General features: G+C 71.3%; 58 protein-coding genes, 1 tRNA gene, 1 other RNA gene and 1 pseudogene (1 of these 61 only partly in view). 17 read left to right on the top strand and 44 right to left on the bottom strand.

Going from position 1 to position 55,074, the window contains the following annotated elements:
- The 3 genes from rsgA to FJ657_RS08760 form a co-directional block, all read left to right on the top strand.
- Positions 1–771 carry the 3' portion of a ribosome small subunit-dependent GTPase A gene (gene rsgA, locus FJ657_RS08770; RefSeq protein ID WP_141163286.1) on the top strand. Its footprint begins 273 nt before the window's first position, so the window shows 771 of its 1,044 coding nt (coding positions 274–1,044); its start codon lies beyond the left edge, outside the window; the stop codon is at positions 769–771.
- 37 nt (positions 772–808) lie between these two features.
- Positions 809–1,597: an inositol monophosphatase family protein gene (locus FJ657_RS08765; RefSeq protein ID WP_141163285.1), complete on the top strand. Its 789-nt coding sequence runs from the start codon at positions 809–811 to the stop codon at positions 1,595–1,597.
- A gap of 114 nt (positions 1,598–1,711) precedes the next feature.
- The gene (locus FJ657_RS08760; RefSeq protein WP_255447230.1) at positions 1,712–2,734 is read left to right on the top strand and encodes an isopenicillin N synthase family dioxygenase; all 1,023 of its coding nucleotides are present in this window, start codon (positions 1,712–1,714) and stop codon (positions 2,732–2,734) included.
- A 49-nt stretch (positions 2,735–2,783) separates the two neighbouring features.
- On the opposite strand, the gene FJ657_RS08755 is transcribed toward FJ657_RS08760, so the two are convergent.
- Together FJ657_RS08755 and ssrA are read right to left on the bottom strand one after the other, a co-directional pair.
- Positions 2,784–3,734, bottom strand: a complete 951-nt coding sequence (locus FJ657_RS08755) for an aldo/keto reductase (RefSeq protein ID WP_141163283.1) — start codon at positions 3,732–3,734, stop codon at positions 2,784–2,786.
- A 102-nt stretch (positions 3,735–3,836) separates the two neighbouring features.
- Positions 3,837–4,206, bottom strand: a transfer-messenger RNA (tmRNA) gene (gene ssrA, locus FJ657_RS08750).
- Between the two features lie 157 nt (positions 4,207–4,363).
- Between ssrA and FJ657_RS08745 the strand changes: the two genes are divergently transcribed.
- Complete coding sequence (locus tag FJ657_RS08745) at positions 4,364–5,047, top strand: SIMPL domain-containing protein (protein WP_141163282.1); 684 nt, start codon at positions 4,364–4,366, stop codon at positions 5,045–5,047.
- 24 nt (positions 5,048–5,071) lie between these two features.
- Here the strand turns inward: FJ657_RS08745 and FJ657_RS08740 are convergent, their stop codons facing one another.
- The gene (locus FJ657_RS08740) at positions 5,072–5,911 is read right to left on the bottom strand and encodes a sulfurtransferase (protein ID WP_141163281.1); all 840 of its coding nucleotides are present in this window, start codon (positions 5,909–5,911) and stop codon (positions 5,072–5,074) included.
- A gap of 2 nt (positions 5,912–5,913) precedes the next feature.
- Positions 5,914–7,500, bottom strand: a complete 1,587-nt coding sequence (locus tag FJ657_RS08735; RefSeq protein WP_141163280.1) for an MFS transporter — start codon at positions 7,498–7,500, stop codon at positions 5,914–5,916.
- Between the two features lie 107 nt (positions 7,501–7,607).
- Between FJ657_RS08735 and FJ657_RS08730 the strand changes: the two genes are divergently transcribed.
- Complete coding sequence (locus FJ657_RS08730; RefSeq protein ID WP_219995890.1) at positions 7,608–8,660, top strand: LLM class F420-dependent oxidoreductase; 1,053 nt, start codon at positions 7,608–7,610, stop codon at positions 8,658–8,660.
- A 23-nt stretch (positions 8,661–8,683) separates the two neighbouring features.
- On the opposite strand, the gene smpB is transcribed toward FJ657_RS08730, so the two are convergent.
- The 3 genes from smpB to ftsE all read right to left on the bottom strand — a co-directional run bounded on the left by smpB (position 8,684) and on the right by ftsE (position 11,291).
- The gene (gene smpB, locus FJ657_RS08725; RefSeq protein WP_141163279.1) at positions 8,684–9,172 is read right to left on the bottom strand and encodes an SsrA-binding protein SmpB; all 489 of its coding nucleotides are present in this window, start codon (positions 9,170–9,172) and stop codon (positions 8,684–8,686) included.
- A gap of 104 nt (positions 9,173–9,276) precedes the next feature.
- A complete protein-coding gene (ftsX, locus tag FJ657_RS08720; protein ID WP_141163278.1) occupies positions 9,277–10,191 on the bottom strand; it encodes a permease-like cell division protein FtsX in 915 nt (304 codons plus the stop codon).
- Positions 10,188–11,291 carry a cell division ATP-binding protein FtsE gene (gene ftsE, locus FJ657_RS08715; RefSeq protein ID WP_141163277.1) on the bottom strand — a complete coding sequence of 368 codons (1,104 nt, stop codon included), beginning with the start codon at positions 11,289–11,291 and terminating at the stop codon, positions 10,188–10,190. The genes ftsX and ftsE overlap by 4 nt, the downstream gene beginning before the upstream one ends.
- Positions 11,292–11,491: 200 nt before the next feature.
- Here ftsE and FJ657_RS08710 point away from each other — a divergent pair, with 200 nt between their 5' ends.
- From FJ657_RS08710 to FJ657_RS08700, 3 genes are all read left to right on the top strand, one after another.
- On the top strand, positions 11,492–11,917 hold the full coding sequence (locus FJ657_RS08710) for a MarR family transcriptional regulator (protein ID WP_181408923.1): 426 nt from the start codon (positions 11,492–11,494) through the stop codon (positions 11,915–11,917).
- A gap of 64 nt (positions 11,918–11,981) precedes the next feature.
- Entirely contained in the window at positions 11,982–12,827 is an 846-nt protein-coding gene (locus tag FJ657_RS08705; protein WP_141163275.1) for an SDR family oxidoreductase, read from the top strand.
- A 97-nt stretch (positions 12,828–12,924) separates the two neighbouring features.
- Entirely contained in the window at positions 12,925–13,629 is a 705-nt protein-coding gene (locus tag FJ657_RS08700; RefSeq protein ID WP_141163274.1) for an alpha/beta fold hydrolase, read from the top strand.
- 48 nt (positions 13,630–13,677) lie between these two features.
- Here the strand turns inward: FJ657_RS08700 and prfB are convergent, their stop codons facing one another.
- Positions 13,678–14,784, bottom strand: a complete 1,107-nt coding sequence (gene prfB / locus FJ657_RS08695) for a peptide chain release factor 2 (RefSeq protein WP_141163273.1) — start codon at positions 14,782–14,784, stop codon at positions 13,678–13,680.
- A 73-nt stretch (positions 14,785–14,857) separates the two neighbouring features.
- Here prfB and FJ657_RS08690 point away from each other — a divergent pair, with 73 nt between their 5' ends.
- Positions 14,858–16,114, top strand: coding sequence for an MFS transporter (locus tag FJ657_RS08690; protein ID WP_141163272.1), 1,257 nt, complete (start codon positions 14,858–14,860; stop codon positions 16,112–16,114).
- Here FJ657_RS08690 and FJ657_RS08685 read toward each other — a convergent pair.
- The 5 genes from FJ657_RS08685 to FJ657_RS08665 all read right to left on the bottom strand — a co-directional run bounded on the left by FJ657_RS08685 (position 16,096) and on the right by FJ657_RS08665 (position 18,588).
- Positions 16,096–16,734 carry a J domain-containing protein gene (locus tag FJ657_RS08685; RefSeq protein WP_141163271.1) on the bottom strand — a complete coding sequence of 213 codons (639 nt, stop codon included), beginning with the start codon at positions 16,732–16,734 and terminating at the stop codon, positions 16,096–16,098. The two genes, FJ657_RS08690 and FJ657_RS08685, sit on opposite strands and share 19 nt — an antisense overlap.
- Before the next feature lie 76 nt (positions 16,735–16,810).
- Positions 16,811–17,377, bottom strand: coding sequence for a pilus assembly protein TadG-related protein (locus FJ657_RS08680; protein ID WP_141163270.1), 567 nt, complete (start codon positions 17,375–17,377; stop codon positions 16,811–16,813).
- Positions 17,374–17,823 (bottom strand): hypothetical protein, encoded by a 450-nt coding sequence (locus FJ657_RS08675; protein ID WP_141163269.1) that lies wholly within the window; start codon positions 17,821–17,823, stop codon positions 17,374–17,376. The genes FJ657_RS08680 and FJ657_RS08675 overlap by 4 nt, the downstream gene beginning before the upstream one ends.
- 88 nt (positions 17,824–17,911) lie before the next feature.
- Positions 17,912–18,313 (bottom strand): TadE/TadG family type IV pilus assembly protein, encoded by a 402-nt coding sequence (locus tag FJ657_RS08670; RefSeq protein ID WP_255447229.1) that lies wholly within the window; start codon positions 18,311–18,313, stop codon positions 17,912–17,914.
- A 92-nt stretch (positions 18,314–18,405) separates the two neighbouring features.
- Positions 18,406–18,588 (bottom strand): hypothetical protein, encoded by a 183-nt coding sequence (locus tag FJ657_RS08665; protein WP_141163268.1) that lies wholly within the window; start codon positions 18,586–18,588, stop codon positions 18,406–18,408.
- A 413-nt stretch (positions 18,589–19,001) separates the two neighbouring features.
- On the opposite strand from FJ657_RS08665, the gene FJ657_RS08660 reads away from it, so the two are divergent.
- The gene (locus tag FJ657_RS08660) at positions 19,002–20,129 is read left to right on the top strand and encodes a glycerate kinase (RefSeq protein ID WP_255447228.1); all 1,128 of its coding nucleotides are present in this window, start codon (positions 19,002–19,004) and stop codon (positions 20,127–20,129) included.
- A gap of 41 nt (positions 20,130–20,170) precedes the next feature.
- Entirely contained in the window at positions 20,171–20,812 is a 642-nt protein-coding gene (locus FJ657_RS08655) for an NADPH-dependent F420 reductase (RefSeq protein WP_141163266.1), read from the top strand.
- A gap of 104 nt (positions 20,813–20,916) precedes the next feature.
- On the opposite strand, the gene FJ657_RS08650 is transcribed toward FJ657_RS08655, so the two are convergent.
- A complete protein-coding gene (locus tag FJ657_RS08650) occupies positions 20,917–22,203 on the bottom strand; it encodes a chloride channel protein (protein WP_255447227.1) in 1,287 nt (428 codons plus the stop codon).
- Between the two features lie 60 nt (positions 22,204–22,263).
- Between FJ657_RS08650 and FJ657_RS08645 the strand changes: the two genes are divergently transcribed.
- Positions 22,264–22,812 (top strand): DUF1697 domain-containing protein, encoded by a 549-nt coding sequence (locus tag FJ657_RS08645; protein WP_141163265.1) that lies wholly within the window; start codon positions 22,264–22,266, stop codon positions 22,810–22,812.
- Positions 22,813–22,894: 82 nt separating this feature from the next.
- On the opposite strand, the gene FJ657_RS08640 is transcribed toward FJ657_RS08645, so the two are convergent.
- The 21 genes and pseudogenes from FJ657_RS08640 to FJ657_RS08540 form a co-directional block, all read right to left on the bottom strand.
- Positions 22,895–23,569: a hypothetical protein gene (locus FJ657_RS08640; RefSeq protein WP_141163264.1), complete on the bottom strand. Its 675-nt coding sequence runs from the start codon at positions 23,567–23,569 to the stop codon at positions 22,895–22,897.
- A 54-nt stretch (positions 23,570–23,623) separates the two neighbouring features.
- A complete protein-coding gene (locus FJ657_RS08635) occupies positions 23,624–24,562 on the bottom strand; it encodes a type II secretion system F family protein (protein ID WP_141163263.1) in 939 nt (312 codons plus the stop codon).
- Positions 24,559–25,422: a type II secretion system F family protein gene (locus FJ657_RS08630; protein ID WP_141163262.1), complete on the bottom strand. Its 864-nt coding sequence runs from the start codon at positions 25,420–25,422 to the stop codon at positions 24,559–24,561. The genes FJ657_RS08635 and FJ657_RS08630 overlap by 4 nt, the downstream gene beginning before the upstream one ends.
- Complete coding sequence (locus tag FJ657_RS08625; protein ID WP_141163261.1) at positions 25,419–25,757, bottom strand: P-loop NTPase family protein; 339 nt, start codon at positions 25,755–25,757, stop codon at positions 25,419–25,421. The genes FJ657_RS08630 and FJ657_RS08625 overlap by 4 nt, the downstream gene beginning before the upstream one ends.
- A 329-nt stretch (positions 25,758–26,086) precedes the next feature.
- Complete coding sequence (locus FJ657_RS08620; RefSeq protein ID WP_141163260.1) at positions 26,087–26,911, bottom strand: hypothetical protein; 825 nt, start codon at positions 26,909–26,911, stop codon at positions 26,087–26,089.
- A gap of 39 nt (positions 26,912–26,950) precedes the next feature.
- A complete protein-coding gene (locus FJ657_RS08615) occupies positions 26,951–27,565 on the bottom strand; it encodes a hypothetical protein (RefSeq protein ID WP_141163259.1) in 615 nt (204 codons plus the stop codon).
- Positions 27,565–29,013, bottom strand: a complete 1,449-nt coding sequence (locus tag FJ657_RS08610; protein WP_141163258.1) for a hypothetical protein — start codon at positions 29,011–29,013, stop codon at positions 27,565–27,567. The genes FJ657_RS08615 and FJ657_RS08610 overlap by 1 nt, the downstream gene beginning before the upstream one ends.
- A 242-nt stretch (positions 29,014–29,255) precedes the next feature.
- Entirely contained in the window at positions 29,256–29,612 is a 357-nt protein-coding gene (locus tag FJ657_RS08605) for a hypothetical protein (RefSeq protein ID WP_141163257.1), read from the bottom strand.
- On the bottom strand, positions 29,609–31,333 hold the full coding sequence (locus FJ657_RS08600) for a hypothetical protein (protein ID WP_141163256.1): 1,725 nt from the start codon (positions 31,331–31,333) through the stop codon (positions 29,609–29,611). The genes FJ657_RS08605 and FJ657_RS08600 overlap by 4 nt, the downstream gene beginning before the upstream one ends.
- Positions 31,333–31,815 (bottom strand): hypothetical protein, encoded by a 483-nt coding sequence (locus FJ657_RS08595; RefSeq protein WP_141163255.1) that lies wholly within the window; start codon positions 31,813–31,815, stop codon positions 31,333–31,335. The genes FJ657_RS08600 and FJ657_RS08595 overlap by 1 nt, the downstream gene beginning before the upstream one ends.
- 17 nt (positions 31,816–31,832) lie before the next feature.
- The gene (locus FJ657_RS08590) at positions 31,833–32,246 is read right to left on the bottom strand and encodes a hypothetical protein (protein ID WP_141163254.1); all 414 of its coding nucleotides are present in this window, start codon (positions 32,244–32,246) and stop codon (positions 31,833–31,835) included.
- Position 32,247: 1 nt separating this feature from the next.
- On the bottom strand, positions 32,248–32,649 hold the full coding sequence (locus tag FJ657_RS08585; RefSeq protein ID WP_141163253.1) for a hypothetical protein: 402 nt from the start codon (positions 32,647–32,649) through the stop codon (positions 32,248–32,250).
- The gene (locus tag FJ657_RS08580) at positions 32,646–33,224 is read right to left on the bottom strand and encodes a head-tail connector protein (RefSeq protein WP_141163252.1); all 579 of its coding nucleotides are present in this window, start codon (positions 33,222–33,224) and stop codon (positions 32,646–32,648) included. Before FJ657_RS08580 ends, FJ657_RS08585 begins: the two co-directional genes overlap by 4 nt.
- A gap of 74 nt (positions 33,225–33,298) precedes the next feature.
- Positions 33,299–34,942 carry a hypothetical protein gene (locus FJ657_RS08575; protein WP_141163251.1) on the bottom strand — a complete coding sequence of 548 codons (1,644 nt, stop codon included), beginning with the start codon at positions 34,940–34,942 and terminating at the stop codon, positions 33,299–33,301.
- Between the two features lie 3 nt (positions 34,943–34,945).
- Entirely contained in the window at positions 34,946–36,028 is a 1,083-nt protein-coding gene (locus FJ657_RS08570; RefSeq protein WP_141163250.1) for a phage portal protein, read from the bottom strand.
- A 68-nt stretch (positions 36,029–36,096) separates the two neighbouring features.
- The gene (locus FJ657_RS08565; RefSeq protein ID WP_141163249.1) at positions 36,097–37,506 is read right to left on the bottom strand and encodes a terminase large subunit domain-containing protein; all 1,410 of its coding nucleotides are present in this window, start codon (positions 37,504–37,506) and stop codon (positions 36,097–36,099) included.
- Positions 37,507–37,756: 250 nt separating this feature from the next.
- The gene (locus tag FJ657_RS08560) at positions 37,757–38,113 is read right to left on the bottom strand and encodes a hypothetical protein (protein WP_141163248.1); all 357 of its coding nucleotides are present in this window, start codon (positions 38,111–38,113) and stop codon (positions 37,757–37,759) included.
- Positions 38,114–38,381: 268 nt separating this feature from the next.
- Positions 38,382–38,708, bottom strand: a complete 327-nt coding sequence (locus FJ657_RS08555; RefSeq protein WP_141163247.1) for a hypothetical protein — start codon at positions 38,706–38,708, stop codon at positions 38,382–38,384.
- Between the two features lie 261 nt (positions 38,709–38,969).
- Positions 38,970–40,514: an AAA family ATPase gene (locus FJ657_RS08550; protein WP_181408921.1), complete on the bottom strand. Its 1,545-nt coding sequence runs from the start codon at positions 40,512–40,514 to the stop codon at positions 38,970–38,972.
- A 119-nt stretch (positions 40,515–40,633) separates the two neighbouring features.
- A complete protein-coding gene (locus FJ657_RS08545) occupies positions 40,634–41,995 on the bottom strand; it encodes a recombinase family protein (RefSeq protein ID WP_255447226.1) in 1,362 nt (453 codons plus the stop codon).
- Between the two features lie 104 nt (positions 41,996–42,099).
- A pseudogene (locus FJ657_RS08540) lies at positions 42,100–43,053 on the bottom strand (TadA family conjugal transfer-associated ATPase); the annotation flags it as partial.
- On the opposite strand from FJ657_RS08540, the gene FJ657_RS08535 reads away from it, so the two are divergent.
- Positions 43,047–43,355, top strand: a complete 309-nt coding sequence (locus tag FJ657_RS08535; RefSeq protein ID WP_141163244.1) for a hypothetical protein — start codon at positions 43,047–43,049, stop codon at positions 43,353–43,355. The pseudogene FJ657_RS08540 and the gene FJ657_RS08535 sit on opposite strands and share 7 nt — an antisense overlap.
- Before the next feature lie 3 nt (positions 43,356–43,358).
- Here FJ657_RS08535 and FJ657_RS08530 read toward each other — a convergent pair whose 3' ends face one another.
- Positions 43,359–44,279, bottom strand: a complete 921-nt coding sequence (locus tag FJ657_RS08530) for an AlkA N-terminal domain-containing protein (RefSeq protein ID WP_181408920.1) — start codon at positions 44,277–44,279, stop codon at positions 43,359–43,361.
- A 218-nt stretch (positions 44,280–44,497) separates the two neighbouring features.
- On the opposite strand from FJ657_RS08530, the gene FJ657_RS08525 reads away from it, so the two are divergent.
- The 3 genes from FJ657_RS08525 (at position 44,498) to FJ657_RS08515 (ending at position 46,584) form a co-directional block, all read left to right on the top strand.
- Positions 44,498–44,579, top strand: a tRNA-Leu gene (locus FJ657_RS08525).
- 107 nt (positions 44,580–44,686) lie between these two features.
- The gene (locus FJ657_RS08520; protein WP_141163242.1) at positions 44,687–45,652 is read left to right on the top strand and encodes an intradiol ring-cleavage dioxygenase; all 966 of its coding nucleotides are present in this window, start codon (positions 44,687–44,689) and stop codon (positions 45,650–45,652) included.
- Between the two features lie 188 nt (positions 45,653–45,840).
- On the top strand, positions 45,841–46,584 hold the full coding sequence (locus tag FJ657_RS08515) for a DedA family protein (RefSeq protein ID WP_141163947.1): 744 nt from the start codon (positions 45,841–45,843) through the stop codon (positions 46,582–46,584).
- A gap of 23 nt (positions 46,585–46,607) precedes the next feature.
- Here FJ657_RS08515 and FJ657_RS08510 read toward each other — a convergent pair whose 3' ends face one another.
- The 5 genes from FJ657_RS08510 to murI are packed head-to-tail and all read right to left on the bottom strand — an operon-like array spanning position 46,608 to position 50,842.
- On the bottom strand, positions 46,608–47,897 hold the full coding sequence (locus tag FJ657_RS08510) for an Nramp family divalent metal transporter (protein WP_141163241.1): 1,290 nt from the start codon (positions 47,895–47,897) through the stop codon (positions 46,608–46,610).
- A 57-nt stretch (positions 47,898–47,954) separates the two neighbouring features.
- Complete coding sequence (locus FJ657_RS08505) at positions 47,955–48,611, bottom strand: metal-dependent transcriptional regulator (RefSeq protein WP_255447223.1); 657 nt, start codon at positions 48,609–48,611, stop codon at positions 47,955–47,957.
- Entirely contained in the window at positions 48,608–49,198 is a 591-nt protein-coding gene (gene rdgB / locus FJ657_RS08500) for an RdgB/HAM1 family non-canonical purine NTP pyrophosphatase (RefSeq protein ID WP_141163240.1), read from the bottom strand. Before rdgB ends, FJ657_RS08505 begins: the two co-directional genes overlap by 4 nt.
- 1 nt (position 49,199) lies before the next feature.
- Complete coding sequence (gene rph, locus FJ657_RS08495; RefSeq protein WP_141163239.1) at positions 49,200–49,988, bottom strand: ribonuclease PH; 789 nt, start codon at positions 49,986–49,988, stop codon at positions 49,200–49,202.
- On the bottom strand, positions 49,985–50,842 hold the full coding sequence (gene murI / locus FJ657_RS08490) for a glutamate racemase (RefSeq protein ID WP_141163945.1): 858 nt from the start codon (positions 50,840–50,842) through the stop codon (positions 49,985–49,987). The genes rph and murI overlap by 4 nt, the downstream gene beginning before the upstream one ends.
- A gap of 107 nt (positions 50,843–50,949) precedes the next feature.
- On the opposite strand from murI, the gene FJ657_RS08485 reads away from it, so the two are divergent.
- Positions 50,950–52,242: a nicotinate phosphoribosyltransferase gene (locus FJ657_RS08485; RefSeq protein WP_141163238.1), complete on the top strand. Its 1,293-nt coding sequence runs from the start codon at positions 50,950–50,952 to the stop codon at positions 52,240–52,242.
- Between the two features lie 64 nt (positions 52,243–52,306).
- Here FJ657_RS08485 and FJ657_RS08480 read toward each other — a convergent pair whose 3' ends face one another.
- The 3 genes from FJ657_RS08480 to FJ657_RS08470 form a co-directional block, all read right to left on the bottom strand.
- The gene (locus FJ657_RS08480; protein ID WP_141163237.1) at positions 52,307–52,588 is read right to left on the bottom strand and encodes a DUF3039 domain-containing protein; all 282 of its coding nucleotides are present in this window, start codon (positions 52,586–52,588) and stop codon (positions 52,307–52,309) included.
- A gap of 4 nt (positions 52,589–52,592) precedes the next feature.
- Positions 52,593–54,152 (bottom strand): hypothetical protein, encoded by a 1,560-nt coding sequence (locus FJ657_RS08475; protein ID WP_141163236.1) that lies wholly within the window; start codon positions 54,150–54,152, stop codon positions 52,593–52,595.
- The coding region (locus tag FJ657_RS08470; RefSeq protein WP_439653936.1) for an ABC transporter ATP-binding protein at positions 54,128–55,074 on the bottom strand (947 nt) is incomplete at its 5' end. The genes FJ657_RS08470 and FJ657_RS08475, both read right to left, overlap by 25 nt.

The raw sequence follows: 55,074 nt of genomic DNA, 5'->3' as shown, positions 1-55,074 counted from the left end.
GTGGGCGACACCTCCGGCGACGAGGGCACACTGGCGCGCATCGTGCGCATCCGCCCCCGCCGCACGCTGCTGCGGCGCAGCGCCGACGACACGGACGCCGTCGAGCGCGTCGTCGTCGCGAACGCCGAGCAGCTGCTCATCGTCGTCGCCGCCGCGAACCCCGAGCCGCGCGCCCGCCTCGTCGACCGCTATCTGGTCGCGGCCTACGACGCCGGCATCCGCCCGATGCTGGTCGTGACGAAGACCGACCTCGCCGACCCGGCGCCGTTCCTGGCGAACTTCGACGGACTCGATCTGCCCGTCTTCACGAGCGCGAAGGGCGAAGCGCCGATCGCCGAGCTCGTCGAGGTGCTGCGCGACCGCGGCACCGTGGCGGTCGGGCATTCCGGCGTCGGCAAGTCGACGCTCGTCAACGAGCTCGTGCCCGGCGCGGGCCGGGCGACCGGGGTCGTCAACGCGGTCACGGGCCGTGGACGGCACACCTCGTCGTCGACGGTCTCGCTGCGGCTGCCCGACGGCGGCTGGATCATCGACACGCCCGGTGTGCGCTCCTTCGGCCTCGGTCACGTCGATCCCGACAACGTCATCCGCGGCTTCAGCGACCTCGCCGAGGTGGCTGAGGAGTGCCCGCGCGGCTGCACCCACCTCGCCGACGCGCCCGACTGCGCGCTGGATGATGCGGTCGAGGACGGACGGCTGACGCCCGAGCGCGTCGACTCGATGCGGCGACTGCTCGGCACGCTGCGCCCCGGCGTCTCCCGCGCGGAGTGAGCACCGGCGGTTCACCCCGCGCCGATAGCCTGACCGCATGACCGACTACAGCCTCGCCGACGACCTCGCCGTCGCGCTCTCGCTCGCCGCCGAAGCCGACCTCGTCTCGCTCGCCCGCTATCGCGCCGCCGACCTCGACGTCACCCTGAAAGCCGACCGCACGCACGTCACCGACGCCGACACCCGCGTCGAGAAGGTCATCCGCGAGCAGCTCGAGGCCGTGCGTCCGGGCGACGCGATCTTCGGCGAGGAGTTCGGCGGCGAACTCGGCGACGGCCGCGTCTGGGTCATCGACCCGATCGACGGCACCGCGAACTTCCTGCGCGGCGTGCCGATCTGGGGAACCCTGATCGCGCTCGTGGTCGACGGGGTGCCCCAGGTCGGCGTGGTGAGCTCTCCCGCCCTCGGTCGCCGCTGGTGGGGCGCGACCGGTCACGGCGCCTTCGTGCAGCAGCAGGACGAGGCGCCGCGGCGCATCCGGGTCAGCGACGTCGCGACGCTCGGCGAGTCCAACATCAGCTACAACTCCTTCCAGGGGTGGGATGCCGAGGGCCGCCTCGAGCAGCTCACGGCGCTCAATCGCGCGGTCTGGCGCAGTCGCGCGATCGGCGACATCTGGTCGTACATGCTCGTCGCCGAGGGCGCCGTCGACATGGCCGGCGAGTACGACCTCAAGCCCTGGGACCTCGCCCCGATCGCGCCGATCGTGCGCGAGGCGGGCGGTCGCTTCACGTCGCTCGACGGCGAGGACACGCTGAGCGCCGGCAGCGCGCTGGCGACGAACGGCCGCATCCACGACGCGGTGCTCGCGATCACGGCGCGCTGACGGGGCCGGGCGGCGGTCCGGATGCCGGGTCGACCGATCGGACGAGGCGAGTCGTCGGCGCGTCGCCAGGTAACACGGTCGCCTATAGGTGCCAGAACCGTGCATTATGAGTACGTGCTCGAATCGCTCCCCATCCTCGACCTGTCCCGCCTCGACGCCGGAGCGGAGCAGGCCGACGCCTTCCGCGCCGAACTGCGCCAGGTGACGCGCGACGTCGGATTCTTCTATCTCGTCGGCCACGGCATCGAGCAGCAGCTCATCGACGACGTGCTCGCCCTGTCGCGTCGCTTCTTCGAGTTGCCCGACGAGGCCAAGCTCGAGATCGAGAACATCCACAGCGCGCAGTTCCGCGGCTACACCCGCGTCGGCAAGGAGCTGACGGTCGGCCGTGTCGACTGGCGCGAGCAGACCGACATCGGCGCCGAGCGCCCCGTCGCCGAGGGCGACGAGGACTTCTGGCGCCTGCAGGGCCCGAACCTGTGGCCGACCGCCCTGCCCGAGCTGCGACCGGTCATCGAGCGCTGGATCGCCGAGCTGAGCGACCTGTCGCGTCGCCTGCTGCGCACCTGGGCCGTCGCTCTCGGAGCCCCCGAGGACTCCTTCGACGCGGCCTTCGGCGCCGATGACGCCTACCCGCTGCTGAAGATCGTGCGCTACCCCGGCAGCCCCGCCGGACGCGAGGGCCAGGGCGTCGGCGAGCACCGCGACGGCGGCGTGCTGACCCTGCTGCTGGTCGAGCCGGGCAAGGAGGGCCTGCAGGTCGAGCACGAGGGCGAGTGGATCGACGCCCCGGCTCTGCCCGGCGCCTTCGTCGTGAACATCGGCGAGATGTTCGAGCTCGCGAGCGAGGGCTACCTGCGCGCGACGCTGCACCGGGTGTTCTCCCCCGCCGAGGGCACCGACCGTATCTCGGTTCCGTTCTTCTTCAATCCCGCCCTCGACGCGCGTATGCCGCAGCTCACGCTGCCGCCCGAGCTCGCCGCCGAGGTGCGCGGCGTGACCGCCGACCCCGAGAACTCGAAGATCCTCGAGGTCTACGGCGAGAACGTGCTGCGCTACCGCCTCCGCGCCCACCCGAACGTCGCCGAGGTTCACCACCCCGACCTGGTGGCGGCGCGCGCGGCGGCGTCCGCCTGAGCCCGGCGGCGCGACGAACTGCGGTCGGCGACGCCGACCGGGCAGGCGCTCAGCCCCAGCTGAGCGCCGAGCGTGCGGCCCAGTAGTCGGCGGGAGCCTGCGTGAGGTCGGTGCCGAACGAGATCGTCGCCGGATCCAGCGGCGTCGCGCGCACGTTCTGAGCGAGCTGCTCGCGGGTCACGGCACCGAGCAGCACGATGTCGGCCCAGCTCTCGCCGAGCACCGCCCCGAGAGCGACCCCGTCGGCCGAGAGACCGGCCGCGTCGGCCGCGTTTACGAGAGTCGCCGGCGCCGCGCCCGGGGCGAGGCGCCCGTTCGCGAGCGATTCCTTCACGACGACGAGCCACCCCGCGTCGTGAGCCCGCGACAGCGCCGGGCCGGCCGAGGGCTCCAGCAGGTTCCACGTCGACTGCACGGCGCTGAACGGCGAATCGGGCAGGGCGAGCGCGCGATCGATCACGGCGCCCTGCTCGGCGCCGCTCGTCGAGAAGCCGATCAGCACGCCCTCGTCGGCGAGCTCGCGCAGCCGGTCCAGCAGCGGGGCGTCGTCGAGCGCGGGGCTGTCGGGCGTCAGCGAGTGGATCAGGTACACGTCCGGCGCGTCGCCGAGCGCTTCGAGGGTCTCGGGCCACTGCCGCTCGAACTGCGCGAGGCTGTGCTCCTTGCGCTCGTGCACCGCCGCATCCATCCGCCAGTCGCCGACGTAGGCGTAGCCCCACTTCGACCCGATCGTCAGCTCCTCGCGCCGACCCGGATGCGCGGTCAGCCACGCACCCAGGAACTCCTCGGCCCGGCCGTACGAGCGCGCGGCGTCGAAATAGCGGACACCGGCGTCCCAGGCGGCGTCGAGCAGGTCGTGAGCGTGTGCGCGCATCCACTCGACCGTGCGGTGCTCCGGGTCGCCGAGATCCGCGTCACGGTGCACGGTGATGTACGCGGGGCGGCCGAGCGCTGCGAGGCCGAGCCCCAGACGGTCGACGGCGGAGGCGGGTTCGGTCACGACAGATCCAGACGTCAGGGTGCGACGGCGACAGCGCGACGGCGGCGCAGACGGCCGCGGCACGGAGAAGCCGGCGAACCCCACAACGCGCGACACGACCGGTGGTGGAGATGGGGGGAATCGAACCCCCGTCCACTGCTGCAAGGCTGCGCCTTCTACGGGCGTAGTCCGTGGAAGCGTTCTGCTCGGCCCCGATCTTTGTCACGAACGCCTAGATCGACGGGCCCAGTCTCAGTGCAAGTCCCGCGGTGCCCTGAGACACGACACCGCAGCAAGCCCTCTAGCTGACGCCAGGGTCCGGGGCGAAGGCGAACCCGGTCTGACGGACTTTCAACCCTGCTTAGGCAGCGAGGGCGAAGTCGGTGCGCTTGGAATTGGCACCTATAGGTTGCGGAGAGCGTTAACGAGATAACCCCGCATCCTCGGCCCGCTTCTCGCAGGGTCACAGGCAATGTCGAAACCGATCATCCCCGTGCCGCACAACCACCGCCGTCTCGAGCGATCGAGAGAGCGGATGCTGCGGGCCATGTCGCGCGCTGTGGAGTTGCCAAGTCCGCCCGGGAACCGAGCGGCCTCCCAGTCTAAGCGCACACTGCGGACATCCGCACGGTCGGTGCGAGGATGACCCCATGAGCGACGTCACGATCACGGTGCAGGGCGAGCACGAGACCTGGTTCGAGGCGGAGCGGGCCACGCTCGAGATCGCGATCTCCTTCGACGGTCCGCGCCGCGACGAGGTCCTGCGCCGCGCGACCGAGCTGGCCGATCGCGTGGCGGCGACGATCGAGCCGCTGCACGCTTCGGGGGCGGTGACGCGCTGGTCGGCGGATCGCGTGAACGTGAGCGCGCAGCGCCCCTGGAACAACCAGGGCAAGCAGCTGCCGCTCGTGCATGCCGCGAACGTCGGCGTGCAGGCCCGGTTCCGCGACCGCGACGCTCTGACCTCCGTCGTGAACGCGCTCGCCGACGTGGAGGGCGTGCAGATCTCCGGCATCAGCTGGGACCTCTCCGGCGAGACGCGGCGCGCCGCCCTCGCCGAGGCGCAGACGGCCGCCGTGCGAGCCGCCGTCGCCAAGGGCGAGATCTACGCCCGCGCCGCCGGGCTCAGCACGGTCGTCCCCGTCGCGATCGCCGACGCCGGGATGCTCGCCGCCGGCGGCGCGACCGGGGCCGGGGGCGTGTTCCCCGGCGGGGCGGTGCCGCGGATGGCGCGGGCCGTGGCCGACAGCGCAGGGGGCGCCGCCGGCTTCGATCTGGTGCCCGAGCGCATCCGCATCGTCGCCCAGGTGGATGTGCGGCTCAGCGCGAGCTGACGACCGCCGCGTCGGCCTCCCGGCTCAGGCCGCGCCGGTCGCGACCGGACGCTCCGGGTCGTTCGACCACTGCGACCACGACCCGGGGAACAGCGCCCCTCGACGCCCGGCGAGCTCGAGCGCGAGCACCACGTGCGCGGCCGTGACACCGGATCCGCAGTAGACGCCGATCTCCGCATCCTCGGTCGCGCCGATCGCGTCGAAGCGCGCCACGAGACGGTCGGAGCCGAGGAAGCGGGCGTTCTCGTCGAGGTTGCCGGCGGTCGGCGACGACAGCGCGCCCGGGATGTGACCGGCGCGCGGATCGACCGGCTCCTGCTCGCCGCGGAAGCGCTCGGGGGCGCGCGCATCGAGCAGCACGCCGCGCTCGGGGAACGCCGCGGCCTCGTCGATCGTCAGCTGGGGCATGCGATCCCAGCCGATCTCGATCGTGCCGTCGTCCGGCAGCGTGCCCTCGCCACCCTCGAGCCGACCGCCCGCCTCGCCCCACGCGCGCAGCCCGCCATCGAGCACACGCGCGGTGGGGATGCCGGCGTTGCGCAGCATCCACCACATCCGCGCCGCCGAGACGCCGTGCGCCTGGTCGTAGACCACGATGTCGTCGCCGGCGTCGACGCCGAGCCGGCGCAGCAGCGCCTGGAAGCGCTCGCGCGTGGGCAGCGGGTGCCGGCCGCGCTCAGGCGACGGCGGGTCGGCGAGGTCGGTCTCCAGGTCGACGAAGAGGGCTCCGGGGATGTGCCCGCCCAGGTAGCGCTCGTGCCCGTCGTGGGCGCCGAGCTGCCAGCGCGCATCCACGATCACCGGGGCGCGCCCGGAGCGCAGCCTCTCGAGCAGTTCCTCGGCCTCGATCAGCGGTGACGCCATCGTCACTCCTCCCCTGGTTCGCGCAGCGGCGACGTCGTCGCGGCTCCGGCACGAGAATCCTCCCGCGTCGATCCTGTGCTCGCGCTGTCGGCGCGCTGAACGTCGCCATCGCCGTCGATCTCGGCGGCATCCCGGACCCGGGATCGCGCGCGCGAGACCTGGTCGGCGATCGCGAAGATCAGCGCCAGCACGACGAAGCCGACCGTCACGAAGCCCACCGAGCGGTAGGCGTCGTGGTACACCTCGATGCGGGCCCCGCTCTCGCCCGCGATGATCGCGTAGAACACGGCCGTGCCGGTCGCGAGCCCGATCGCGGTGCCGACACGCTGTCCGAGCTGGCCGATCGACCCGGCGACGCCGCCCTCGGCCACCGGCACCTCGGCGAGCGTGAGCGTCTGATTCGGCGAGATGACCGCACCGCCGCCGATGCCCGCCACGAACAGCGCGGCGGCCATCCCGAACGGCGCGAGCTCGGGCGGCAGCAGCACCGCGAGCGTGATCTGGCCGACGAACCCGATCACCACGATCACGAGCCCACCGAGCACGAGCGGACGCCCGATGCGGCCGACGAGACGACCGCTGATCCAGGCGCTGAACGCCGAGGCGATCGCGAAGGGGATCGTGATCATGCCCGCGAAGACGGGCTTCAGCTCCAGGCCCTGCTGCAGGAACAGCGTGACGGTCAGGAAGGTCGCCGGCATGGCCGCGAAGTAGGCCGCGGCGATGAGGGTGCCGTTGCGGAAGCTCGCGCGACGGAACAGTCCGAAGTCGATCACCGGCGTCTTGCCCCGGGCGCGGTAGCGCCGCTCCCACAGAACGAAGGCCGCGAAGGCGAGCGCGAACACGATGAGGATGAGCCAGCGCGCGGGCGGGTCGTCCTTGCCCGTCGTGAGCACGAACGGCAGCATCAGCGCGAGCACGCTGACGCCGAGCAGCAGGATGCCGACCGGGTCGAGCGTCGACGACGCGGACGAGGCGCTGCGCTGACGACGCGGCAGCAGCCGCCAGGCGAGCACGAAGAGGATCACGGCGAGAGGCACGTTCATCCAGAACAGCAGCCGCCACCCGTTCTCGTCGCCGCCGATCAGGATCAGCAGCCCGCCGAGGGTCGGCCCGAGCGCGGTCGAGAGCCCGATGATCGCGCCGAAGAGACCGAAGGCGCGCCCGCGATCCGGGCCGACGAACAGCTGCTGCACGAGCCCGAGCACCTGCGGCATCTGGATGCCGGCGGCGATGCCCTGGATGATGCGCGCCACCACGAGCAGCTCGATCGACGGCACGAGCGCGCAGGCGAGGCTCGCGAGCGCGAACAGCGTGAGACCGACGAGGAACATCGTGCGCCGCGACTTCAGGTCGCCGAGGCGGCCCGACGGCACGAGCACGAGGCCGAAGGCGAGCGCGTAGCCGGCGACGATGAGCTGCAGCGAGGTCGGCCCGGCGTCGAGCGCCTTCTCGATCGACGGCAGGCCGACGTTCACCTTCGAGAGGTCGAGGATCGTCAGCGCCGCGACCGAGACGCAGACCGCGAAGGCGCGCCACGGGGATGCGGGCGGGCTGTCGGGGCGGGAGATCGCGTCGGGCTCGCTCATCGCATCCAGCCTAGAACCGGGGCCGCAGCGGGCACCGGCTTGTGCGGTCGCACACACAGCCCGCCCGAAGCTCGGCTCGACCGGGGGCTCTGTCGTAGCGTGGCCCCATGACTCTGCGTCTCGGCATCGTGGCCGACTACTCCGACGACTTCCGCGACATCGCCGCCGAGGTGGTGGAGGCCGAGAGGGTCGGGGTGGATGTCGTCGCCGCCGCCGAGGCCTACAGCTTCGACGCGGTCAGCCGCCTCGGGTACCTCGCCGCCGTCACGAGCCGGGTCACCCTGGCCTCGGGCATCATGCCGCTGTTCTCGCGCACGCCCACGATGATCGGGATGACCGCCGCCGGCCTCGACGACGTGAGCGGCGGCCGCTTCGAGCTGGGGCTCGGATCGTCGGGACCGCAGGTCATCGAGGGCTTCCACGGCGTTCCCTTCCACCGCCCTCTCGCCCGGCTGCGCGAGACCGTCGACGTGTGCCGTGCGCTGTGGCGTCGCGAGCCCGTCGTCTCCGACAGCCCGAACCACCCCATCCCGCTGCCCGCCGACCAGGGCACCGGACTCGGCAAGCCGCTCAAGCTCATCAACCACCCCCGCCGGGCGCGCATCCCGATCGCGATCGCCGCGCTCACGCCGAAGGCCGTCGCGCAGGCGGCGGAGATCGCCGAGAGCTGGATCCCGCTCTTCTACTTCCCCGGGCGAGCTCACCTCGCCTGGGGTGACGCGCTCGACGCCGGATTCGCACGACGGCCCGACGAACTCGGCGAGCTGGATGTGCAGGCGCAGGCGCCGGTGCTCATCGCCGACGACACCGACCAGGCGCTCGAGATCTACCGCGACCGCGTCGCGCTCTACGTCGGCGGCATGGGCGCGAAGGGCGCGAACTTCTACAACGACCTCGCCCGCCGCTACGGCTTCGTCGACGAAGCCGAGCGCATCCAGGAGCTCTACCTGGCCGGCGAGAAGAAGGCCGCCGCCGAGGCGGTGCCCGAGGAGCTGCTGCTCGGCACCTCGCTGATCGGCACCGAGTCGCACGTGCGCGAGCGCCTCGACGCCCTGGTCGACTCGGGCGTGACCACCCTGACCGCGCAGCCGATTGCCCCCGACCTGGGCGGACGCATCCAGCAGCTCGAGGCCCTGCGGGCGCTCATCGACGCGCGGTAGACGCGCCGGGCGTCGGCGAGACGCTACTCGCCGAGGTGCCTGCGGCTCGAGATCGCGCGCTCGGCCTCGCGGCGGTCCTGACGCTCGCGCAGGGTCTGCCGCTTGTCGTACTCGCGCTTGCCCTTCGCGACCGCGAGCTCGACCTTCGCGCGGCCCTCGCTGAAGTAGATCGAGAGCGGCACCAGCGTGTAGCCGCCCTCCTTCGTCTTGTGCGTGATCTTGATGATCTGGGCGCGGTGCAGCAGCAGCTTCCGCTTGCGGCGCGGGGCGTGGTTGTTCCAGGTGCCCTCGAGGTACTCGGGGATGTGCACCGCATCCAGCCACGCCTCGCCGCGGTCGTCGACGAAGCCGTAGCCGTCGACGAGCGACGCCCGCCCCTCGCGCAGCGACTTCACCTCGGTGCCGGTGAGCACGAGGCCCGCCTCGTAGGTGTCCTCGATGAGGTAGTCGTGGCGGGCACGACGGTTCGAGGCGACCACCTTGTTGCGGGTGCCTTCGTCCTTCTTGGCCATGCTCGCCTCCTGAGCTCGTGCGGACCGGGATGCCGACGACGACCGGAACGGTCGCAGTGCAGCCCGTCAGTCTAGCCCGAAGCTCGGATCCCGAGCCCGCTCCGCTACACGCGCAGGTAGCGGCGGATGGCCACGCTCGACGCGATCGCTGCGAGCAGCGCCCCGCCGACCAGGAGCACGGGCACGACGGTGGCCGCCGCATCCATGCCGATGAAGGCCGTGCCCGACAGCTGCTCGGCGAGGTAGCCCTGCACGAAGAACTTCACGAGCAGCACGATCGCGCCGCCGGCCAGCACCGATCCCACGAGCGCGGCGATCACGCCCTCGAGCACGAACGGCGTCTGGATGAAGCGGTTCGACGCGCCCACGAGTCGCATGATGCCGAGTTCGCGGCGCCGCGAGAACGCGCTGAGCCGGATCGTGGTCGCGATGAGCAGCACCGCCGCGACGAGCATGAGCGCTGCGATGCCGATCGCCGAGTAGCTGGCCGCGTTGAGGATCGCGAAGATCGGCTCGAGGTAGGTGCGCTGATCGACGACCTCGTCGACACCCGGCTGGTTCGTCAGGCTGTCGATGATGACATCCGACTGGTCGGGGTTCTTGAGGTTGAGCCAGTAGGCCTCGGGCAGGATGTCGGGCGTCGCCAGATCGACGACGTTCGAGTCCTTGAACTGCTGCTTGAAGTTCTTGAACGCCTGCTCGCGATCCTCGAAGCGGAAGTTCTTGATGTACGGGCTGAGCGTGTCGCCCTCGAGCTGCTGCTTGACCGAGGCGATCTGCTCCTTCGTCGCCGCCTGCTGGGCGCAGTTGGCCGAGGCCGAGACGTCGGTGCAGAGGTAGACCGCCACCTGGGCGCGGTCGTACCAGTAGCCCTTCATCTGCCCGATCTGCAGCTGCATGAGCATGGCGGTGCCGACGAAGGTCAGCGAGATGAAGGTCACCAGCACGACGCTGACGACCATCGAGACGTTGCGGCGCAGGCCCTGCCCGACCTCCGCGAACACGAGTCCGAGTCTCATCGGCCCTCCTCCCCGTCCTGCGACGGCGTTCGATCACCGCTGCTGCCGCGCTGGATGGGCAGGGTCGAGGTGGCACGGGACACCGCTTCGGCGAGGGCCTCGGCGGCGGTCATGGGCGCGTCGCCGCGGCGAGCCGCGGGCTGCTCGCCCGTGCTGGAGGCGGGCGCGGCGGTAGGCGTCGCCGCCGGGGCGGGCGCCGCGGCGGGAGTCGCGGCCGCGCGCGCGGCCGCCGGTGCCGGCGCGGTCGACGGGGTCTCGATGTCGGGCGCCTCGGTGACGCCGGAGGCGACCGGCGCGGCCGCGGCGACTGCCGCATCCACGCGGGGGTCCGCCTCGGCCGAGATGACCGGGAGCGTGCCCGTCATCGCCTTCTCGAAGAGCTCCTGATCGTGCTCGAGCGCCTGGATCGGCACGGCCTGCGTCTGGTACCCGCCCTCGCGCTCGTCACGCACGATGCGTCCGGCGACCAGCTCGATCACGCGACGCTGCATCTGGTCGACGATGCCGGCATCGTGCGTCGCCATCAGCACGGTCGTGCCGTTCGCGTTGATCGCCGAGAGCAGGGCCATGATGCCCGCGCTCGTCGCCGGGTCGAGGTTTCCGGTCGGCTCGTCGGCCAGGAGGATCGCCGGCTTGTTGACGACGGCGCGCGCGATCGCGACGCGCTGCTGCTCACCGCCGGAGAGCTCGTGCGGCATCCGGTTCTGCTTGCCGGCGAGGCCCACGAGCTTGAGGACGTCGGGCACCGCCTCCTGGATGAAGCCCTTGCTCTTGCCGATCACCTGCAGCGTGAAGGCCACGTTGTCGAACACGGTCTTGTTGTGCAGCAGGCGGAAGTCCTGGAAGACGACGCCGAGGTTGCGGCGGAAGTACGGGACCTTGCGGTTGGAGAGCGTGTTGAGCGTCTGCCCGAGCACGTGGACGCGCCCCTTCGAGGCGCGCTCCTCCTTCAGCACGAGGCGCAGGAAGCTCGACTTGCCGGAGCCCGAGGCCCCGACGAGGAAGACGAACTCGCCCTTGAGGATCTCGAGGTTCACGTCGTCGAGGGCGGGACGCTTCTGTCCCCGGTAGGTCTTGGTGACCGCGTCGAATCGAATCATGGCGGGTTCAGGCTAGGCACCCGGTCGACGGATGTCGGGCGCGACACCCCCGGCGCGGCGCATCCACGCCCCGTCTGGGGGTCAGTCGGGTCGGGAGCTGAGAGCGGCTCGCCGCTCGGGTCCGGTCAGTGGAGCGACCGATGCGCTCACGCGTCGAGGGAGCGGCTCGATCGGGGCGGCGGACCGGGCAGGATGGAGCCGTGGATGCGCCCCGCCCCTCCCCCACGCTGGCCCTGCTGCTGCGCGCCCGCGCCGCCGAGCTCGAGCTCGCGCGCGTGTTCGATCCGCACGGGCTGACGGTGCGCAAGCACGCCGTGCTGCGGGCGATCGCCGCGACGCCCGGGCTCTCGCCGCGCGAGCTCGCCCGCCGCGCCGGGGTGGATGTGCACGGGGTCGCCACACTCGTGCGGGCGCTGGTCGACGCGGGCCTCGTGCGCCAGCGCGAGCCGCGCAGCGTGCACACCGCGTATTACGCGGCCACGGAGCGCGGCGACCGCGCGCTCGACCGCATCGACGCGGAGCTCGCCCGACTCGATGACGAGCTGTTCCTCGGCGACGACGGCGCGGCGCTGGCCTCGGCGCTGCTCGTCGACGCGCAGCGACCCGAGCAGGAGCCGCAGGACTGAGGGCGCGCTGTGAGGGCGCGCGCGACAGAGCGGAGGCGGCCTCCGCAGTTCTAGCGTCGGCGTCATGACAGAGAAGACCTGGTTCATCACCGGCGCATCCAAGGGATTCGGCAAGGCCTGGGCGACCGCCGCCCTCGAGCGCGGCGACCGCGTCGCCGCCACCGCCCGCGACACCGCCGCCCTCGACGACCTCGTGGCGCGGTTCGGCGACCGCGTGCTGCCGCTGCAGCTCGACGTGACCGATCGCGACGCCGACATCGCGGCCGTCGACCGCGCCCACGAGCACTTCGGCCGGCTCGACGTCGTGATCAACAACGCGGGCTACGGCCACTTCGGCTTCGTCGAGGAGCTCAGCGAATCCGACGCCCGCGATCAGATGGAGACGAACCTCTTCGGCGCGCTGTGGGTCACCCAGGCCGCCCTGCCGCACCTGCGGGCGCAGGGATCCGGCCACATCATCCAGGTCTCGTCGATCGGCGGCATCTCGGCGTTCCCGCTCGTCGGCATCTACCACGCCTCCAAGTGGGCGCTCGAGGGGATCAGCCAGTCGCTCGCGCAGGAGGTGGCCGGCTTCGGCATCCACGTCACGCTCGTCGAGCCCGGCGCCTTCTCGACCGACTGGGCCGGCCCGTCGTCGCGCCACTCGGAGCAGCTGCCGGCGTATGCCGAGTTCCGCGAGAAGGTCATGGAGGGACGACGCTCGCGGTCGGCCGACCCGGGCTCGCCGGAGTCGTCGGCGGCCGCGATCCTGAAGATCGTCGACGCCGAGAAGCCGCCGCTGCGGGCCTTCTTCGGCGCCGCGCCGCTCGCGATCGCCGAGGCCGACTACGCCGGACGGCTCGCGAACTGGCGCGAGTGGCAGCCGGTGGCGCTGCTCGCGCAGGGCGAGCCCGGGTCGCCGGCGAGCTGAGGCGAGTCCGCCGCCGGCGGGTCGGCGACGCGGGGGCCGTGCGGCGATCCTCCCGCGGGTTCCTCCGCATGTCGGAGGTCTGCGCGACCCTGTGGGCATGAAGGCGATCCTCGTTCCCGGATTCTGGCTCGACGGCTCCTCGTGGAGCGACACCCTGCCCGCGCTCGAGGCCGCCGGCCACGAGCCCATCCCGATCACGCTCCCCGGCATGGGCGCCGACCGCGCCGATGCCGCCGCAGTCGCCCTCGACGACCAGGTGGATGCGGTGGTCGCCGCCCTCGACGCCGCGGCCGCCGACGGCGCGCCGGTCGCGCTCGTCGGCCACAGCGGCGGCGGCACCGTGATCGGAGTCGTCACCGACCGGCGACCCGAGCTCGTCGCCCGCGCCGTCTACGTCGACTCGGGTCCGCTCGCCGAGGGCGGCTCGATCAACGACGAGCTGCCGATCGAGGAGGGCGTGATCCCGCTGCCCGACTGGGGCTTCTTCGAGCAGGAGGAGCTGGCCGGCCTCGACGACGCGACCCTCGAGCGCTTCCGCGCGAGCAGCATCCCGACGCCGGCGCGCGTCGCGAACGACACGGTGCACCTCGATGACGAGCGGCGGTGGGCGGTGCCGTCGATCGTGATCGCCAGCACGATGTCGTCGGAGCTGCTGCAGCAGCTGATCGCGAAGGATCACCCCTACGTGCGCGAGATCGCGAAGCTCCGCGACGTGCGCTACATCGACCTGCCGACGGGGCACTGGCCACAGTTCAGCCGGCCCGCCGATCTCGGTGCGGCGCTGGTGGACGCGCTGAGCTGATCGCCCGGGTGCGGCTCAGCCGCGGCGCGACTCAGCCGTCGGGGCGATTCAGTCGTCGTCGTCGCGGCGCTTGCGCCAGCGGATGCCGGCGGCGATGAAGCCGTCGAGCTCGCCGTCGAAGACCGTGGCCGGGTTGCCGACCTCGTAGCCCGTGCGCAGGTCCTTGACGAGCTGCTGACCGTAGAGGAAGTAGGAGCGCATCTGGTCGCCCCAGCTCGCCGTGATCGTGCCGGCGAGCTCCTTCTTCTTGGCCGCCTCCTTCTCCTTCTGCAGCAGCAGGAGTCGGGTCTGCAGCACGCGCATCGCGGCGGCGCGGTTCTGGATCTGCGACTTCTCGTTCTGCATCGAGACGACGATGCCCGAGGGGATGTGCGTGAGGCGCACGGCCGAGTCGGTCGTGTTGACGCTCTGACCGCCGGGGCCCGAGGAGCGGAAGACGTCCACGCGGATGTCGCCCTCGGGGATGTCGACCTCGACGGCCTCCTCCATCACCGGGATGACCTCGACCGCGGCGAAGCTGGTCTGGCGCTTGTCGGCCGAGCCGAAGGGGCTGATGCGGGCGAGGCGGTGCGTTCCGGCCTCGACGCTGAGCGTTCCGAAGGCGTACGGCGCATCCACCTCGAAGGTCGCCGACTTGATGCCCGCGCCCTCGGCGTAGGAGGTGTCCATGACCTTGACCGAGTAGTCGTGCTTCTCGGCCCAGCGCAGGTACATGCGCATGAGCATGTCGGCGAAGTCGGTGGCGTCGTCGCCGCCGGCTCCGGAGCGGATCGTGACGACGGCGCCGCGGTCGTCGTACTCGCCGTCGAGCAGCGTCGTGACTTCGAGGTCGCCGATCGCCTTCGTGAGCGACGCGAGGTCGCGCTCGGCCTCGGCGGCCATCTCGGCATCGTCCTCGGCGAGCTCGGCGGCGACCTCGAGGTCGTCGAGACGACCCTCGATGTCGGTGACGCGGCGCAGCTCGGCCTGGCGGTGGCTCAGCGCGCTCGTGACCTTCTGCGCGTTCTCGGTGTCGTCCCAGAGGTCGGGCGCACCGGCCTGCTCGCTGAGCTCGTCGATCTGCTTCTGCAGCCGCTCGACGTCGACGACGGCGCGGATGTCGGCGAAGGTGGCCCGCAGCGCGGCGATCTGTTCGGGGAATTCAGGAGCGATCATGGCCGCCCCAGCCTACCCGCGCGTCGGCCCCGCGCCGCGCCGCGCCCGTGAGCCGGAGTAGCGTCGACGCGAGATGACCGAGACCGACACCGCTCCCGCGTTCCGGTGGCGCTCGGTGCTCGTCGTGGCGCTGCTGCCGACCGTGCTGTTCTCGATCGGCGAGGGCGCCGTGCTGCCGATCATCCCGGTGGTCGCACAGAGCCTCGGCGCCCAGCTCGCTCTCGCGGGGCTGATCGCCGCGATGATCACGCTCGGAACCCTGCTCGGCGACCTCCCGAGCGGTGCGATCGTGGCGCGCATCGGCGAGCGGAAGGCGATGATGGGCGCCGCCGTGCTGGCCGCGGTCGGCGGAGGCCTGTCGCTGCTGGCGCGCACGCCGCTCCTGCTCGGGCTCGGCATCCTGCTCATCGGCATCGCGACCGCGGTCTTCGCCCTCGCCCGGCATGCCTTCATGACGAGCTTCGTGCCGATCCGCTACCGGGCGCGCGCGCTGTCGTCGCTCGGCGGCACCTTCCGCTTCGGCTACCTCGTCGGCCCGTTCCTCACGGCCGGCATCATCCACCTGACCGGGCTCGCGGCGGCGGCGTTCTGGATCCACCTCTCCTGCTGCCTCGCCGTGATCGTGCTGCTCGCCCTCACGCGCGATCCGAGTGAGACCGTCGCCGCGGCGCGACGCGAGCACCGCGCTCGCGCGGGCCAGCCGCTCGAGACGGATGCGCTCGAGCTCGCCCCCGAAGGACTGTTCGCGACGCTGCGGCGCAACCGACGCGTGCTGCTGTCGCTCGGCTTCGGGTCGATGCTCGTCGCCGCGCTGCGCGCGAGCCGCCAGGTGATCCTGCCGCTCTGGGCGGTCGCGATCGGCATGCACGAGGCGGACGCCGCCGTGCTGATCGGCGTCGCCGGCGCCGTCGACTTCGCGCTGTTCTACCTCGGCGGTCAGGTCATGGATCGCTTCGGGCGGCTCTGGACGGCGGTTCCGTCGATGATCGGGCTCGGCCTCGGTCACCTCGCGCTCGCCGCGAGCGCGCCGTTCGGGTCGCCGGTGTGGTGGTTCGTCGCGGTCGCGCTGCTGCTCGCCGTCTCGAACGGGATCGGCTCGGGCATTCTCATGACGCTCGGAGCCGACCTCGCCGATCCGGCGCGCCCCGCCGCCTTCCTCGGAGCGTGGCGGTTCTGCAACGACAGCGGCGGTGCCGCAGCTCCCCTGCTGGTCTCGGCCGTGACCGCGCTCGCGGGACTCCCGGTCGCCGCCGCTCTGCTCGGCGTGCTCGGACTCACCGGGGCCGTCGTGCTGCGGGTGTTCGAGCCGCGCTACTCCTCCCGGCGCTGAGACCGGCCGGCAGCCCACTGCACGAGTTCGGCGCGGCGGCGCCCCGCCGTGAGCAGGATGAGCGCCGCCGGGATCGTCGCGAGCGCGCCGACGAGGGCGCCGAACGACGTCCAGGCAAGCACCGTCCACGCCGTCAGCGCCAGCACGACGACGGTGACGAGGAACAGCCAGCGTCGTCCGGTCAGGGCGAAGCCGAGCAGTCCGCCGAACAGGACGAGGGCGCGGACGATCGGCTCAGCCGGCGCGAGCGGGCTCGCGGAGCCGACGGTCGCGAACGCCAGCGCCGCGGCGAGCAGTACCGCGCCGCCCGCGATGACGCCCGGAGCGACCAGCGGCGCCGGCGGGGTCGACGGCGCGACGAAGCGGCGCCGACCGAACTCGTCGACCGCGGCATCGGCGCCGGCGTCGAACCCCGGCGCCCCAGCGCCCTGCTCCCGCGCCGCCGTGGCGATCAGCACCGCGCGCGCCTCCGTCAGCGCCGCGAGGTCGGCGGCGACCCGAGGATGGTCGAGCACGTCGGGATGGGTGGCTCGCGCCCGCAGGCGGAAGGCGCTCTCGATCTGCGTCCGACTCGCGTCGGGCGCGCATCCCAGCAGCTCCGACGCGGTGCGCACGTCCACGGCGTCAGGATACGTCGCCGGCGGCGTCGTGCGGGCGGCATACCCCGAGCTGCGGCTGCGAGCGCCAGCAGCTGCGTCAGCCGTAGACCGAGCGCGCCCGCGCGGTGACCTCGATCCTCAGTCCTTCGGGCACGGCGAGACTCAGCAGCGGCGGACGCCAGTAGCCCGAGAGCCGCACGACCGCGCTGCGCCCGTCGGGAGTCGCCGCCGATTCGAGCGCGGTGTCGTCGACCGGGCTCGGCGCCGAGGCCAGGTAGTCCTCGGCCGCGGCACGGACCCGGACGTCGTCGAGCTGCGGGCCCGCGCGATCCTCGCCGCCCTCGTCGTCGAGGTCGAAGGACTCGGCCGCGGCGAGCGCGGCCCCGTCGGCGACCGTGAAGAGGCGCTTGCGCTCGAGGTAGAGGGAGCTGGCGGCGGCCACCACCAGGATCAGTGCGAGCGCGAGGGCGGCGAAGGCCGCGATCAGTGGAAGCGTCGATCCGTCCTCGTCGCGCAGCCGGACGAGGAATCGCGGCCGCGCGACGGCGAGGCGCGCGTCGTCGGGCGCGACCGCACCGGGCCCGGTGCCGTCGCGCGGCGTCGCGAGGGTGTCGGCGTCGGGGCCGGGCTCTGACCGTCGGGATCGCCGATGCCGGGTGCTCATCCCTGCGCTCCGTGGAATCGGGAGACCGGCTGGGTCGCGATCGCGCGCATCGGGACACCGGCCGGCACCTCGGCGTCGAGCGCGACCGGGACGAGCGGCAGCGGAACCGTCACCTCGAGCGCGATAGCGACACTCGACCCCCGGGCTAGGCAGTCGTCGGGATCCGGATCGCAGGTCACGCGCACCGCGGCCGACGAGGGGTCGAGACCGTAGTCGGCGAGGCCGACCCGCACGGCACGGTCGGCCGCCGCCCGGGCGTCGTCGACGGTGTCGGCGCGCACGTAGACCCGGGCCGCCTGGCGTGCGGCGCCCTCGGCGGCGAATGCGCCCGCCTGCAGCTGTGCGAGGGCGATCACGAGGTACACGAGCGGGATCAGCAGCAGCATCCCCGCGGTCAGGAACTCGAGGGTCGCCGATCCGCCCTCTCGCCGCAGCGCGCCGAGCACGGGTGTCGCGCGGAGGTGCGACCGCAGCCATCGCGAGCGCGTGGGATTCCCCGCTCTCCGTGGGCGAGATCGCCGGCGCTCAGCGCGCTCAGAGCTGCTCAATCGCCGCATGGCCCGACACCTCCAGGGCGCTGGGGATGCCGATGAGCCCGAGCACCGGCAGTGGAGCGCGCACCGTCACGATCGCGACCGGCTGACCCTGCCACTCGCCCGAACCGACCTCGACGTCGACCGGGTAGTCCGCTCCGAGCGTCGTCGAGATGAGCTCGCGCGTGCGCTCGGCTCCGGCCTTCGGGCCCACGTCGGCGAGCGACGCCTGCCGCGCACCCTCCGCCGCGGCATCGAGCACCGTGTTGCGCACGAACAGGGCGAGGGCCAGCTGGAGGACGGCGAGCGTGACGAGAGCGAGCAGGGCGCCGACCAGCACGAACTCGGCCGGGGCCGAGCCGCTCTCGTCGGCGATGTTCCTCCGCGGCGAGCGCCGCGACACCGCATGCCGCAGAACCCCACACCCCGGCGTCGCGCGATCACCCGCTCGACCCACCGAACGCCTCCTCATGCCGTCGCAGCTGACGAAGCGGGTCAGAACCCGGTCACGCGCGCGATCGCGCTCTCGAAGATCGAGCTGAGGGCCGGACCGGCGAGACCCCAGACGACGATCACCAGTCCCGCGGTCATGAGCGTGATCAGCACCCACCCGGGAACATCCCCCTGCTCGTCGGCCAGAGCGCGCACCACACGGGTGCGGCGAATCGGTCGTGACATCGGGCCACCTCCTCGCTCGAACCCTCGCAGGTCGACGCGAGCCGTGTCGGAAGTTGTCCACAGGCGCGGATTCCGCCCGGCGGGCCGCGACGCTCTTCGATGACCGCCTGTCGGCTGCCGTTCCGAGCGACTCCGTCTCAGAAGGGATTGCGTCGACCCCGTCGCGGCACTAGACCAGAGGGACGGGGCCGAGATCAGGCGACTCCGCGGGGCGGTTCCGTCGCTCTCGAGCAGCGACGGAACCGCTTCGGCCGCACGCCGGACGCCGCACGCCGCACGCCGCAGCGGCCGCCTCCGCCGCAGGGCCCAGCACGTCGCATCGTCGCCGCGACGCGATGCCGCCGCGCCCTCGCGTCCGCGTCGGCTCGGAGCCCCGGCTCCCTCGGCGGCACCGCCCGGTCTACCGTCGGAGCGTGACCTCGACGACCCGCGCGCGCATCCTCATCGCTCCCGACTCGTTCAAGGGCAGCGCCACGGCGGACGTCGTCGCCGACGCCATCGCCGACGGCTGGCTCACCGAGCGCCCCGACGACCAGATCTTCCGGCTTCCGCTCGCCGATGGCGGCGAGGGCACCCTCGACGTGCTGGAGCGAGCGCTCCCGGCCTCCGTGCGGCATCCGGTCGAGGTCACCGGGCCGGACGGCCGGACCGTGCTGACGAGCTGGCTCGAACTTCCGGGAGAGAACGGAGCCGCGGCCGTGGTCGAGCTGGCCGACGCGAGCGGGCTCGGCCGGCTCGACGCCCTCATCCCCTGGGATGCGCACACCCGCGGCGTCGGCCAGGTGATCCGCGCCGCGCTCGACTCCGGCGCCGTCGAGCTGCTGCTCGCCCTCGGCGGCAGCTCGTCGACCGACGGCGGACTGGGGCTGCTCAGCGAACTCGGGGCGCGTGCCCGCGATGCCGCCGGCCGCCCCTTGGCCGACGGAGCGCGCGGGCTCGCCGAGATCTCGACGCTCGACCTCTCGGCGCTGACGCCACCGCCTGCGGGCGGCGTCACCGTGCTCTCCGATGTCACGAATCCGCTGCTCGGCGACCGCGGCGCCGCGGTCGTCTTCGGGCCGCAGAAGGGCTTCGCACCCGACGAGCTCCGGCGCTCCGACGCGGCGCTCGCCCGCTACGCGGCCCTGCTGCCGATCGATCCCGCGAAACCGGGCGCCGGAGCGGCCGGCGGCACCGGAGCGGGCCTGCTCGCTTGGGGCGCCCGACTCGAGCCAGGCGCCGATCGGGTCGCACGGCTCGTCGGACTCGATCGCCGCGCGGCCGAGTCCGACCTCGTCATCACCGGCGAGGGGCGCTTCGACGATCAGACCGCCGACGGCAAGCTGCCCTCGCGTGTCGCCCGGGCGGCGCGCGACGGCGGCACCCCGTGGGCGGTCATCGCCGGAGCGATCACGGCCGACCTCGCGGATGCGGTCGCGGGCATCGAGCTGCGCGCCATCGCCGGCTCGGTCGACGCGGCGATCGCGGATCCGCGCCCGTTCCTGCGCGAAGCGGGCGCGCGGATCGCCCGGGCCTGGTCACCCGATCGGCGGCGCGGCTGAAGCGGCGGAATTCTGCACCGCATCCCCTCGTTCCGACCTGCATGACGACATTCGGGATCATCGGAGCAGGCAACATCGGCAGCCAGGTCGCCCGGGCGGTGATCGCGCACGGACACCGGGTCGTGATCGCGAACTCGCGCGGGCCCGAGACCCTGGCGGATCTCGTCGCCGAGCTCGGCCCGTCGGCCAGGGCCGCGACCGCCGAGGAGGCGGCCGAGGCCGCAGAGGTCGCCGTTGTGACGGTGCCGCTGCGCGCGTACCGCGACATCCCCGTCGCTCCCCTGGCCGGCAAGATCGTGCTCGACACGAACAACTACTACTGGGAGCGTGACGGGCGCATCGCCGAGCTGGATGCCGGCGAGGCCACGACGTCGGGACTGCTGCAGCAGCACCTGCCCGACTCGATCGTCGTGAAGGCCTTCAATCACATCGGCTCGGCCGAGATCACGACCACGGGCAGCCCGGCCGGCACGCCGGATCGGCGCGCGCTCGCGACCGCGAGCGACTCCGACGAGGGCATCGCGTTCATCACCCGGCTCTACGACGAGCTCGGATTCGACACGGTCAGCGCGGGCCCGCTCGCGGAGTCGTGGCGCGTCGAGCGCGACCGCCCGGCCTACGTCATCCGCCAGACCGCCGACGAGCTGCGGTCGAATCTGGCGATGGCTCCGCGCACGATCTGACTCGCCGATCGGCACGGTGTAGGCGGCGACGATCCGTTGCGGATCCCGTCCGCCGACGCCGTCGGCGCCGTCAGCGCTCGGTTCGAGCGCTCAGCGGCCGGACGTCACGGCGTCTCGATGAACCGCGAGCGGCGTCGCAGCAGGTAGCCGACGGCGACGGCGCCCGCGGTGGCGAGCATCGCCGGGGCGAGCACGGCGAGCCCCTGGTCGGCGAACTCGACGACCAGCACGAGGCCGGTGATCGGCGCGCGCATCGTGACCCCCAGGAACGCCGCCGCGCCGACCAGCGCAAAGCCGACGATCGGCGCCCCCGGCCAGAGCAGGCTCCAGGCCGCGCCGAGGGCGAGACCGAGTCCGGCGCCGATCGCGAGCGACGGCGTGAGCGTGCCGCCGGCGGCGCCCGCGCCGATCGTGCCGAGCGTCGTCAGGGTCTTGAGCGCGGTGATGCCGAGGATCAGCAGCGGCGGCAGAGCAGCCGACAGGGCTAGCTGACCCAGCGAGCGTCCGTTTCCGAGCACCGCCGGGATCCACAGCGCGATGACGCCGACCGCCGCGAAGACGAGCGGCATGACGACCGCGAGTCGCCATCCGCTCGGGCGGTGCTTCTGAGCGAAGGATGCGCCGCGCACGAAGCCGAGCGCAGCCAGCCCGAGCAGCGGTCCGATCACGATCGACCCGACGACGAGCGGCGGCGACAGCTCCACCTGCGGCATCACGTAGAGGGGGCTCGTCGGCACGACGACGTGCGCGACGAGCGCCGCGATCGCCGCCGTCGCGAAGGCGGGGATGACCGTCGCCAGCGTGACCTCGGCGAGCAGCACCTCGAGCGCGAAGACCGCGCCGCCGAAGGGGACGTCGTAGACGGCTGCGAGTCCGGCCGCCGCACCGCAGGCGACGAGCACCTTGCGCTGCGTGGCGTCGAGGCCGGCACGGCGGGTCAGCCAGTCCGCCCAGAGCGCGCCGAGCTCGCGCGGCGCTACTTCGCGCCCGATCGAGGCGCCGAGGCCGACGATGATGATCTGCAAGCCGGCGTTGAGGATCGTGACGACGACGGGCATCCGCTTGCCGCCGACGGCCGCCTCGACCGACACGACCGCGTGCTCGGCGCGGCGGACGCCCCAGCGCCGCAGCAGCCACCAGCCGACGCCGCCGATCACGCCTGCGATGACGAGCGCGATCACGCGCGCCGCCGGCGGCGCCTCGAGCAGCCCGTTGAGGAACGTGCCCTCGGAGTAGTTGAAGGCGAGGTGCTGGATGCCGTGGAGCGCCGCGAAGACCAGTCCGCCGGCGACTCCGGCGCCGACTCCGACGAGGGCGGTGACGACGATGGTGCGCAGCAGCCAGCGCCGGAACGGCCCGTCGCCGGGGATGTGGGGACGGGCCTCACTCACGAGACGAGGCTAGTAGCCGCCGAGAGGGCGCATGTCGGGAGCCGCACCTAGGGTGGCGGCGTGCAGCAGATCGTCTTCGTGCGCAACGTCAACGTGGGCCAGCGGGGTCATCCTTCGACGGCCGATCTCGTCGGCGCCTTCGCCGACGCGGGCTTCGCGGACGCCGGATCGTTCCAGAGCAACGGGACTCTCGTGGTCGAGTGGGAGACGGATGCGGGCACCGGTGCGAGCGCGGGCCCCGCCGCGGAGGTGCTTGAGCTGGCGATGCAGGCGCTGGCGGCGCGTACGGGGCTCGAGCGGGAGGCGTTCGCGGTGCCGTCGGACGACCTCGTCCGCATCCTCGCTGCCGACGCGACCGGGCCGGCGTGGGATCGACGCGAGCTGACCCTGCACGGCGGCGGTGTCATCGACTCCGCCGCTCCCGCGGTGACGCGGGAGGCGGCGCACCGCCGCTGTCGGATCGTGTCCAGCGGCCTCGGCTGGACGGTGCTCGAGAACGAGCGCGACCGCGAGAGCAACGCAACCCCGGTGATCGAGCGCGTGACGGGCGGCCCCGCGACCTCCCGCGGCTTCCCGACCCTCCAGCGCCTGCTCGGGCGGCTCGCCTAGACAGCGACCCGACCCCCGAGATCACGAGGACGCTCGCCCTCCGCGATCGCGGCGACGACCCCGTCGTCGAGTACCCCGTGACCTATCCGTCGACCTGACGGAAGGAACCGAAGAAAGCCTGTCGCTGCTCCGGCGTTCCTCCCACCGCGATGAGCTGGAAGAAGGTGTCGCCGTCGCTGGCGACCATGGTCTCGCCGACCTCGCCGCTCGTCGCGGTGAAGTCCGCGCGCAGAGCGGGGAGTCCGCCGAGGATGTCACTGCTGGCACCGATCTGCCCCGAGGTGTCCACAGACTGGAGCCATCCGAGCAGCTCGCCGTGGAGGTCCGGCGGTGAATCGCGCACCTCACCTCGGGAGCCGAACACGGTGATGGTCTCGTCGCCGTAAGCGGCGAAGTTCGCAAGACGGTCAGTCCCCTCGATCGCCAGAGGCTTGACCTCGGGTTCTCCGGGGTAGGCGACGGCGTACCCCGCGAGTGCGTCGGTGTAGAGGTGACCTTCGGACGTGGTCTGCGTCGTATAGCTCGCCGCGGTCTGCTTCGTCGTCGGGGTGTGTGCCGCGGGCTTGTGAGTCGTATCCGTCGCCGAGCCCGCTGTCGCGCTGCAGCCCGACAGCGTCAGAAGCGCTGCGATGATCGCGACGCCGAGGACGCGACGCGGATCGCCGTCGATGCGTCTGACTGACTTCATCGGCGGGCTCCGAATCTCGTGACGAATCGTCGTCTCACAGTAGCTCCCGGAAGCCTCGGTCGCGTGCACGTCGCGAGCCACGTCGGCGCTGACAACCGAGACGCGCTGCTCCAGGCCGTCGACTCAGAATCCGAGCTCCAGCACCAGGATTCCGGGGAAGATCGCGAAAAGCACGGTGACGGGCAGGATCAGGAACACGAGCGGGACGAGCATCGCGACCTCCTTCTTGCCGGCCGATTCGATGAGGGCGCGCTGGGCCTCGCCGCGCACGTCCTGAGCCTGGGCGCGCAGCACCTCGACGAGCGGGGTTCCGCGATCGAGTGCGGGCACGAGCTGGTCGACGGTGCGGGCGAAGGAGGCGACGTCGAGAGTGCGCGCGGCACGGGTCAACGCGGTCGCCAGCGGGATGCCGCTGTTCACCTCGGCGATCACGCGGCCGAGTTCGCGCGCCAGTTCGCCGTTGCCGGCACGGGCGACGCGGCGCAGCGCATCCGCGAGGCCCTCGCCGGCCGCCAGCGAGAGGGTGAGGAACTCGAGAACCGTCGGCAGCTCCTCCGAGATGCGGGCGCCGCGACGGCGCGCGGCGCGGGCGAGCAGCTGCTCGGGAGCGAGCAGGCCGAGCGCGGCGCCCACCACGATGATCGCGGCGGCCAGCACGACCGGCAGGGTTCCGGCCCGGATGCCCAGCGCCGCGATCACCGCGCCGAGCAGCGCCCCCGCGAGGGCGGCGAGAAGCTGGCGCGAGCGGAACCGCTCGACCTCATCGTCGCGCCCCGCCTGTCGCAGTCGCCGAGCGATCAGCTCGTCGCCGCCGAGGATGCGCGACACCGCCGCACGCGCCGGTCGCGCGAGCGAGCCGGCGAGCGCGCCGAACACGGGGCTCGGTTCCGCCGGCCGGCGGGCGACGAGCTCGCGGGCATCGGCGGAGACGTCGAGGACGAAGGGCGCGACCCGGTCGACCAGGCGGGGTCCGCGCAGGCGAGGCACGAGACTCGAGAGCACCCACAGACCGAGCCCGAGGACGATCCCGGCCGGAACGGCCCACGCGATCGCCGCGCTCACCCGAACCACCGCCGCTCTTCGGGCAGCCGGCCGACCGCGATCATGATCCGGTAGGCCACGATCGACACGAGGAATCCGCTCACGAGCAGCGCCGCTCCCAGCGGCGAGTCGTAGGCCCGCACCGCCTCGGGACGGGTCGCGAGCAGGAGCAGCACGATCCACGGGGCGGCGACCCCGAGCCGCGCCGCGTTCTTGACCCACGACTGCCGAGCTTCGACCTCCGACCGGAGGGCGGCATCCTGGCGGAGGTAGCCGGCGAGTCCGCGCAGCACCGCCGTGAGCTCGGTGCCGCCGACCTCGCGCGCCATGCGGAGGGTCTCGACGATGCGGTCCGCCACCGGGTCGGCGAGGCGCGCTTTCAGTCCGTCGAAGGCGATGCCGATGTCGCCGCTCGCCTGCAGCTCGCGGTCGGCGGCGGCGAACGCGGCGCGCGTCGCCATCGGCCCGCTGCGTCCCAGCTCGGCGACCGCCTCGGGCAGCGACATGCCGGCCCGCACCGCCGAGACCAGGTTGTCGACGACGTCGGGCCACACGATGCGGGTCGCCCGTCGCCGACGCCGGGCGCGCCAGCCGAGCAGCAGCAGAGGCACGACGGCCCCGACGAGGCCGCCGACGAGCGCCAGCGCCGCGACCGGCGCGATGGCGAACACGACCGCGGCACTCGCGACGCCGGCCAGCACGCACAGCACGATGAGCACCGCCGGGTGCAGGTCGCTGAGCCCCGCCTGCACGAGCCGCTCGCGCAGTGCTCGGCCGGCACGCGATTCCGCACGCGGCGCCCGTTCCGCCGTCGGCCACAGCAGCGGGGAGGCGACCAGCAGCAGGCCGACCCCGAGAAGCAGACCCAGGGCGACCGTCATCGCGCCCCCTCGAGAAGGCTGCGCGGATCGATGCCGAGACGCGCGAACTTCTCGCCACGCTGCGGCAGTCCGCCGGTCGCCACGAGCGCCCCGCCAGCCGAGCGGAACAACGGAGTGGAGGGCACCGTCGCCCCGGCGACGGCCCCGGTCGGGGCGACGATCTCGGCGATGCGCCGCCGTCCGCCGCGCTCGAGCTCGCAGTGCACGACCAGATCGATGCTGCCCGCGACCGTCGGCACGACGAACCCCGAGTCGATGTTGCGCCCCGCCAGCAGCGGCAGCGTCGACAGCTTGACCACCGCATCCGCCGCGCTGTTGGCGTGGATCGAGCACATGCCCGGCAAGACAGAAATGCGTACTAGCGCATCCGACCCTAACCCTAAGGTGTGAACATGACGAACTCTCCGAATCCCCGCCCGGCCGCGCCCGCCGAAGACCCCAACGCCGCGGTGAACCCGTGGACGGGATGGATGATCGGCATCGGCCTGGTGCTCTAGCTCCTCGCGCTCTTCCTCGGCTTCACTGGTGTGAGCCTGCCGGTCGCGATCGGCGCGGGTTTCTGGGGCTCGCTGATTTTCATCGCCGGGCTCGTGGTGGGCGGCGTTGACTGGATGTACATCCACCGGCGACCACGCGGATAGCCGGAGGCCCGGCGCTCCGTCTCCTATTCGAGCGGGCGCCGAAAGGCCGCGGCGAGCAGTATCGCCCACCCCATGTAGAAGTAAGCGAGGCCGCCCATCGCACCGATGAAGCGGAATTTGTCGATGTCCGCCATCATGGCGCTTTGCTCTCGGAGCGTCTCGAGCCTGCCAGCGCTCTTGCCCCAGTGGATCAGGTCGCCGTAGAAGTGATTCGAGATAACTTCGGTAGGGCGCACGCCCAGGTCGGGGATCATCTCGAACACATCGGGATGGGCGCCCTCCCGAGCAAGCACCGCTTTGTCCACGATCACCGTGATCACCTCTTGCATGAGCGCACCGTGGGCCTTCCGCCAGTCGCGCAAGATGTCAGCTCGCAGATCGAAGTCCCGGCCGGTGTCCCGCTTATGCGCCTCGCTGAGGATTGCCAGCATCGCCCTGAAATTGCCCTTGTCGTCGCTGCCCGCGTAAAGCTGGCGAAACAGCACCGTTGTGCCCCGTAGCGCCTCCGGCGGGCCAAACGAGGAGGTGAACTCGCCCTTGCCGTCGGCGAAACTGTACGAGACCGATGCCTCCCCAGAAAGCGCCGAGTACGTCGCGAGTTCTCGAGCAGACTGAATGAATCGGTCAATCGCCCGTAGGTCGCGAGCGGCGGGCGCCTCCGTGAAGGGTGGGAATCGAGCCGGGTCCGGAAGATCGAAGGCGTAGCGCATGAACTGCCAGAAGCGCGACTGCGATTCCGGGTTCGGTGATAGGTCTGCGAACGGCGGAGCGAATCGCAGAGGCTGCGGCAAGATCGAGTCGTGCCACGAGGTTGCCGTGAACGTGACCGTGCCGTCGCCGTTGTCCATAACCGGACGATAGCGAACGCCTCCGACATTTCCGGATTCTCACCCCTCTCCCGACCCCGGCAGCATCTGCACGGCCTGCCAGCGCACGGCGAGACCCGCGATGGAGCTGCCGGTCGAGACGTTGAATGTCAGGATTCGGCAGCCGCTCGTCGTGATTGTGTCGACGACAACCTGCCCGTTCGCGACGAAGTTACCCAGGGTGACGGTCACGATGGGCGCGGCGGCGAAGCGGCCCGGCAGAAACGCGACGTTGAGCACGCCGGTCGTGTTCAGCGCCGCCGACAGGTTCCCCGCCTGCATCGCGAAGGGCTGACCGGATGCTGCGCCGCGCTGCACCCAGACCGTGCCCGAATACTCGTAGAGCACCGCCCCGATCCGGGCCGTCGCGCCGGCCACGAGGTAGACCCCGCCGGCCGCGGCGAAGTAGGTGTTGCGTGCCGCGACGCTCGCGAGGAACGCCGGGCCGGTCTGCTTCCAACCGCCGTAGTAGACGAACTCCGCCCCGCTGTCGCGCAGGATCGCCAGTGCGCCCGGCTCGACGGAGGTGTACCCGGCCAGCTCGGCGAAGCCGGTCGGTCGGTAGGTGCGCACCCGGTAGTTGTTCAGGGCCGCGGCGATGCCCGGCCAGGGCTGTGAGCTGTCCCAGTCAGGCATTAGCTCCGCTCCAATCCGCGCGGCGAGACGCGCATCGTGTGATCGCTGAGGTTGAACTCCACAGCGGCGACCGTCCCGAGGTCGTCAGGAAGGTCAAGTCGCATCCCGGGGAACGCCGAGTATTCGGACAGTCCGGTGACGGTGAGGACACGCCCGCGAGTGCTCGCGCGGCGCACGAGCTGCTCGGCGGCGCCCTTGCCGGGGAACGGGCGGTTGATCGTGGCGGCGTAGGCCTTCGACCAGCCCTCGAACGCGAAGGTGTCGTAGGCGGTCTGTGCGACGCCGGCGGCGGTCGTCCAGGTGTAGGTCAGCGCGGCGGCGTCGAACCAGTCGTCGGCGTCGCGGTCGACGGTCACGCCCAGCTCGGTGAGGTCGTCGCGGCGCAGGTTCAGCGCCGCTCGCTCGCGGTAGTTCGGGAAGTCGGATGTATCGCGCGGGCGCGCGTACTCGCGAAGCCGCGTCAGGTGCCAGGTGCGATTTTCGTCGCACCACAGCTTGAGGTTGTAGGTGTCGAGGAGGGGCTTGATGTAGTCCCAAGCGGACACGCCCGGTTCCCACTTGATCGACTCTTGGCTCGGCACGCGGGACGAGGGACGGTCGGTGAATCCGCCGCGGTAGATCACCACGTCGTCGACGTAGAGCACCGAGCCGGACGGCCCGCCGGTCATGTCGTAGATGGTCAGGTCTACGCGCGGGGTCGTCGGCACGATCGTCGCGCTCATCTGGCGCCAGCCCGTCGTCGGTGCGGCCTCCATCCAGTCCGTGCCGTAGGTGAGCGTTGCAAGGTCGGCCGTTCGCAGAGCGAGCTGTCGGGCCGTGGCCGTGTAGACCCACATCTGCCCGAAGTTGACTTCGTTGACCGCCAGGTCGTAGTAGGGCTGAGTCACAACGGCCGTCCCCGGAAACGGCAGGCTGGGAATAGCCGTGTTGTAGGCGACGCGCAGAGAGCCGGTGCCGGATCGTGACGTCACGGTCGACTGCGACACCGCGAAGCGGCTGTCCAGGGGTCGCCAGTTCTCGGCGTCCACCTCGAACGAGTGGTTGTGGAGCACCGAGATAGGCACGGTGAAGCTCACGTCGCCGATCTGCTCGCCCACCACTGCCAGGGCTCGGTTCACCGCGTCGAGCACGGATCCGGGTTGCGAGACCGCGCCGCCGGGCTGCTGCTGCACGGGGTCGAAGACGGTCGGCTCGATGCGCCGGTAGTCCTGCAACAGCGCCTCATCCGAGGCCAGGGTCAGGGTCGGCCTGCCAGTCTTCTCGTCGGTGGCCACGCGACGCACACCGAGGTCGAAGGTCAACGCGTCCTCGAAGTCGAACGTCACGCCCTCACTCGTCGACAGCGGGCGCGCGAACAGCAGGTCGACCTGCTCGAGGCTCTTTCCCGAGAGGGTGGCATCGACCGAACCGAGCGTCGCATCTGGCGCCCAGATGTCGAAGCCGCCCATCGGGTCGCGGTCCCAGAAGCTGCGCGACACTGTGACCGTCATGCGCACGTTCGGGCGCCGCGGATCGATCGTTGACAGGGCGCTCAGCGACTCCGCCGCGGTCACGATCGTCGCCTGAGCGAACGGCGACCACGCCTCGTCGAGAGTGAGCGTCGATCCCTCGAGCACCTCGAGCGGGAAGTCGCCCGCCGGCGCGTGGAGAACGGCCGAGGTGCGCCCGACCAACGCCAGGAACTGCGTGCTCACGCGACCTCCTTGAACGGAACGTCGATGAACCAATCAGTGTCGCTCTCCTCGTCGAGCGACACAGTGAGGTCGCCGTCGGCGACGACGAAGCGCATGGATGCGATCGGCACGGCTGGGTCGGCGAGGGTGAACACGCGCTGACGGAGCATGAAGGCTCGCCCCGCCTGCGCGTCCGGCTGCGCCTCGAAGTAGAGCCGCAGGGTGCCCTGTCGCGGAGCCGCCGGCAGCAGCACCGCTACGCGCCGCCCGCTGAGCGTGTCGTGCGTCAGGGTGCGCGCGGGGCTGTTCGCGACGTAGCCCTCGACGAGGCTCGGCGTCAAGGGCGTCACGCCGTCGCTGATCTGCGTACTCATAGGATCGGCGTCCCTTCCCGGGTCTGCGCCGTCACGCGCACGGTGACCGGCCCGGCCTTGTCGATGGCGGATTGCAGGTTGTTGCGTAGCGAGGTCGCCGACGGGACATTCGCTTGCACGTTGATCGTCGCGGTGCGGGTCACGGCGAGGGCGTCGAGCGCGTCCTTGGCTGCGGCCTTTCCGGTGGTCTTGACGGAGATCTCGGCGTCGCGCTTCTTCGCCACGGCATCGATAGCGTCGTTCGCGTCGGCCTTGCCGGTCGTCTTGACCTTGACCTCGACATCCGACCCCTTCGGCTTGAACGAGTCGTCGAACTTCACGGCCGCAGACGCGCCCGACTTCGAGCCGGCGTCATCGAGCGAGGCCGCGATCTGCGCCTTGAGGGTGGTGTCGCCTGAGGCGAACGATGCGGCGAGGTTCTGCTGCACGGTGTCGTCGAGCGCGAAGAAGTTCTCCCACTCCTCCGGCGTGAGCTTCATCGCCGCCAGGTTCTCTTTGAACGCGACGACGGCGACCTTCTGCGCCTCGACTCCCGAGAGGTACTTCGACACGTCGAAGGCGCCGTCCTCGGCCGTGGCCGCATCGGCGGCGGCCTGCCGGATGTCGTCGTAGCCCGAGGCGATGGCGTCCGATGCCGACGCCTGGATCTCGGCGGCCTTCTGCATCTCGGCTGCACCCGACTGGGCATAGGCCTTCTGCGCGTTGGCCGCCTCCTCGGCGACGCTCTGCTGCTCCTTGAGCTTGTTGATCAGCGCGAGGGTGGAGTCGATCTTCTCAGTGTTCGCCTGCTTCACCGCGTTGCCGCCCGCGGAGGCGATGCCGTTCTCGTCGCGCAGGTTGCGGAGGTAGTCCTCGTTCTTCTTGATCAGCTTGTCGTAGTCGCCACCGGCGCCGGCCACTGCGAGCGCGACATCCTTGAACGACTGGATCCCCGCCGTGCCCGACTTGCGGAAGTTCCGGTAGAGCTCGCCCAGCTCGGAGTTGCCCGAGTCCAGATTCGAGGCCATCTCGCGGAGCTGGTCGGCGATGAAGTCGATGTTCGGCTCGGTGCCGCCGACCTCGACGAGCGCGTCAATCAGTGATGACACCTTGCCGCGGAAAGCCTCGGTCTGCGTGCCGTTCTCCTCCATCGCGCCCGCGATGAGGCCGAGGCCCGCCGCGCCCGCGACGGTCGCGATCAGGCCCGCCGGTCCAGCGAGCGGAGCGATCGACGACGACAGCCCGCCGAGGGTGTCTTGGAAAAGCTGCGGGATATCGGCCAAGTCGCCACGGAACGACGAGAGCCCCTCGCCGAGGTTCGATGCGATCTCCTGCTTGGTCTCGGCCGCGACCTCGGATGTCCTCGAGAGGGCCTGAGTGCTGTCGCGCTTGAAGCGGTCGGTCTCACGACGAGCGGCGTCGAAGCCGTCGCCGATCTTCTCGGCCGCCTGCTGCGTCTCCTTCGCCTCGCGGGCGACCCGCTCGAGCGCGTCCTCCTGCTTTCGCGCCGATGACTTCGCATCGCGGGCCACGCCGTCCCAGTTCTTCGAGAGGATGTTCGCGTGATCCGAGATGTCATCGAGCGAGCCGGTCACCCGGTCGAGTTCCTTCGATCCGGCACGCCCCAGGTCTGAGAGCGAGTCGGCGAGATCCTCGGCGGAGTCGGCGGCGCCCTTCGTGGCGCGAAGGAAGTCCTTGTTGTCGCCGGTGATCGGCAGCTTGAGTTCGCCTGACGAGGCCACTACTTCATCACTTCCCAGAAGGTGCGCACGGTGGTCTGCGCCCACAGCGCAGCGAGGCGCGGCGTCACCTGCGCAACGGCGCGGTAGAACGGCCCCTCGGCGCGCGACTGGACGAATTGGCGCTGCGTGTGTCGCCGGTGCGGTCGGGCACGCCGCCCTCGCCGAACCTCGTTGATCAGGTAGCGGTTGGCGCCGAATTCGGTCGCACGGGCGATGTCGCTGTTGCGAGCGCCGCCCGAGAGCTTCTTCGTGCCGCCGCCAGCGCGGACGATCACGCCGTAGTTCTTCACGTCGACCCGCGCCGTGCGGCCCAGCACCTGCACCTCAAGGGCTGTAGTGCAGTTCTCGACGACGGCCTGCTTCCAGACCGGGCCGATGACGATCTTCGTCGCCTTGTTGATCTGGGCGGAGACCTCACGGTCCATGCCCTTGAGAAGGAGGGCGGCGGCGCGCAGCTCCTTTACGTCGTAGCCGGTGCGCACAGCGCCCTCCTTCCGAGTCAGGGGGTGACGCCGGTACGCGCCGGGCGGTCGTCGCACGGCAGCGAAACGGTCGCGTTGGCGAAGCCGTCGCCGCCGCCGCCGATCGCGCTCGCGACCAGCACGACGTTGCCGGACCAGACCGGGCCGCCGTCCTTCGGCTCGAGCGTGAACGGGACGACCTCGCCCTCGTGGTCGAACGTGTAGAGCGTGAGCGCCTTTGCGGTCGTCACGTCCTGACCGAACGACAGCTCGAGGGTCCAGTCGGCCTTCGGGATGCGGGTCTTCTTCTTGCCGTTGATGCCCTTGTGCACGATCGGGTTGACGCTGGACGGCGTGAGCACGGCCGAGTCGACGGGCGTCGAGTAGTCGTCACCGCCGATCGTGAGAGTGGCATCCTCGACGAGGATCGGGTCGAGGTCGATTTCGGCCATGTCAGGCCTCCTTCTTCGGGTAGTTGTGGCGGGTGCGGACGGTCAGGGTGATGTCGGCCGCGGTGTAGTTGTCTTCCACGTCGAAGCTCGCGGCGTCCCAGCGCACGAGCTGACCACCGAGCTGCATCTGTTCGATGGCGGCGATCACCTTGTCGACTGCCGTTTCGATCGCGTCGTAGCGCTTCTCGGGCGCGATCTCCGGCACGAAGACGGTGAGCGTGAGGGCGTCGTCGTGCAGGTGTACGTTGCGGCCCTTCTCGCCTTCGGCCTTCTCGATGCGGGTCGTCGCGAGCATGACGACCGGCGCCCGGGTCTGGTCGATCGAGTAGCGATACGGCCGCACAGTCCACGCCTTGGGCAGGTGCGTCCTGAGCGCGTCGGCGACGTGGCTGCGCAGGCTCATCGGCCCCACCTCGGGACGCGGGTCTTCGGGATCAGCAGGTTGCGGATGTCGCGGTTCAGCGGGAAGAGCTGGATCGTGTCGAGGCCCAGCTCTCCGCCGTCGCGGTTCACGCGGCCCGCCTGCCAGATCGCGCGGGCTTGCATGAGCTGCGCCTGCCGCCAGTCGCTCGACGGCGTGACGGGCACCTCGTCGCCGCCCTCGCCCGTGACGTAGGCACGCCCGCCCAGCCATGCGACGCAGGCGTTGCGCGCCGCAGCGAGCAGTACATGCAGCGCCTCGTCCTCGTCGGGCGCGTCGGGCCAGAGGCGGCGTGCGGTCTCGAGGGTGAGCCATCCATCGAGCAGTGCCGACTCGACGACGATCGGCTCCAGCTCGCGGCTGACGTGCCCACCGCCGGCGGTGACGGTCACCGAGACCCGCACGAGCCCAGCGGCGGCGAAGGGCGAGGCCAGCGTCGCGACGACCTCGCCCGTCTCCGTGTCGAAGCTCTGCTCGGCCGGCACGGTGCCGCCGACGGTCACCGTTGCAGCGGTGACCATCTGGTCGTGGAACTCGTCGGGCAGAGGGAAAGCCACGCCCGCGGGCTGGTCTCCAACTCGGTAGTGCATGGCTCTCCCTCCTCTCCCCTATCCCCGACGATCCGGCGCGCTCAGGCGCCGGTGTACTTGGCGACCTTGACGATCGCGTCGGCCTTGTGGATGAACGTCCCCGAGCCGCCGATGACGTTGGTGTCGATGCCGCCCTTCACGGTGTCGGGCGCCTCGATGCGGATCGGAGCACCGGGCAGCTCGTACACGTCGACCGCCTCGCGTGCGCCGACGACGACCTCGCCCGGGTCGAGGGTCGGAAGCAGCCGCAGGGTGAAGCTGTCGAGCTGCCCCTCCTTGTCGGTGAGGCCCAGCGCGGCGTTCAGGTAGCCCAGCGTCGCGTTCTGCGGCGTCTTGGCGATCTGCTTCCACACGTCCTTCGCCACGAGCGCGAAGGTCGGGATCGCGTCGTTGTCCATGACCTCGGCGGCGCCGTCGATGAGGGCGGACATGCCCGCGCCGATGGTGAGCCCGGCGGGGTTGTCAGCGGTGATCGCGGCGGCGCTGGTGAGGATGTCGGTCAGCACCTCGTCGTCCTGCCACTTCGCGAAGCTCTCCGCCATCGCGGCGAAGTAGCTCTCGAAGTAGTTGGGCGTATTGAAGAGGCGGTGCTCGATCGCGTGGTCGTGGCCGCCGGCCCAGAGGTTGAAGTCCGCCTCGTACGGAGCGGTCGACGCGGTGCTCGAGGGGATGTTGGACTTGTTGCCGGCCCAGGCGCCGCCGGTGGGCTTGGTGACCCAGCGGAAGCCCGCGATCTTCATCTCGGTGGCGGTCTTGTGGGCGAACAGCGACGCGACCTTCTGCACGTAGGCCACTCCGTCCCACAGCTCCCCGACCCACTGCGGAGCGGTGTTGCGCGGGCTGACCGAGCCGGTGCCGGTGTACTTGATGTCGGTCAGGGCGAACAGCCCCGCCTGCGTCGTGGTGGTCTCGCGGAGCCGGTCGATCTGCTCGGCGCTCGCGCGACCCTCGCGCATGAGACGGAACAGGGCGAAAGCGTCCGCCTTGGTGAGCTGGTTCGGGGCGGCGTTGCCGTCGCCCGCGGTCTGGCTGACGGTCACGCCGTCCTCCTTCTCCGAGCCCTCGGGCTCTTCCTCGGTCTCCTCCACGACGGTCGTCGTGGTGGTCTTGGTCCCGGACTCGGTGGTCTCGGTGGTCGTCTCGCTGTCGCGCTGGTATCGGTACGTCTTGCCGTCAGGGCCGACGAAGGTCTCGTCCGAGTGCGACTCCTCGGTGACGGTCTCCGGCTCCGCCTCGGTCACCGGGTTGAGGGCGAAGAGCGCGGCGCTGGCGAATGCTCCCTGAGGCACGAACGCGGCGCCGGTGAGCGTTGCGCTGACGACCTCCGCCCCGCGGTGCACGATGTTGCGGACCTCGGCGGACAGCCGGTTGAGCCGGCCCGCCTTCTTCTGCTCGATGAACTCGTCGCCCTCGGGCGTGCGCGCGATCGAGAAGGTCGCGACGAGGCCGCGGTCGGTGTCCTCCACGGCGGTGAAGGATGCGACCGGATCCGTCAACTCGTGGTTGCGGTTGGCGCGCATCGCAGAGAGGTCGCCCGGCACGGCGACCGTGCCTCGGTTGAACTTGAACGCCTGCGCGTGCTCCGGCAGCGTCTGCTCGCCCCACGGCAGCAGCAGCCCGCGCACCGTGCGCGTCGACTCGTCGAGGGCGAACTGCCCGGCCTCGGTGAAGATGGTGTCGGTCATCGGTCAGTCCTCCACGGGCACGCCGGTAGCGATCGGCACCCCGTACTGCTCGTATCGGTCGAAGCGGACCCGCTGACCCCGCGGCACCACGTTGTCGCCGCTCAGCGCGGCCTCGATCGGGTCGGTCCAGAAAGGCAGGTCGAAGTCGAAGAAGGCGTTTCGCTCTTCGCCCTTGGTCGTGTAGGTGAGGCTGTCGATGCCCGAGGTGCCGTCGATCATCGACGGGCGCAGGTTCAGGAATGAGCCCACGTCGGTGCGGATCGCGTTCCGGCTCTCGATGAACAGCTCGGGCGCATCGCCGGCGCCGTGCGTGACCATCTCGACGCCCTCGGGCGTATAGCCGACAGCGGCCTCGGCGGCCGTGAACGCGGCACGCCACGCCGCGACGAACTCCTCGATCTCGCCCTCGTCGAGGCGCGACTCATCGGTCACTCGCAGCTCGGTCGCAGGAATCGGGTTGCGCATGCGCGCGACCCAGGCCTGCTCCGTGTCACGGGCGCCGCGCAGGGTGCGGTCGCCGACGGCCAGCAGACCCGCGAAGCGCGGGATGTTGAAGAGGATGTAGTCGGCTTCCGGGAGCGGCTTCTCGTCGACCATGACGTGCCCGTCGGTGATCGTCCACTTGTTCAGCGGCAACCACGTCGCGTCGAGGATCGGGCCGCCCTTGGGCGACTCCCCCGCGCCGCGGTCGACCAGCCACAGCGCGCGGCCGTCGAAGATGCAGTCGTCGACCGTTGCGGCCATCCGCTCGTAGGGGCTATCGACGCCGTTGGTCCGGTAGAGGAAGCTGGGCTGCTGGTCGGCCGCCAGCACGCCGCTGGAGCTGAGGGCGCGCAGCGGGAAGCGCGCGATCGTCGACACCAGCAGATTGCGAGCACGCGACACCGCCGGAATGCTGAGCGCCTCCTCGCGCGTGAGCGGGAAGCTGTCGGGGGTCTTGCCGTCAGGAAACAGCGCCTTCGCGACGGTCAGCGTCGTGAGCTTGTCCTCGCCGCTGATCCAAGGCGAGCGCACGCCCAGCTCGATCGTCGTCGACAGGTTCTCGAGGCGCGACGGCGAGAGCCCGAGCCTGTCGAGAATTCCCATGCGTGCGCCCTCCCGGTCTGAGGATCACGGGAGGGCACGCATCGGGTCGTGCGTGTAGCGCGAGAAGGTCAGCCGACGAAGCTCGGCGTCCGTCGGGCCGTGCGCGGCTGGGCGTCGTCGTAGGCACGCAGCGCGAGCGCAGCCGCCTCCACGAGCGTGATGTCGTCCGTCTCCGGGTCGATGCGCCCGAGCGCCCACCGCTTCGCGTCGGTGGTGCCGCGCTTCTTCGTCCGCGTGACGGCGTGCGTCAGCTCCTCATCGTTCCAGTGCCGGACGTTGCCCGCGTCGATCTCCGACTTGAACAGCGAGGCCGCCGCGGACACCTGAGGCCAGGTCTGCGCCTCGAACCGCAGGGCCGGGTTCCGCAGGCGCCGCAGCTCGTCGACCACGGCCTGCACCGAGGCCGTCGCGCCGTCGTGCACCAGCGGCGAGCGCAGTCGGCTGTAGGCGGCACGCGCGGCGGGCTTGACCCATCCCGTGCCGGCGCCGGTCTTGTGGTCAATCGCGAGGAAGCAGGCGTGCCCGTCGTCGTCCCTCCACGCCGCCACGAGTGCCGCAGAGCGCCCCAGCGGGTCCACGGCCAGCGCAACCCGGTGGTGGTCCGGGATCGTCGGCAGATCGCCGTCCAACCCGCCTGCGGCCCACTTGCCGAGATCGAGGAAGCCGCTCTCGGTTGTGAGGTCGGCAACGCCCAGATACTCGCGCAGGAACGAAGCCGGGCCTACGAGGTCGTACGACTTGCGGATCGCGCGCTCGTCTGTGACCGACGATCCGAGCAGCGGGTGCACGTCGATGATGATCGCGCGCGCCTTCTCCCAGGTGTTCACCTCCTCCTCCGTGAGCGTCTGATCGGCGGAGTAGTCGAGGATCGCGTGACCGTCGAGACCGGCGCGTCCCTTCTCCAGCTCGTCCCACAGCAGGTTCCCGGTGCGGTACTTCGCGCCGGTGCCCGCGATGGTCATGTGCGCCCCGGGGCGCGTGTCCTGCGTCGCCGCCGCGCCGTCGAGGATGTCGGCGCCCATGTCCGGCCCGGCCTGCCCCGCCTCGTCGAGGATGATCCAGTCCCACGCGTCGGACCGGAAGCTGTCGCCCTTCGGCGCGAGGAACGCAAAGACAGAGCCGGTCTCGAGCCATTCGACCCGCTCCGAGCCGCCCGCCTTGTTCAGCTTGAACGGCCGCGACTTCGGGTCAGGGAAGAGCAGCTCGAGCGGGCGCACGATGTCGTCGCGGAAGCGCGTGCGCGCCTTGATCGCCGTTGTGGTCATCGTGTACGCCACCATGTAGTCGGCGCGCGACGAGATCCGGCCCACCGCCTTCGAGAACAGCGTCGAGGTCTTGAACGACCGGCGCGGCTCTTGCAGGCCGAGCACGTCGTGCGGCGCATCGAGGATGTCGGAGAGCAGCACCTGATGCCCGAGGATCGTCGCCCCTCGCACAGCTCGCGGCCCGTGCAGGCGCAGCAGCTCGGCACCCTTCACCAGCTCGCGACGACCCTCCAGCGACGCAGGCGCGGCCGTGCCGAACCGCGGGCGAAGTGCGGCCGATCGCAGGGCATCCAGCCCATTTGTGAGAAATTCCCTGTAGCACTCGTGCCGGGGGTTGTCCGCCCCCTCAAAAGCCGCGCTCATCGTCGCTCCTTCGCCTCGCGTCGACTCTCGGCTCGAAGTCCGAGCCCGAGCACCACCAGGGCGAACGTCACGCCGAGCACGGAGCCCGTCACCATCTCGATCACCACGTCCTCCAGTCCGGCCGGCGCTTCTGCTCGGCCTGCTTCGTCGTCCTCGCCCGGCCGCCGATGCGACCGCCGCCCTGCTCGTTGCAGCGACGTGAGCCGTCGCCCTTGCCGCCTCGTGCGCTGTGCGTCGGCCCGAGGTTCGAGGGGTCGTTGATCTGCTGCTTCGTCCAGCCCCTCGCCTTCCCTTCCTTCACCGAGACCCGGTGACCCACGGCGAACCGCTGACCCGGCACGATCGGCCGGTGACAGTCGATGCACACCGCGACGCCCGCCCTCACCTGCGCGTCGTACAACGGGCGCATCTTCCGCGTCAGCGCGAACCAGTCGGCCTCGCGGTGGTGCTCGGTCATGCGCCCGCCCTCTTGCCCGCCAGCAGTCGCCCACGGCAGCGTGCGCAGTGCGGTGAGCGCGACAGGTTGCCGACACGCACGAGGTAGCGGTGCCCGCACGGGCGCTCGACGCCCTTGTGCGAGTAAGTGCGGCAACAGACCACCTCGACGGCTAGAGCGCCGACCCGCCCTTCTCGCACCTCTCGCTCGGTGCGTGGCAGGCGTAGGCCCGTGTCGATCACCACCAGGTCGCCGAAGCGTGCGCCCACGAGCGGCACGACCGGCGCCGTCATCGCTTCCCCGCCTGCGACGCGACGACCAGCTCGCTGAGCGCCCGCCACTTCGGCACGCCCTGTTCCTCGGCCAGCGCGCTCACGATGCGGTCGGCGTCCGGGGTCAGCGACACCCGACCGATCTCGATGCGCGCGCGGCTTCCCGGTCGCCCGGTGCTCTCACGCCACAGCACCTTGTAGTGCGACAAGCACAGCGGCCCGGCGCCCTCGGTCGGCCCGCGGCCACCCTTCGAGTACGCGGGCTCGTTGCAGGCTCCGTGACCGCAGCGCTGCACGCCGCTGTCGTCGTTGAACTTGCTGTCAGTGTTCGTGGTGTCGGTCATCGACCGCTCTCCTTCGTATGCGCCCCTGACGGGCTTTCCTCCTTGCCTCTCTCCGTCGCCTACTGCTCTTGCGTTCTTCCCGGCGATACGGCTACGCACTGCCGTCCCACCGTCCGCCCCGACCGTCCGCCCACCCTCTAGGGGTGGGACGGACTCGGGACCGTCTGGACCGTCTGCCCTTGTGAGACAGGGGCTAGACGGTCGTCGGTGACCGTCCGACGGGCCGTCCGACGGCCGTCTCGACCGTCCGGCGAATCGCGCTCACTTCTGATCGCCACCTCTGGCCACCCAGGCTTCCCACGCGTTCTTCGCCCGCTCGGCGCCCCACTTCATGCGCTGGCGCACATCCCATGCGGAGCCCGGCGCAGGGCGGAGAGCATCGAGCTTCGCGGCGTCGTCACCACCTCCGCTTGCTGGGGCCTCAGCGCCGAACGGCGCGACGAACTCCCACCCGGCGTTTCCCTCGATGTCGCCGTACAGCTCGAAGGTTGCGGCGCGCGGCTCCTTGCCCGGTCCCGACACCTCGCGGAGCGACCCGTGACGATCCTTGATGACGAGCAGATCGGCACGGCCGCCCTTGCCGGGTGCGAACTCGCGCTGGCGCACCACGCGCAACAGGGCGCCGTCGACAGCGCGCTTCTTCGCTGTCGACCCGGATGCGCCGTAGTCGCGACTCTCCTTGCCCTTCGCCAGGTGATCGATGACGAGCACCGCTGCACCCAGCGACGCCAGCCGTGCCGAGGTCGCACGCATGACCGGCGTCACCTCGTTGTCACGATCGGCGTTAACGGAGAACATGCCGAAGATCTCGCCCTGAGAGTCCAGCACTGCGAGCGTCGGTCGCCAGGTCGCGGCGTCCTCGATCGCTCCCAGCAGGTCGGCTCGATCCTCCGGCGTCACGAGTCGGAAGCAGTCTCGGTCCTCGAGCAGCTCCCCCGGCACGCCGAAGGTCTCCTCGAGCCTCGCCACCGTGGCCGCCTCGCCGTTGTAGTCGGCATCCACCCACAGCACCGAACCGCCCGAGCACAGCACCTCAGCCGCCACGGCCGCCGAGACCAGGGTCTTGCCGCCCTCGGGGTCGCCCAGCAACACGTTCACCGCGGCCGGGTACAGCAACGCAGCGCCATCGGTGCGCCGGCCAATGGTCGGGCGCGGACGCTCGACACCCTCGGCACGCAGGGCCGCAACGTCGGCGTAGAGCGAGCGACCCGACGCCTCGGTCAGGGCTCGGTCGAGCTTGTCTTTCGCGTGCCGCTCCTCGGCGGCGTCACGAGCGCGCAGGCGCTCGAGTTCACGCTGCGTCGCTGCCTCTTGGCGATGCCATCCTGCGATCCCCAGCTCGTCCGCCTCGGCGTCGCTGATCGTGTCGAGTCGCCACCCGAGGCGAGCCCAGCGGATGGCTGCGCTCACGTCCTGCGACCAGGACCGGCAGTAGGCCGCCTCGAAGTCGGGGTCGCCGAGTTCAGGCATCCCGTCCAGCAGGGCGACGGCGAGCTGCCCGGTGCGCCAGTCGTAGGGGCGGAACCAGTCGCCACGTCCGACGGCGGCGATAGCGGCGTGATTCGACTCGGCGCGTTCGCGCTCGAGCTTCGCCGCCCGTTCGGCCTTCTCGGCCGCCCAGCGTGTCAGCCACTGCTCGGCGCTCAGACCTGCGGGATCGAACTTTTCCGCGAGGCGTGCTTCCTCCGCAAGATCGGCAGGCTCGCTCGCGACATCTTCCGCCCGACAGAGTGCGTCGAGAGACTCGAGATCACCTGCCTCGAGTGTCGTGATCTCGAGGTGGATCGGGTTCTCTTGATCGTTCATGCCGCGACGGTACATCCGCGCACCGCCATATATGCGTCTAACGGAATCACTTACGGCGTGTCATCACATATCCGCAGGTAAATACCTGTTCAGGACGCATATTAGCAAGGTTCGGATCACTAATCGGCCGTATCGAGAAGCTCCATCGAGCGCCGCTCTCGCCGCTCGATCACGATCGGTCGGCCCGTCGAAGCAGGCTGAACGGTAATGGTCAGAGCCGAGCGGATCAGAGCGCGACGCTGGTCGATCGGGCGCCTGCGCCACTCGAGCGCAAACTCCTCTACGGCGTCCTCGTAGAACTCCCGCCCGGCCGCCCACGAGCCAGCCATGCCCGCGAGAGTGTCGAGCAGCGCGGACTCGGCGTCGGCCGCGATGAGGGCGTCGAGGCGTGCCTGCACGGCGTCCGCTTGCTCCCCGAGTTCGCGGATGCGCGCGAGGCCCGCGGGCACATCGGCGCCCGGCTCCTCGATGACCTGCTGCGCGATCGAGCGCCGGCGCAGGATCTCTTCGCGTTCGGCTCGCAGGGCGCTCATGCTCTCGTCCGGCCGCGACACCTCACGCCCCTGCCGCTGCGTCAGCTCCTCGAACATGGCGGTTTCGACCGCGCGCTCGAGCTTGTGGCGCCTAATCTGCGGGTGCGCGCCGCCGCCCTTCCGATCACACCGGTAGAGCTGGACGGTCACGCCCCGCTGCTTATTCGCCCCCGAGCGCATCGGCTCGTCGCAGACCGCGCATCGCGCGATCCCCGCGAGCACCGCAGAGCGCACCCGCGTGCCTGGTCCTCGACGACGACCCGGGTCGCGAAGGATGGCGCCCACCGCGTCGAACGTCTCGGGGTCGACGAGGGCGGTGATCTGGCTCTTCGGTTGCGGCTTGCCGTCTCGAAGCAGGATCCCGGCGCTCGACGGCCTCAGAAGTAGCTGTCGGAGCGTCTGCACGCTCCACTCACGGCCGCGCGAGGTGAGCACGCCCTGATCGGTCAGGGACCGAGCCACGGCCCCCAGAGAGGCGCCAGCGAGCACCTCGGCATATGCCCAGCGCACGCGCTCCGCTTCGGACTCACGAGGGGTCATCCGGTCAAGTTCGAACCCGAACGGCCGGTTGCCGCTGAGCGGCAGGCCCGACGCCACTCGGTGGGCATTCTTGGCCCGCTGGCGGGCGACCTTCTGCTCGCCCTCGTAGGTAGACCACGCCGCGATGGTGCGCGCCACGGCACGCCCCGCCGGGGTCGCCAGGTCGAGCGTGCCCGCCGAGACCGTGTAGATCGGCACGTCCAGCGCGATCACTCGCTCGAGGTCAGCGGTCAGCCGCAGAAGGCGGTCCTGGTGCCACGCGATGATGCTCGGCGGTGCGTCCGAGAGCAGACGTTCGAACTGCGGCCGCACCCGTCCCGATGTCGCCGACACGTCGTTGTCGACGTACTCGCGAGAAACGGTGAGCCCGAGTTCCTTCGCCAGCCTGCGGCACTCCTGGCGCTGCACATCGACGTTGGTCGCCTCGCCGGTTCGGTCCTCCGAGATGCGAAGGTAGATCGCTGCTTGACCCTGCATGCTCCTATGTATATAACAGGCAATCCGCTGTTGAGCGCGATGAGCAGGTCGAGGGCCTCGGCCTCGCGCACCTCTCCGACCACGAGACGGTCGGGGCGCATGCGCAGCGACTCCTTGATCAGGCGCCGCAGCGTCACCTCGCCCGATCCTTCGAGACTCGGTTGACGACATTGCAGCGCGACCGTGTCGGGAGCGTCGACGTCGAGCTCGAAGGTCTCCTCGACCGTGACGATGCGCTCGGCATCCGGCACCTCGTTGAGCAGCGCGCCGAGAAGGGTCGTCTTGCCGCTCTGCGTCGCCCCGGAGACGAGGATGTTGAGACCCGCGAGCACCGCCAGCCGCAGGAAGTCGGCGGCCGGCGCCGTGACCGAGCCCAGCTCGAGAAGGCGATCGAGGCCTCGGATGGAGCGCTGGAACTTGCGGATGTTCACCGACCAGTGCCGCGAGGTGATGTCGGGGATGACGACGTGGATGCGCGATCCGTCGGGAAGGGAGGCCTCGACGAAGGGGCTCGACAGGTCGACACGCCGGCCGGTCGGGTGCAGCATCCGCTCGACCAGTCGCCGCACCTCGGCGGCGTCGAGCACGAGCGGCACCCGTTGGCTCACGCCGGCCCGTGCGACGAAGATGCGGTCGGGTGCGTTGATCCAGATCTCCTCGATCTCGGGATCGTCGAGGAACGGCTGCAGCGCCCCGTAGCCGGTGAGCGTCGCGACGACCTCCGCGGCGACGGCGCGCTCGTCGACCAGCAGCGGCGCCGAGCCGCCGAGTGCCCTCTCGCTGTAGCGCCGTACCTCGTCGCGCACGTAGCGCGCCGCCAGGGACCCGTCGTCACCGAGGTCGATCCCCTCGCGGCGCACGCGCGACCGCACGCGCTCGGTGATCAGGGCGATGGGCGACTCCACTCGCTCAGCATGGCGAGAGCGGGCGGATGCCGTCGCAAGTTGTCCACAGGGGGCCGGCGCGTGCGAGCATGGCGGCGATGGCATCCGAGATCGACCCGCCGGCGCAGCCGGGCGTGACGGCGACCCCCGCCACACGGTCCGCCGAGAAGCAGGCCCGCGCCGCCGAGCAGCAGGCCCGGGCCGAGCAGACGCTGCAGCGCATCTTCGCGGGCGGCGACCTCGGGGCCGAGACGCTCGCGCTGTCGAACCGCTTCACCGATGAGACCTCGGCGCGCTGGCTGCGTCGGCTCCGTCGACGTCCGTCACGGGCCGAGGCGACCGAGCGCCAGCATGGATCCGACCGCCGAGCACCCGGCGACGACGCGGACGGCCCCGCGCCCGCCTGAGCGTCACACCGCTGCGGCGCGCGCCCAAAGGTGCTGCATGAGATACGAGCGCCAGGGCCGGAACGCCTCCGCGAAGCGGAGCACCGCGGCGGGATCCCACTGCTCGGCGCCCAGCCGGCGCAGACCCAGCCGCACCGCGGAGTCGCCGGGCAAGGCGATGTCGGGTGAGCCGTGGATGCGGAGCGCCAGATAGTCGGCCGTCCACGGCCCGATGCCGCGTAGGGCGATGAGCTGTGCCCGCAGCCCCGCGGGATCGGCGGGCACGTCGAGCGTGAGCCGCAGCCCGCCGGAGTCGATCGCGGCCGCGGCGCCGCGCAGGGTCGCACGGCGCGACTCGGGGCCGCGCAGCAGCTCGGCGCCGCCCGCGAGCAGTTCGCGCGCGGTGGGGAACAGTCGCGTGATCGCGCCATCGGGTCGGGCGAGGGCCGAGCCGCTCGCGGCGATCTCACGCAGGTGCCCCTGTGCCGCGACGACCGAGATCTGCTGGCCGACGATCGCGCGCACCAGCATCTCCTCGGCGTCGAGCGAGCCCGGGATGCGGATGCCGGGGCGCGCCGCGACGAGCGGCGCCAGCGCAGGCTCGCGCGACAGCACGCCGTCGATCTCGTCGGCCGGCGCATCCAGGTCGAACAGGCGGCGCACGCGCCGCTCGATCTCCGCATGCAGAACGGGATCGTCCGTGTTCGAGATCACGACGATCCGGCGGGATGCGGCGCGGGTGTCGTCGGCCGGCCGAGGACGGTCGACGACCTCGACCTCGGGGATGACCTCGACCCCAGCGATGACCTCGACCCCGTCGATCCGCAGTGCGCGGCGGTAGTGCCGCTCGCCGACCTCTTCGATGCCCGGGATCGCCCGCACCCGCACGAAGTCGAGCACCCCGTCGAGGTCGAGACGGGCGTCGACGGTCAGTTCGGTGCGCACGACACGATCCTGCCGGGCGCCGCAGACATCCGGTGACCCGACTCCCCTGCAGGTTCGGCGGGTTCGAGGAGTCGGACCACCGGATGCGCTGAGCGAAGCATGCGCGCGCAGCGCCGCGACGGGCAAGCGATCGGCGACAGAATCACCCCCTCGCGGGCCGACGCCGGTCGTCGGCCCGGCTCGGGTCCGAGGCCGTCCGCCCTAGACTGAGCGCGCTCGCGGGAGTGGTGAAACCGGTAGACACGCAGGATTTAGGTTCCTGTGCCGAGAGGCGTGTGGGTTCGAGTCCCACCTTCCGCACCGCATAGCCACGGCATAGCCGGCGCAGGGCGGCCGCAGAGCCGCACCCGTCATCCTCATCGCACGATCCCGCCGCTCCGCGCGGCGGCCGAGCCGAGGAGACCGACATGGCGCACCGCATCCCCGAGCCCGAGCAGACCCCCGACGGCCCCGCCTACGAGGGGCGCCTGCTGGCGCGGCCCGATGAGGAGGTCGTCGACCAGGGCCCGGGTTTCGACCTGCGCACCCTGATGAGCCGGCGCGCCATCTTCAGCGTCGCGGGTCTCGGCCTCGGCGCGACCGTGCTCGCCGCGTGCACGAGCACCGCGTCCTCCGGCGGCAGCTCGACGAGCGGCAGCGGCACGGCGAGCGCCTCGCCGTCGGCGACCGCGACGGCGAGCGGCGCTCTGCCGTCGGCGGAGATCCCCGATGAGACCGCCGGCCCCTACCCGGGCGACGGCTCCAACGGCCCGGATGTGCTCGAGGAGTCGGGCATCGTGCGCTCCGACCTGCGCACGAGCATCGGGTCGAGCACCGCGGTCGACGGCGTGCCGCTGACCTTCACGTTCCGCATCACCGATCAGGCGAATGGCGACACGCCCTTCGCGGGCGTCGCCGTCTACGCGTGGCACTGCGACGCTCAGGGCCGCTACTCCCTGTACTCCGACGGCGTGACCGACGAGAACTGGCTGCGCGGCGTGCAGGTCGCCGACGCCGACGGACAGGTCACTTTCACCTCGATCGTGCCCGGCTGCTATTCGGGCCGCTGGACGCACATCCACTTCGAGGTCTACCCGACCGTCGCCGACATCACGGACGCTGGCAACGCGATCGCGACCTCGCAGATGGCCTTCCCCGAGAGCATCCTCACGACGGTCTACCAGCGCTCGGCCTACGACGGATCGACCCGCAACCTGTCGCAGATCACGCTCGCCAGCGACAACGTCTTCGGCGACGACGGCGCGGCACTGCAGATGGCCACGATCACCGGGGATGCGGACGCCGGTTACGCCGCCGCGCTCACGGTGCGGGTCGACACCTCGACGACGCCGAGCGCCGGCGCGGCTCCCGGCGGTGGCGGCGGTCCGCGCTGAGGGTCGTGCGCCTCGCCGCAGTTCGCCGCGATGACGGCCGCGACGCCGCCCGCGTACGTCTCCGGGATGACATTCGCCACCTCGGTGTCTCCCCTGGGCTCGCTCGGAGGCTGCGACGAGTAATCTGACCTCACCATCCGCCGATCGCTGCGGCGACCGACGCCTTCGGAGCTCTCGTGATTCCTCCCATCCACACCGGCCTGATCCCGTTCCTCGACCCCGAGAACCTGATCGACATCGCGGGCCCGTGGGCTCTTCTCGTGGTCTGCCTGATCGTCTTCGCCGAGACCGGGCTGCTGGTCGGCTTCGTGCTGCCCGGCGACACCCTGCTCGTGATCACCGGCCTGCTGACGTTCAGCGGAACGATGGGCGATGACGCTCACGGGATCAAGATCCCGATCTACTTCGTCGCTCTCGCGATCGCGTTGGCCGCTTTCCTCGGTGGTGAAGCGGGGTATCTGATCGGCCACCGAGCAGGGCCGCGCATCTTCGAGCGCAAGGAGAGCGGACTCTTCAGCCGCGAGAACGTCGAGCGCACCAACAAGTTCTTCGAGCGGTTCGGGCCGTTCGCGGTCATCGCCGCACGCTTCGTGCCGATCGTGCGCACCTTCGCTCCGGTCGCCGCCGGTGTCGGGCACATGAGCTATCGGCGCTACTCGCTGTTCAACGCGATCGGTGCGCTGATCTGGGGTGCGGGACTGACCACCTTCGGCTTTCTTCTGGGCTTCGTGCCGCCGATCGCCGACTTCGTGAAGAACTACATCGACGTCATCCTCATCGCTGCTGTGCTCGTCGCGATCGTCCCGACGGCGTTCCACACGATCCAGTCGTTCCGCAAGGCGAAGAAGGCGCGTCTGGCTGGTGCCGAGTCGGCGCTCTCCGGCGAGTCGCTCAGCCTGAAGCTCGACGACGACGGAGCCCCGAAGTCCTGACGCCGGGCGCCTGACGCCGCGGTTCAGCCGCCCGCGAGCAGCAGCACCACCAGCACCACGTTGAGGGTGCTGAGCAGCGCGACGGCGGCGATCGCCAGCACGGTCGTCCACCAGCGGTTGACCGCACCCCCGAGCACGGAGCGGCGCGAGGTCAGCACCGCGAGCGGGATGAGCGCGAAGGGGATGCCGAACGACAGCACGACCTGCGAGATCACGAGGGCGAGGGTCGGCTCGACCCCGCTGGCGATGATCGCGAGCGCCGGGATGAGGGTGACCGCGCGACGAGCCAGCAGCGGGATGCGCACTCGCAGCAGGCCGCGCATGATCTCGGCTCCGGCGTAGGCGCCCACCGAGCTCGAGGCGAGGCCGGAGGCGAGCAGTCCGACCGCGAAGAGGGTCGCGACGACGGGTCCGAGCGCGTCGCGCAGCGCAGCGTGGGCGCCCTCGAGCGTCTCCGTGTCGCCGACGCCCTGCAGCGTCGCGGCGGCGAGCACGAGGATCGCGACGTTGATCGTGCCGGCGATCGCGAGCGCGACGGTGACGTCGACGCGGGTGGCGCGCAGCACGCGCGGCAGCCGCGCCGGCTCGACCGCGCCGAAGCGATCGCGGGTGAGGGCCGAGTGGGCGTAGATCGCGTGCGGCATGACGGTCGCTCCGAGCACGGATGCCGCAAGCAGCACCGAGTCGGCATCGGCGAAGCGCGGCACGAGTCCGCCGAGCACGCCGCCGGCCGAGGGCGGCGCCACGACCACGCCGGCGCAGAACCCGATGCCGATGACCGCGACGAGCCCGATGACGATCCGCTCGAACGACCGGCCGCGACCCGCGCCGTGCAGGGCGAGCAGCAGCAGCGAGACCGCACCGGTGATGAGTCCGCCGGCGAGCAGGGGCAGCCCGAAGAGCAGGTTGAGCGCGATCGCCCCGCCGACGATCTCGGCGACGTCGGTCGCCATCGCGACGACCTCCGCCTGAAGCCAGTAGGCGCGGCGCGCCCACGGAGAGCGGAGTCGCTGTCCGAGGATGCTGGGCAGGCTCTCGCCCGTGACGAGTCCGAGCTTGGCCGAGAGGTACTGCACCAGCCAGGCGATCAGGTTGGCGCCGACGACGACCCAGACGAGCAGGTAGCCGTAGCGGGCGCCGGCGCTCATGTTGCTCGCGACATTGCCGGGGTCGAGGTAGGCGACTCCGGCGACCAGGGCGGGTCCGATCAGCAGGATCAGCCGACTCGGGGGCGGGGTGGCGGCGCCAGGACCGGTCGACGCCCCGCGGCGCGAGCGCGTGCCTCGGGAGGAGACGGCTCGGGTCGCGCTCATGGGGCCTCGCAGTGCTTTTCGGTCAACCGAAATCATTTTTTCGGTGGACCGAAACTATCACTCCGCGCCAGCGACGACCACCCAGATCGCGTTCTCCGCACCCGACGACAAGTCGCCCGCGCGCACGGAGGAATCGAGGCCGACCCCGCGGTCGGCCAGCTCGCGCAGCACGGCCGGATCCTCGTCGCTGATCCGCACCACCGCCCCGCTGACTCCGCGGGTCAGCTCGGCGAGCAGCAGCCCGCTCGTCGCCGGAACCGCCCCGGCCGCATCCGGGATCGGGTCGCCGTGCGGATCGCGCGCCGGATGGCCCAGCCGCGCGTCGATCAGGTCGAGCATCCGGTCGCTCAGCGCGTGCTCGAGCACCTCAGCCTCGTCGTGCACCTCGTCCCAGCCGTAGCCGTACTCCCGCACGAGCCAGGTCTCCACCAGCCGATGCCGCCGCACCATCCGCAGCGCTTCCGCCTCCCCCGCCGCCGTGAGCGCGATGGCGCCGTAGCGGGGATGCTCGACGAGCCCCTGCGCCATGAGTCGCTTCACGGTCTCGGTCACCGACGACGGCGCCAGTCCGAGCCGCTCCCCCAGTCGCTTCGGGGTGATCGGCTCGTCCTGCCACTCGGTGTGGCTGTAGATGACCTTGAGGTAGTCCTCGACGACCTGGCTCGGCGTGCGCGCGACGCGCGTCACGCCGCCATCTCCGCTGCCGGGGCTCACGCGTCCAGGGTAGAGCGCACGAATCCGATCAGCGCGCCGAATGCCTGCGCTCGGTGGCTCACCGCGTTCTTCTCGTCGGCGGTCAGCTCGGCGGCGCTGCGGGTCTCGCCCTCGGGCCGGAAGATCGGGTCGTAGCCGAAGCCGCCGACGCCGGCCGCCTCCGTCAGCACCTCGCCCGGCCAGCGGCTCTCCTCGACGTGCTCGACCGTTCCGCCCTCGCCGGGCAGCACGAAGGCCGCGGCGCACACGAACGACGCTCGACGGTCGGTCTCCCCCTCGAGATTCGTCAGCAGCAGGCGCAGGTTGTCGCCGTCGTCGCGGGTGCCGGCGTAGCGCGCCGAGTAGATGCCGGGCGCGCCGCCCAGCGCATCCACCGCGATCCCGGAGTCGTCGGCGATCGCCGGCAGACCCGTGTGCTCGGCCGCCGCCCGCGCCTTGATGAAGGCGTTCGCCGCGAAGGTGTCGCCGTCTTCGACCGGCTCGGGGCCGTCGTAGGCCACGAGCTCGTGCTCGCCGAGTCGGTCGCCGAGGATGCGCTGCAGCTCCTCGACCTTGTGGGCATTGTGGGTCGCGAGCACGATCTGCATGTCAGCTGACGATCCGGCCGAGCGCCTCGGCGATCGCGTCGCCCTCGAGTCCCAGGGCGGCGCGCTGCAGGCGGGTCAGCTCGGCCGTGCCGGCGAGGCCCAGCTCCAGCAGGCGGTCGAGCTCGGCCTTGTCGAAGGGCGCGCCCTCGGCGGTGCCCTGCACCTCGACGAAGAGACCGCGTCCAGTCGCCACGATGTTCATGTCGGTCTCGGCCGTCGAGTCCTCGGTGTACATGAGGTCGAGCAGCGGCTCGCCCTTGACGATGCCGACGCTGATCGCCGACACCGAGTCGGTGAGGGCGACGGCCTTCTTGCCGATGAAGCCCTTCTCGCGGCCCCATTCGATCGCATCGGCCAACGCCACGTAGGCGCCGGTGATCGCCGCGGTGCGGGTTCCGCCGTCGGCCTGCAGCACGTCGCAGTCGAGCACGATCGTGTTCTCGCCGAGCGCCTTGGTGTCGATCACGGCGCGCAGGCTGCGGCCGATGAGGCGCGAGATCTCGTGCGTGCGGCCGCCGATCTTGCCCTTCACCGCCTCGCGGTCCATGCGGTCGTTGGTCGAGCGCGGCAGCATCGAGTACTCGGCGGTCACCCAGCCGCGCCCCTTGCCCGTGAGCCAGCGCGGCACGCCGTTCGTGAACGAGGCGGCGCAGAGCACCTTGGTGCGGCCGAAGGAGATCAGCGCGCTGCCCTCGGCCTGCTCGCTCCATCCGCGCTCGATCGTGACCGGGCGCAGCTGGTCGTGCGCGCGGCCGTCGGCGCGGGGTCCGGTTGCGGTGCTGTCGGTCATCGGGGTCCTTCCGGTTGCGGGATGCGGTGGATCGGGATCGTGCCGGTCTCGAAGGTCTCGACATGCGTGACCTCGGGGCCGAGGAAGCGAGCGGCCAGACGGCGGAAGCCGGCCTCGTCGGCGCCGGTGGCCTCGAACTCGCGGGTCGCCGGGGCGGCATCGCCGGTCGCCGCGATGTCGTGCGAGACGAGCACGCGGTAGAGGTCGGCGGCGGTCTCGTCGGCGCTCGAGACGAGCGTGACGTCGGGGCCCATGACGTAGGAGATCGCGGCGGCCAGCAGCGGGTAGTGGGTGCAGCCGAGCACGAGCGTGTCGACGCCGGCGTCGCGCAGCGGCGCGAGGTACTGCTCGGCGATCGCGAAGAGCTCGGGTCCGCTCGTCACGCCGGCCTCGACGAACTCGACGAAGCGCGGGCAGGCGGCGGTCGTGAGGCGGATGTGCGCGGCGGCTGCGAACGCGTCCTCGTAGGCGCGCGACTTGATCGTGCCCTCGGTGCCGATCACGCCGATGTGCCCGTTGCGGGTGTTGCGCACGGCGGCGCGGACGGCCGGCTGGATGACCTCGATCACCGGGATGCCGTAGCCCTGTTCGAAGCGCTCGCGCGCATCCCGCAGCATGGCGGCGGAGGCGGTGTTGCAGGCGATCACCAGGGCCTTGACCCCGCGGGCGACCAGGTCGTCGAGCACCTCGAGCGCGTAGCGGCGCACGTCGGCGATCGGCTTCGGACCGTAGGGGCTGTGCGCGGTGTCGCCGACATAGAGCATGGATTCGCGCGGCAGCTGATCGAGGATCGCGCGCGCCACCGTGAGGCCGCCGACTCCGCTGTCGAACACGCCGATCGGGGCGTCGGGCACGGGAGCGGGTGTCACGTCATCCGAGCCTAGTCGTCGGCTCCCGCGCCCCGACCGATCGCGTTCCGCGTGCCGTGCGCACCGCGGACCGCGCGTTCTAGGCTCAGCCCATGACCAGCGCGCTGCTGACCGACCGCTACGAGCTCACGATGATCGACGCGGCGCTGCGCGACGGTCGGCACCGGCGCTCGAGCGTCTTCGAGCTGTTCGCCCGCCGCCTCCCTGCCGGTCGCCGCTACGGCGTCGTCGCCGGAACCGGGCGCTTCCTCGAGCTGCTGCGCGACTTCCGCTTCGGCGCGGCCGAGCTCGACTGGCTCCGCCATGAGAACGTCGTCTCGCCCGCGACCGTCGACTTCCTCGCCGACTTCCGCTTCACCGGCCAGGTGCACGGCTATCGCGAGGGCGACCTCTACTTCCCCGGCTCGCCGCTGCTCGTCGTCGAGGGCGGCTTCGCCGAGGCCGTCGTCGTGGAGACGCTCGCGCTCAGCGTCTTCAACTACGACTCGGCCGTGGCGAGCGCCGCCGCCCGCATGGTCTCCGCCGCCGACGGACGCCCGCTCGCCGACATGGGATCGCGTCGCACCGGTGAGCGCTCCGCGGTCGCCGCCGCCCGCGCCGCCTTCATCGCCGGTTTCGGCGCGACCAGCAACCTCGAGGCCGGCCGCACCTGGGGCATCCCCACGATGGGCACCGCGGCGCACGCGTTCACGCTCCTGCACGACAGTGAAGAGCAGGCGTTCCAGGCCCAGATCGACGCCCTGGGCGTCGGCACGACGCTGCTCGTCGACACCTACGACATCACCGAGGGCGTCGCGACGGCCGTGCGCGTCGCCGGCCCCGAGCTCGGCGCGGTGCGGATCGACTCCGGCGATCTCGCCCCGACCGTCGCCGCCGTGCGCGCCCAGCTCGACGCCCTCGGCGCGACCGGCACGCGGATCACGGTGACGAACGACCTCGACGAGTTCGCGATCGCCGGCCTGCGCTCCGCGCCGGTCGACTCCTACGGCGTCGGCACGGCGCTCGTGACCGGCTCGGGAGCCGTCGCCGCCGGCATGGTCTACAAGCTGGTCGCCCACCACGACGGCGCGGGCGGCTGGGTGAGCGTCGGCAAGAAGTCCGAGGCGAAGGCGACCGTCGGCGGACGCAAGCAGCCGGTGCGCCGACTCGTCGACGGCGTGGCCGTCGAGGAGACGATCTACGTCGAGGATCCGCCGGTCGGCGCCGAGGCGGGTCGAGCGCTGCTGGTCGAACTCGTGCGCGACGGCGTCGTCGACGAGGATGCGCTGGGTGCGGCCGGCACGCTGCGGGCGCGACAGCACCACGCGACCGCGATCGCCGAGCTGCCCATCGAGGCGCAGTCCCTCGGTCGTGGCGACGCCGCCATCCCGACCGTCTACCGCTGACGAGCGCTGAGCCCGGCCGAGCTGCTCACCCGCAGCCCGCATCCGATCTCGGCCGATCAGCGGGTCAGTGCTTCATCCGCTCGTAGATGCGCTGGCAGTCGGGGCAGACCGGGAACTTCTCCGGGTCGCGGCCCGGGATCCACTTCTTCCCGCAGAGAGCCTTGACCGGCTTGCCGGAGAGCGCCGACTCGAGGATCTTCTCCTTCTTGACGTAGTGGGAGAAGCGCTCGTGATCGCCTTCTTCGAGCTGCGCGTCTTCGAGCAGCTTCTCGAGCTCGCGGTCGAGCACGTCGATGCCGCCCGCGCCACCCTGATCGGGGTCCTGAGTTCTGCCCTGGAAGTCCACGGCCCTAGTTTCGCACGGAGAACGCGACCAGCTCAGGGCCGCGGCGTTCGAAGCTGCGGCCGCCGACCCAGATGCCGACCGCGGCGACCAGCACGCCGGCGCCGAGGCCCGCGACGAGCGCGACGAGATCCCACGGACCGCCCTGCTGGAACCAGAGCACGGTCGCGACGACGGCCGGCGCGAGCACGACCAGCACCGCGGCGAAGCTGAGGGTCTGCGCTCCGGCGCCGCTGCCCGAGCTCGACGGTGCCTCGAAGCCCTGCGCCCCGGGCGGCGGAGCCGCGTAGGGGAACCGCGCCGACACCGCGCTCGAGATGCCGATCCCTCCGAGCAGCGCGGCCGAGCCGAGCCCGATCAGCGGCAGCACGAGACCGGCGTCCCCGCCCGCGAGCGCGCTGAGCGGAACGCCGACGGCGAGCAGAACGACGCCGATCACGAACGGGGGGATGGCGCGGCCGAGACGATCCCAGACGCCGCGGACACCGGCGACTACATGGCTCCACACCGCGCTCGAGTCGAAGGCGACGTCGTTGTGCATCGTCGCCCAGCCGAGCACGATCAGCATCGCCGGAACCGGCACGAGCGCGAAGTACTCGGCGGGCACCTTGCCGACGACGCCGGCGACGAAGGTCACCAGCGGGATCACCGGCAGTACGATCAGCGAGACCCGATAACGGGGATCGCGCACCCAGTAGGCGGCGCTGCGCGCGGTGATCGCCGCGAGCCGACCGCTCGGCACGAAGCGGAAGGCGCCGAGCGCATCATCGACGACCTCCTCGGATCGCGGCGCACGACGACCGTGGAACTCCCGCTCGATGATCAGCCACCAGACCAGACCGAGCACCGCCACGACGCCGAGCCCGATCAGGATGACGCCCCACGGCGAACCGCCGTCGGCGACACGACCCGGCGCGTCCCAGAGCGCGCCGAACGGCGTGACCGCGAGGAGGTCGCCGACGGGGACGAGCGCGGCGCCGAGGTAGCGCGGGTCGGCGAGCGGCGGTGCGAGCAGCAGCGCGGCCGCGGCGAGCAGCACCACCGCGACCGCGACGCGCACGGGCGCGCCGTGCTCACGCCGGATCAGCCAGGCGCCGAGCGTCGATCCGAGGCGCACCAGCTGGAGGCCCAGCACGAGGAGGAGGATGCCCGCGATGATCGCGACGCCGACCGCCCCGGGGACCGCCGCCCATCCGCTGGAGACGATGACGGTGTACAGCACCAGCAGCACGGCCGGAAGCGAGAGCAGATCCGTCAGAGGCAGCGCCAGCGCGAGGAACCCCGGAGTGAGCCCGTAGCCCACGAACCCGCGGGCGTGCAGCGACTCGTCGCGCGCGGTCACCACGGGCAGCAGCAGAGCGATCAGGAGCACGAGGGCGCCCGCGGTCGTGACGGCGGGGCGGAAGATCCAGTCGTTCGCCCGGGCGAGACCGGCGATCTGCGCCGCGACGGCGGCGACGACCACGACCGACACCAGCGCGGTCGCGATCGACGCGATCGCTCCACGGGGTGTGCGCAGGCGGTTGCCGAGGAGGGTGATCCTCAGCCGGAGAAGCTCTGCAACCACTCCATGCCCTCCACTGCTCCGGCGCCGCCGGCGAGTTCGACGAAGCGGTCCTCGAGCGACATGCCGCCCAGCACCTCCCGCATCGGCCCGGATGCCAGCACCGATCCGGCCGCGATGATCGCGACCTCGTCGCAGACCCGCTCGATCAGATCCATGCTGTGGCTCGACAGCACGACCGTGCCGCCGGCCGCGGCGAAGCGACGCAGGATGCGGATGATCGCCGCCGTCGACACCGGGTCGACCGACTCGAACGGCTCGTCGAGCACGAGCAGGCGCGGGGCGTGGATCATCGCCGACGCGAGCGCGATCTTCTTGGTCATGCCGACCGAGTAGTCGGAGACAGGACGCGAGAGCGAGGCGGTCAGGCCGAAGGCGATCGCGAGGTCGCGGCTGCGGTGCGCGATCGTCGCGCGGTCGAGGCCGCGCAGCGATCCGGCGTAGTGCAGCAGCTGCGCACCGGTCAGGCGGTCGAAGAGGCGCAGGCGGTCGGGCAGCACGCCCATCCCGTCGGTGCGGGCGCGACGACCGGCCCAGACCTCGGCGCCGCGCACCTCGATCGCACCGGAGTCGGGCCGCAGCAGCCCGGTGATCATCGACAGCGTGGTCGTCTTGCCTGCGCCGTTGGGGCCGACGATGCCGAAGAACTTGCCGGCGTGAACGGTGAGGTCGACCGACTTGACGGCGTGCACCGAGCCGAAGCTCTTGGTCAGTCCGCGCACGGTGAGCGCGACCGCGGGCCCGGCCTCGGCATCGCCGGCGGCGGGCGTCAGCACGCCGTCGAGCACCGACTCGGCGACCGCGATGGTCGGGTCGAGCACCAGGTCGCGCTGGGCGACCGGCTCGTCGGCGAAGAGCGACGCCGGTACGGCGGCGCGCGCTTCCGGGGCCGGGGTCGGCGCGACGGGCGTGGAAGCGGAGGCGA

Source organism: Schumannella soli (assembly GCF_006517435.1).
Lineage (GTDB): Bacteria > Actinomycetota > Actinomycetes > Actinomycetales > Microbacteriaceae > Schumannella > Schumannella soli.
Note: the sequence above shows the minus strand (reverse complement) of the source record. Positions and strands in the feature narration are given on the sequence as shown.

What these genes read in the sequence shown, in the direction of transcription:
- FJ657_RS08615 (WP_141163259.1), bottom strand. Translation starts at nt 27,565, where the DNA reads ATGCCTGACTGGGACAGCTCACAGCCCTGGCCGGGCATCGCCGCGGCC.
- prfB (WP_141163273.1), bottom strand. Translation starts at nt 14,784, where the DNA reads ATGATCGCTCCTGAATTCCCCGAACAGATCGCCGCGCTGCGGGCCACC.
- FJ657_RS08625 (WP_141163261.1), bottom strand. Translation starts at nt 25,757, where the DNA reads ATGTGCTCGATCCACGCCAACAGCGCGGCGGATGCGGTGGTCAAGCTG.
- FJ657_RS08555 (WP_141163247.1), bottom strand. Translation starts at nt 38,708, where the DNA reads ATGACCGACACCACGAACACTGACAGCAAGTTCAACGACGACAGCGGC.
- FJ657_RS08535 (WP_141163244.1), top strand. Translation starts at nt 43,047, where the DNA reads ATGGCATCCGAGATCGACCCGCCGGCGCAGCCGGGCGTGACGGCGACC.
- FJ657_RS08655 (WP_141163266.1), top strand. Translation starts at nt 20,171, where the DNA reads ATGACGACATTCGGGATCATCGGAGCAGGCAACATCGGCAGCCAGGTC.
- FJ657_RS08605 (WP_141163257.1), bottom strand. Translation starts at nt 29,612, where the DNA reads ATGAGTACGCAGATCAGCGACGGCGTGACGCCCTTGACGCCGAGCCTC.
- FJ657_RS08590 (WP_141163254.1), bottom strand. Translation starts at nt 32,246, where the DNA reads ATGGCCGAAATCGACCTCGACCCGATCCTCGTCGAGGATGCCACTCTC.
- FJ657_RS08700 (WP_141163274.1), top strand. Translation starts at nt 12,925, where the DNA reads ATGAAGGCGATCCTCGTTCCCGGATTCTGGCTCGACGGCTCCTCGTGG.
- FJ657_RS08705 (WP_141163275.1), top strand. Translation starts at nt 11,982, where the DNA reads ATGACAGAGAAGACCTGGTTCATCACCGGCGCATCCAAGGGATTCGGC.
- FJ657_RS08575 (WP_141163251.1), bottom strand. Translation starts at nt 34,942, where the DNA reads ATGACCGACACCATCTTCACCGAGGCCGGGCAGTTCGCCCTCGACGAG.
- FJ657_RS08620 (WP_141163260.1), bottom strand. Translation starts at nt 26,911, where the DNA reads ATGGACAACGGCGACGGCACGGTCACGTTCACGGCAACCTCGTGGCAC.
- FJ657_RS08665 (WP_141163268.1), bottom strand. Translation starts at nt 18,588, where the DNA reads ATGTCACGACCGATTCGCCGCACCCGTGTGGTGCGCGCTCTGGCCGAC.
- FJ657_RS08680 (WP_141163270.1), bottom strand. Translation starts at nt 17,377, where the DNA reads ATGAGCACCCGGCATCGGCGATCCCGACGGTCAGAGCCCGGCCCCGAC.
- rdgB (WP_141163240.1), bottom strand. Translation starts at nt 49,198, where the DNA reads ATGCAGATCGTGCTCGCGACCCACAATGCCCACAAGGTCGAGGAGCTG.
- smpB (WP_141163279.1), bottom strand. Translation starts at nt 9,172, where the DNA reads ATGGCCAAGAAGGACGAAGGCACCCGCAACAAGGTGGTCGCCTCGAAC.
- FJ657_RS08765 (WP_141163285.1), top strand. Translation starts at nt 809, where the DNA reads ATGACCGACTACAGCCTCGCCGACGACCTCGCCGTCGCGCTCTCGCTC.
- FJ657_RS08740 (WP_141163281.1), bottom strand. Translation starts at nt 5,911, where the DNA reads ATGGCGTCACCGCTGATCGAGGCCGAGGAACTGCTCGAGAGGCTGCGC.
- FJ657_RS08510 (WP_141163241.1), bottom strand. Translation starts at nt 47,897, where the DNA reads ATGAGCGCGACCCGAGCCGTCTCCTCCCGAGGCACGCGCTCGCGCCGC.
- FJ657_RS08485 (WP_141163238.1), top strand. Translation starts at nt 50,950, where the DNA reads ATGACCAGCGCGCTGCTGACCGACCGCTACGAGCTCACGATGATCGAC.
- FJ657_RS08570 (WP_141163250.1), bottom strand. Translation starts at nt 36,028, where the DNA reads ATGGGAATTCTCGACAGGCTCGGGCTCTCGCCGTCGCGCCTCGAGAAC.
- FJ657_RS08610 (WP_141163258.1), bottom strand. Translation starts at nt 29,013, where the DNA reads ATGGGCGGCTTCGACATCTGGGCGCCAGATGCGACGCTCGGTTCGGTC.
- ftsX (WP_141163278.1), bottom strand. Translation starts at nt 10,191, where the DNA reads ATGAGACTCGGACTCGTGTTCGCGGAGGTCGGGCAGGGCCTGCGCCGC.
- FJ657_RS08745 (WP_141163282.1), top strand. Translation starts at nt 4,364, where the DNA reads ATGAGCGACGTCACGATCACGGTGCAGGGCGAGCACGAGACCTGGTTC.
- FJ657_RS08560 (WP_141163248.1), bottom strand. Translation starts at nt 38,113, where the DNA reads ATGACCGAGCACCACCGCGAGGCCGACTGGTTCGCGCTGACGCGGAAG.
- rph (WP_141163239.1), bottom strand. Translation starts at nt 49,988, where the DNA reads ATGACCGACAGCACCGCAACCGGACCCCGCGCCGACGGCCGCGCGCAC.
- FJ657_RS08730 (WP_219995890.1), top strand. Translation starts at nt 7,608, where the DNA reads ATGACTCTGCGTCTCGGCATCGTGGCCGACTACTCCGACGACTTCCGC.
- FJ657_RS08630 (WP_141163262.1), bottom strand. Translation starts at nt 25,422, where the DNA reads ATGACGGTCGCCCTGGGTCTGCTTCTCGGGGTCGGCCTGCTGCTGGTC.
- FJ657_RS08550 (WP_181408921.1), bottom strand. Translation starts at nt 40,514, where the DNA reads ATGAACGATCAAGAGAACCCGATCCACCTCGAGATCACGACACTCGAG.
- FJ657_RS08520 (WP_141163242.1), top strand. Translation starts at nt 44,687, where the DNA reads ATGGCGCACCGCATCCCCGAGCCCGAGCAGACCCCCGACGGCCCCGCC.
- ftsE (WP_141163277.1), bottom strand. Translation starts at nt 11,291, where the DNA reads ATGATTCGATTCGACGCGGTCACCAAGACCTACCGGGGACAGAAGCGT.
- FJ657_RS08735 (WP_141163280.1), bottom strand. Translation starts at nt 7,500, where the DNA reads ATGAGCGAGCCCGACGCGATCTCCCGCCCCGACAGCCCGCCCGCATCC.
- FJ657_RS08585 (WP_141163253.1), bottom strand. Translation starts at nt 32,649, where the DNA reads ATGAGCCTGCGCAGCCACGTCGCCGACGCGCTCAGGACGCACCTGCCC.
- FJ657_RS08690 (WP_141163272.1), top strand. Translation starts at nt 14,858, where the DNA reads ATGACCGAGACCGACACCGCTCCCGCGTTCCGGTGGCGCTCGGTGCTC.